The organism is Actinomycetota bacterium, assembly GCA_035765775.1.
GTDB lineage: Bacteria > Actinomycetota > CADDZG01 > JAHWKV01 > JAOPZY01 > DASTWV01.
This window is the reverse complement of record DASTWV010000028.1, coordinates 1-56,172: the sequence shown is the minus strand read 5'-3', so window position 1 is coordinate 56,172 and position 56,172 is coordinate 1. Positions and strand designations below refer to the sequence as shown.

60 protein-coding genes and 1 tRNA gene are annotated in these 56,172 nt (G+C 70.4%); 27 read left to right on the top strand and 34 right to left on the bottom strand.

The window, feature by feature from the left end; translation table 11 throughout:
* Nucleotides 1-2,457: 2,457 nt before the first annotated feature.
* From VFW71_06150 to VFW71_06140, 3 genes are all read left to right on the top strand, one after another.
* The gene (locus VFW71_06150) at nt 2,458-3,426 is read left to right on the top strand and encodes a DUF2249 domain-containing protein (protein ID HEU5002346.1); all 969 of its coding nucleotides are present in this window, start codon (nt 2,458-2,460) and stop codon (nt 3,424-3,426) included.
* Nucleotides 3,427-3,614: 188 nt separating this feature from the next.
* The gene (locus VFW71_06145; GenBank protein HEU5002345.1) at nt 3,615-4,043 is read left to right on the top strand and encodes an OsmC family protein; all 429 of its coding nucleotides are present in this window, start codon (nt 3,615-3,617) and stop codon (nt 4,041-4,043) included.
* The gene (locus tag VFW71_06140) at nt 4,033-4,584 is read left to right on the top strand and encodes a hypothetical protein (GenBank protein HEU5002344.1); all 552 of its coding nucleotides are present in this window, start codon (nt 4,033-4,035) and stop codon (nt 4,582-4,584) included. Before VFW71_06145 ends, VFW71_06140 begins: the two co-directional genes overlap by 11 nt.
* Nucleotides 4,585-4,781: 197 nt before the next feature.
* Here the strand turns inward: VFW71_06140 and VFW71_06135 are convergent, their stop codons facing one another.
* Both VFW71_06135 and VFW71_06130 read right to left on the bottom strand, forming a co-directional pair.
* Nucleotides 4,782-6,170 carry a hypothetical protein gene (locus VFW71_06135; GenBank protein HEU5002343.1) on the bottom strand — a complete coding sequence of 463 codons (1,389 nt, stop codon included), beginning with the start codon at nt 6,168-6,170 and terminating at the stop codon, nt 4,782-4,784.
* Nucleotides 6,171-6,960: 790 nt separating this feature from the next.
* Nucleotides 6,961-7,155, bottom strand: coding sequence for a hypothetical protein (locus VFW71_06130; protein ID HEU5002342.1), 195 nt, complete (start codon nt 7,153-7,155; stop codon nt 6,961-6,963).
* Between the two features lie 72 nt (nt 7,156-7,227).
* Here VFW71_06130 and VFW71_06125 point away from each other — a divergent pair, with 72 nt between their 5' ends.
* Both VFW71_06125 and VFW71_06120 read left to right on the top strand, forming a co-directional pair.
* The gene (locus VFW71_06125; protein HEU5002341.1) at nt 7,228-7,449 is read left to right on the top strand and encodes a DUF2249 domain-containing protein; all 222 of its coding nucleotides are present in this window, start codon (nt 7,228-7,230) and stop codon (nt 7,447-7,449) included.
* A complete protein-coding gene (locus tag VFW71_06120; protein ID HEU5002340.1) occupies nt 7,446-7,826 on the top strand; it encodes an iron-sulfur cluster assembly protein in 381 nt (126 codons plus the stop codon). The genes VFW71_06125 and VFW71_06120 overlap by 4 nt, the downstream gene beginning before the upstream one ends.
* A gap of 658 nt (nt 7,827-8,484) precedes the next feature.
* Here VFW71_06120 and VFW71_06115 read toward each other — a convergent pair.
* From VFW71_06115 to VFW71_06105, 3 genes are all read right to left on the bottom strand, one after another.
* Entirely contained in the window at nt 8,485-8,688 is a 204-nt protein-coding gene (locus VFW71_06115) for a hypothetical protein (protein HEU5002339.1), read from the bottom strand.
* A gap of 358 nt (nt 8,689-9,046) precedes the next feature.
* Complete coding sequence (locus VFW71_06110; protein HEU5002338.1) at nt 9,047-9,517, bottom strand: hypothetical protein; 471 nt, start codon at nt 9,515-9,517, stop codon at nt 9,047-9,049.
* Between the two features lie 207 nt (nt 9,518-9,724).
* Entirely contained in the window at nt 9,725-10,090 is a 366-nt protein-coding gene (locus tag VFW71_06105; GenBank protein ID HEU5002337.1) for a hypothetical protein, read from the bottom strand.
* Nucleotides 10,091-10,690: 600 nt separating this feature from the next.
* Between VFW71_06105 and VFW71_06100 the strand changes: the two genes are divergently transcribed.
* The 3 genes from VFW71_06100 to VFW71_06090 all read left to right on the top strand — a co-directional run bounded on the left by VFW71_06100 (nt 10,691) and on the right by VFW71_06090 (nt 11,726).
* On the top strand, nt 10,691-10,906 hold the full coding sequence (locus VFW71_06100) for a hypothetical protein (GenBank protein HEU5002336.1): 216 nt from the start codon (nt 10,691-10,693) through the stop codon (nt 10,904-10,906).
* Between the two features lie 238 nt (nt 10,907-11,144).
* Nucleotides 11,145-11,477, top strand: a complete 333-nt coding sequence (locus VFW71_06095; GenBank protein ID HEU5002335.1) for a hypothetical protein — start codon at nt 11,145-11,147, stop codon at nt 11,475-11,477.
* Between the two features lie 176 nt (nt 11,478-11,653).
* A tRNA-Arg gene (locus tag VFW71_06090) sits at nt 11,654-11,726 on the top strand.
* A gap of 7 nt (nt 11,727-11,733) precedes the next feature.
* Here the strand turns inward: VFW71_06090 and VFW71_06085 are convergent.
* The 6 genes from VFW71_06085 to VFW71_06060 form a co-directional block, all read right to left on the bottom strand.
* Entirely contained in the window at nt 11,734-12,861 is a 1,128-nt protein-coding gene (locus VFW71_06085) for a hypothetical protein (protein HEU5002334.1), read from the bottom strand.
* A gap of 460 nt (nt 12,862-13,321) precedes the next feature.
* A complete protein-coding gene (locus tag VFW71_06080) occupies nt 13,322-13,966 on the bottom strand; it encodes a response regulator transcription factor (protein HEU5002333.1) in 645 nt (214 codons plus the stop codon).
* A gap of 17 nt (nt 13,967-13,983) precedes the next feature.
* The gene (locus VFW71_06075) at nt 13,984-15,369 is read right to left on the bottom strand and encodes a sensor domain-containing protein (protein ID HEU5002332.1); all 1,386 of its coding nucleotides are present in this window, start codon (nt 15,367-15,369) and stop codon (nt 13,984-13,986) included.
* 25 nt (nt 15,370-15,394) lie between these two features.
* Entirely contained in the window at nt 15,395-16,198 is an 804-nt protein-coding gene (locus tag VFW71_06070; protein HEU5002331.1) for an ABC transporter permease, read from the bottom strand.
* The gene (locus VFW71_06065; protein HEU5002330.1) at nt 16,195-17,145 is read right to left on the bottom strand and encodes an ATP-binding cassette domain-containing protein; all 951 of its coding nucleotides are present in this window, start codon (nt 17,143-17,145) and stop codon (nt 16,195-16,197) included. Before VFW71_06065 ends, VFW71_06070 begins: the two co-directional genes overlap by 4 nt.
* Before the next feature lie 279 nt (nt 17,146-17,424).
* Complete coding sequence (locus VFW71_06060; protein ID HEU5002329.1) at nt 17,425-17,667, bottom strand: hypothetical protein; 243 nt, start codon at nt 17,665-17,667, stop codon at nt 17,425-17,427.
* Between the two features lie 902 nt (nt 17,668-18,569).
* Here VFW71_06060 and VFW71_06055 point away from each other — a divergent pair.
* Complete coding sequence (locus VFW71_06055; protein HEU5002328.1) at nt 18,570-18,890, top strand: hypothetical protein; 321 nt, start codon at nt 18,570-18,572, stop codon at nt 18,888-18,890.
* Between the two features lie 93 nt (nt 18,891-18,983).
* Nucleotides 18,984-19,280, top strand: coding sequence for a hypothetical protein (locus VFW71_06050; protein ID HEU5002327.1), 297 nt, complete (start codon nt 18,984-18,986; stop codon nt 19,278-19,280).
* 20 nt (nt 19,281-19,300) lie between these two features.
* On the opposite strand, the gene VFW71_06045 is transcribed toward VFW71_06050, so the two are convergent.
* Both VFW71_06045 and VFW71_06040 read right to left on the bottom strand, forming a co-directional pair.
* Nucleotides 19,301-19,693, bottom strand: a complete 393-nt coding sequence (locus VFW71_06045; protein HEU5002326.1) for a type II toxin-antitoxin system VapC family toxin — start codon at nt 19,691-19,693, stop codon at nt 19,301-19,303.
* Complete coding sequence (locus tag VFW71_06040) at nt 19,690-19,929, bottom strand: type II toxin-antitoxin system Phd/YefM family antitoxin (protein ID HEU5002325.1); 240 nt, start codon at nt 19,927-19,929, stop codon at nt 19,690-19,692. The genes VFW71_06045 and VFW71_06040 overlap by 4 nt, the downstream gene beginning before the upstream one ends.
* A 125-nt stretch (nt 19,930-20,054) precedes the next feature.
* On the opposite strand from VFW71_06040, the gene VFW71_06035 reads away from it, so the two are divergent.
* Complete coding sequence (locus VFW71_06035; protein HEU5002324.1) at nt 20,055-21,707, top strand: MFS transporter; 1,653 nt, start codon at nt 20,055-20,057, stop codon at nt 21,705-21,707.
* Nucleotides 21,700-22,287 (top strand): TetR family transcriptional regulator, encoded by a 588-nt coding sequence (locus tag VFW71_06030; GenBank protein HEU5002323.1) that lies wholly within the window; start codon nt 21,700-21,702, stop codon nt 22,285-22,287. The genes VFW71_06035 and VFW71_06030 overlap by 8 nt, the downstream gene beginning before the upstream one ends.
* 95 nt (nt 22,288-22,382) lie before the next feature.
* Here the strand turns inward: VFW71_06030 and VFW71_06025 are convergent, their stop codons facing one another.
* Complete coding sequence (locus VFW71_06025) at nt 22,383-24,380, bottom strand: hypothetical protein (GenBank protein HEU5002322.1); 1,998 nt, start codon at nt 24,378-24,380, stop codon at nt 22,383-22,385.
* Nucleotides 24,381-24,576: 196 nt separating this feature from the next.
* Nucleotides 24,577-25,092 (bottom strand): hypothetical protein, encoded by a 516-nt coding sequence (locus tag VFW71_06020; GenBank protein ID HEU5002321.1) that lies wholly within the window; start codon nt 25,090-25,092, stop codon nt 24,577-24,579.
* Nucleotides 25,093-25,334: 242 nt separating this feature from the next.
* Here VFW71_06020 and VFW71_06015 point away from each other — a divergent pair, with 242 nt between their 5' ends.
* The 5 genes from VFW71_06015 to VFW71_05995 all read left to right on the top strand — a co-directional run bounded on the left by VFW71_06015 (nt 25,335) and on the right by VFW71_05995 (nt 28,608).
* A complete protein-coding gene (locus VFW71_06015; protein ID HEU5002320.1) occupies nt 25,335-26,249 on the top strand; it encodes a hypothetical protein in 915 nt (304 codons plus the stop codon).
* A 79-nt stretch (nt 26,250-26,328) separates the two neighbouring features.
* The gene (locus tag VFW71_06010) at nt 26,329-26,712 is read left to right on the top strand and encodes a YbjQ family protein (protein HEU5002319.1); all 384 of its coding nucleotides are present in this window, start codon (nt 26,329-26,331) and stop codon (nt 26,710-26,712) included.
* The gene (locus tag VFW71_06005; GenBank protein ID HEU5002318.1) at nt 26,709-26,918 is read left to right on the top strand and encodes a hypothetical protein; all 210 of its coding nucleotides are present in this window, start codon (nt 26,709-26,711) and stop codon (nt 26,916-26,918) included. Before VFW71_06010 ends, VFW71_06005 begins: the two co-directional genes overlap by 4 nt.
* 317 nt (nt 26,919-27,235) lie before the next feature.
* Complete coding sequence (locus VFW71_06000; GenBank protein HEU5002317.1) at nt 27,236-27,517, top strand: hypothetical protein; 282 nt, start codon at nt 27,236-27,238, stop codon at nt 27,515-27,517.
* A complete protein-coding gene (locus VFW71_05995) occupies nt 27,517-28,608 on the top strand; it encodes a WXG100 family type VII secretion target (protein HEU5002316.1) in 1,092 nt (363 codons plus the stop codon). The genes VFW71_06000 and VFW71_05995 overlap by 1 nt, the downstream gene beginning before the upstream one ends.
* 497 nt (nt 28,609-29,105) lie before the next feature.
* On the opposite strand, the gene VFW71_05990 is transcribed toward VFW71_05995, so the two are convergent.
* From VFW71_05990 to VFW71_05965, 6 genes are all read right to left on the bottom strand, one after another.
* On the bottom strand, nt 29,106-30,107 hold the full coding sequence (locus tag VFW71_05990; GenBank protein ID HEU5002315.1) for an aldo/keto reductase: 1,002 nt from the start codon (nt 30,105-30,107) through the stop codon (nt 29,106-29,108).
* A 138-nt stretch (nt 30,108-30,245) separates the two neighbouring features.
* Nucleotides 30,246-31,166 carry an ABC transporter substrate-binding protein gene (locus VFW71_05985; protein ID HEU5002314.1) on the bottom strand — a complete coding sequence of 307 codons (921 nt, stop codon included), beginning with the start codon at nt 31,164-31,166 and terminating at the stop codon, nt 30,246-30,248.
* A gap of 59 nt (nt 31,167-31,225) precedes the next feature.
* The gene (locus VFW71_05980) at nt 31,226-31,930 is read right to left on the bottom strand and encodes an ABC transporter permease subunit (protein ID HEU5002313.1); all 705 of its coding nucleotides are present in this window, start codon (nt 31,928-31,930) and stop codon (nt 31,226-31,228) included.
* Nucleotides 31,931-31,938: 8 nt separating this feature from the next.
* On the bottom strand, nt 31,939-32,649 hold the full coding sequence (locus tag VFW71_05975; protein HEU5002312.1) for an ABC transporter permease: 711 nt from the start codon (nt 32,647-32,649) through the stop codon (nt 31,939-31,941).
* A 13-nt stretch (nt 32,650-32,662) separates the two neighbouring features.
* Nucleotides 32,663-33,763 (bottom strand): betaine/proline/choline family ABC transporter ATP-binding protein, encoded by a 1,101-nt coding sequence (locus tag VFW71_05970; GenBank protein ID HEU5002311.1) that lies wholly within the window; start codon nt 33,761-33,763, stop codon nt 32,663-32,665.
* Nucleotides 33,764-33,921: 158 nt separating this feature from the next.
* Nucleotides 33,922-34,125, bottom strand: coding sequence for a hypothetical protein (locus VFW71_05965; GenBank protein HEU5002310.1), 204 nt, complete (start codon nt 34,123-34,125; stop codon nt 33,922-33,924).
* A gap of 1,200 nt (nt 34,126-35,325) precedes the next feature.
* Between VFW71_05965 and VFW71_05960 the strand changes: the two genes are divergently transcribed.
* Nucleotides 35,326-36,234: a hypothetical protein gene (locus VFW71_05960; GenBank protein HEU5002309.1), complete on the top strand. Its 909-nt coding sequence runs from the start codon at nt 35,326-35,328 to the stop codon at nt 36,232-36,234.
* Between the two features lie 41 nt (nt 36,235-36,275).
* Here the strand turns inward: VFW71_05960 and VFW71_05955 are convergent, their stop codons facing one another.
* Nucleotides 36,276-36,653: a type II toxin-antitoxin system VapC family toxin gene (locus VFW71_05955; protein ID HEU5002308.1), complete on the bottom strand. Its 378-nt coding sequence runs from the start codon at nt 36,651-36,653 to the stop codon at nt 36,276-36,278.
* Nucleotides 36,650-36,892 carry a type II toxin-antitoxin system prevent-host-death family antitoxin gene (locus tag VFW71_05950; GenBank protein ID HEU5002307.1) on the bottom strand — a complete coding sequence of 81 codons (243 nt, stop codon included), beginning with the start codon at nt 36,890-36,892 and terminating at the stop codon, nt 36,650-36,652. Before VFW71_05950 ends, VFW71_05955 begins: the two co-directional genes overlap by 4 nt.
* Nucleotides 36,893-37,082: 190 nt before the next feature.
* Between VFW71_05950 and VFW71_05945 the strand changes: the two genes are divergently transcribed.
* On the top strand, nt 37,083-37,385 hold the full coding sequence (locus tag VFW71_05945; protein HEU5002306.1) for a hypothetical protein: 303 nt from the start codon (nt 37,083-37,085) through the stop codon (nt 37,383-37,385).
* Between the two features lie 43 nt (nt 37,386-37,428).
* The gene (locus VFW71_05940) at nt 37,429-38,199 is read left to right on the top strand and encodes an SDR family oxidoreductase (protein ID HEU5002305.1); all 771 of its coding nucleotides are present in this window, start codon (nt 37,429-37,431) and stop codon (nt 38,197-38,199) included.
* A gap of 37 nt (nt 38,200-38,236) precedes the next feature.
* Here VFW71_05940 and VFW71_05935 read toward each other — a convergent pair whose 3' ends face one another.
* Nucleotides 38,237-38,776 (bottom strand): DUF1697 domain-containing protein, encoded by a 540-nt coding sequence (locus VFW71_05935; GenBank protein HEU5002304.1) that lies wholly within the window; start codon nt 38,774-38,776, stop codon nt 38,237-38,239.
* Between the two features lie 179 nt (nt 38,777-38,955).
* Here VFW71_05935 and VFW71_05930 point away from each other — a divergent pair, with 179 nt between their 5' ends.
* Nucleotides 38,956-40,275, top strand: coding sequence for a TrpB-like pyridoxal phosphate-dependent enzyme (locus tag VFW71_05930; protein ID HEU5002303.1), 1,320 nt, complete (start codon nt 38,956-38,958; stop codon nt 40,273-40,275).
* A 15-nt stretch (nt 40,276-40,290) separates the two neighbouring features.
* Here the strand turns inward: VFW71_05930 and VFW71_05925 are convergent, their stop codons facing one another.
* A complete protein-coding gene (locus tag VFW71_05925) occupies nt 40,291-41,151 on the bottom strand; it encodes a hypothetical protein (protein ID HEU5002302.1) in 861 nt (286 codons plus the stop codon).
* Nucleotides 41,152-41,221: 70 nt separating this feature from the next.
* Between VFW71_05925 and VFW71_05920 the strand changes: the two genes are divergently transcribed.
* Nucleotides 41,222-41,953, top strand: coding sequence for a DUF6597 domain-containing transcriptional factor (locus VFW71_05920; GenBank protein HEU5002301.1), 732 nt, complete (start codon nt 41,222-41,224; stop codon nt 41,951-41,953).
* A 263-nt stretch (nt 41,954-42,216) separates the two neighbouring features.
* On the opposite strand, the gene VFW71_05915 is transcribed toward VFW71_05920, so the two are convergent.
* Entirely contained in the window at nt 42,217-43,035 is an 819-nt protein-coding gene (locus VFW71_05915; GenBank protein ID HEU5002300.1) for a hypothetical protein, read from the bottom strand.
* Between the two features lie 27 nt (nt 43,036-43,062).
* Nucleotides 43,063-44,091, bottom strand: coding sequence for a winged helix-turn-helix transcriptional regulator (locus VFW71_05910; protein ID HEU5002299.1), 1,029 nt, complete (start codon nt 44,089-44,091; stop codon nt 43,063-43,065).
* A 124-nt stretch (nt 44,092-44,215) separates the two neighbouring features.
* Between VFW71_05910 and VFW71_05905 the strand changes: the two genes are divergently transcribed.
* Both VFW71_05905 and VFW71_05900 read left to right on the top strand, forming a co-directional pair.
* Entirely contained in the window at nt 44,216-45,547 is a 1,332-nt protein-coding gene (locus VFW71_05905) for an NAD(P)/FAD-dependent oxidoreductase (protein ID HEU5002298.1), read from the top strand.
* A gap of 38 nt (nt 45,548-45,585) precedes the next feature.
* Nucleotides 45,586-46,659, top strand: coding sequence for a DUF2293 domain-containing protein (locus VFW71_05900; protein ID HEU5002297.1), 1,074 nt, complete (start codon nt 45,586-45,588; stop codon nt 46,657-46,659).
* A 26-nt stretch (nt 46,660-46,685) separates the two neighbouring features.
* On the opposite strand, the gene VFW71_05895 is transcribed toward VFW71_05900, so the two are convergent.
* From VFW71_05895 to VFW71_05875, 5 genes are read right to left on the bottom strand one after another with little or no spacing between them, the layout of a single operon-like run.
* The gene (locus tag VFW71_05895; protein HEU5002296.1) at nt 46,686-47,993 is read right to left on the bottom strand and encodes a glycosyltransferase 87 family protein; all 1,308 of its coding nucleotides are present in this window, start codon (nt 47,991-47,993) and stop codon (nt 46,686-46,688) included.
* Nucleotides 47,994-48,003: 10 nt separating this feature from the next.
* Nucleotides 48,004-49,137, bottom strand: a complete 1,134-nt coding sequence (locus VFW71_05890; protein ID HEU5002295.1) for a winged helix DNA-binding domain-containing protein — start codon at nt 49,135-49,137, stop codon at nt 48,004-48,006.
* 24 nt (nt 49,138-49,161) lie between these two features.
* Complete coding sequence (locus VFW71_05885) at nt 49,162-49,938, bottom strand: ABC transporter permease (protein ID HEU5002294.1); 777 nt, start codon at nt 49,936-49,938, stop codon at nt 49,162-49,164.
* A 26-nt stretch (nt 49,939-49,964) separates the two neighbouring features.
* Entirely contained in the window at nt 49,965-51,575 is a 1,611-nt protein-coding gene (locus tag VFW71_05880; GenBank protein HEU5002293.1) for an ABC transporter permease subunit, read from the bottom strand.
* Nucleotides 51,572-52,507 carry an ATP-binding cassette domain-containing protein gene (locus VFW71_05875; protein ID HEU5002292.1) on the bottom strand — a complete coding sequence of 312 codons (936 nt, stop codon included), beginning with the start codon at nt 52,505-52,507 and terminating at the stop codon, nt 51,572-51,574. Before VFW71_05875 ends, VFW71_05880 begins: the two co-directional genes overlap by 4 nt.
* Before the next feature lie 168 nt (nt 52,508-52,675).
* Here VFW71_05875 and VFW71_05870 point away from each other — a divergent pair, with 168 nt between their 5' ends.
* The 3 genes from VFW71_05870 to VFW71_05860 all read left to right on the top strand — a co-directional run bounded on the left by VFW71_05870 (nt 52,676) and on the right by VFW71_05860 (nt 55,040).
* A complete protein-coding gene (locus VFW71_05870) occupies nt 52,676-53,935 on the top strand; it encodes a sensor histidine kinase (GenBank protein HEU5002291.1) in 1,260 nt (419 codons plus the stop codon).
* Entirely contained in the window at nt 53,932-54,624 is a 693-nt protein-coding gene (locus tag VFW71_05865; protein ID HEU5002290.1) for a response regulator transcription factor, read from the top strand. The genes VFW71_05870 and VFW71_05865 overlap by 4 nt, the downstream gene beginning before the upstream one ends.
* 86 nt (nt 54,625-54,710) lie before the next feature.
* Entirely contained in the window at nt 54,711-55,040 is a 330-nt protein-coding gene (locus tag VFW71_05860; GenBank protein ID HEU5002289.1) for a hypothetical protein, read from the top strand.
* Here VFW71_05860 and VFW71_05855 read toward each other — a convergent pair whose 3' ends face one another.
* Entirely contained in the window at nt 55,041-55,844 is an 804-nt protein-coding gene (locus tag VFW71_05855) for a polyphosphate kinase 2 family protein (protein ID HEU5002288.1), read from the bottom strand. It abuts the gene before it with no gap.
* 79 nt (nt 55,845-55,923) lie between these two features.
* A partial coding sequence (locus tag VFW71_05850; protein HEU5002287.1) for a hypothetical protein occupies nt 55,924-56,172 on the bottom strand: 249 nt, incomplete at its 5' end.

The window sequence follows — 56,172 nt, the reverse complement described above, 5'->3', positions numbered from 1 at the left end:
GGCCTGCCCCCGGGCCCCTCGCGGCGGTCTGGCCGACCGAGAAGACTTAGTAATGCCGTCGACCGCGCTGACCAGGCGACTACTAGACCTCGGTGTCCCGATCGTGGGGGCACCCGTGGGTGGGGTCGCATCCGGTCTCCTCGCCCGCGCCGTGCCGAGGCGCGCCAAACACGTACAACACCTCGCCAGGCGCCGCTCGGTCCACCCCGAGCCGCCTGCTCAGCAACCGCCAGGCGAAGCCGGTGGCGGTGCCCATTCTGGAGATGGCAGCTCTCCGGTCAGCGATCGGCACAAACTGGCCCGTCGAAGGTCAGATTGGGGTAGGCCGCCGGAGTACCCTCACCTCGGCGCACGCCAAGAGAGGCCGTCAAGGGTTGTGACGGAACAGCGGACAGAACCTGCCGGAGGCGGTGACCCCGCCTGCTGGGCTCACCTTGTCTGCCCGGAGTGTGGCGCAGTAGAAACCGAGGGCCATCGTCCTGATTGTCGTCAAGAGCCGACCGCTGGCACGGGGACCGACGCAGGCGATAGGGCTTGACCGTCGGTCCGGGGCGGTTTCGGTTCAGCTGTTGACCAGCGGCTAGTTGGAGAGCTCGACGCCGGGGTCAACCCGGCCGGCAGGGTCGACGGGTCGTCAACGGTGCAGCAGTGCCTCGATAGCGTCGTCGGTCTCGCGTTCATGGCGGGCCAACCTGGCCGTGACGGAGTCCAGCGCCGATGAAGTCCCGCTCACGGGTTACCCGGCGGGATCCGCCTTGGTCGAAAGCCAGCACCTGGCCGCGGTACCTCATCCCGAGGTCGTACTGGTCGGCGAAGTAGGGGATCCGGTCGTAGGCCGCCAGGTGGCCACGCCTTGGGGCGGCGGCTGGCCCTGGTTGAGCACCGCGGACCAGTTCCAAGCGATGCTGCTTCGGTAGCCGGGATGGAAGGCCTTGGCCCCGCGGCGCAGATCCCGGGGAGCCCCGTCCGGTGGTGCTCGTCGACCGCGATGCCGTTGTCGAGGACGAGGCCGGCCCTGCCCCGAGGTGGCGTACCTAGTCGTGGCGGGCCACCTCGGGGTCGATCCACTCCACACCGACGACAACCACCTGGGTAGAGGGGACTGATCGTTTTCGCGGATGGCGTCGGCGACGCTGCGCAGGTAGTGCACAGCGACCGGTCCGGCCCCCAGCAGCCCTGTTGCCGGCTCGGCGTCATGGGCGGCAGGCCACGCCCGTCGGAGAAGAACTCCGCCCGGGCGTGCTCGTCATCGCGCACAGACCCGGGCGCCGCCGAGGTGAGGGTCCCCGCTGGCCGCGCGCCTCGCGCAGCCACCTGCAGGCGTGCTCGGGCCTCCAAGAGCCACGAGCTGGGGCTCGGCTGGGTCAACCTGGCTGGTCACCGAGGGTCGCTGCCCTGGCGAGCGCCGACCGGCAGCTGGGAAGGCCCTCGCCCGGCTCGGTCAGCCAGTCGTGGTCCGGGAGGAAGCATCCTCCCGGATCGGAGCGCAGCCCCGACAGGAGCCGACCGTTCCTCGGTCTGGAGCCCAGCACCAGTACCTGGCCTCTCTCGCCGCCCGATTCGCGGCTCTGGACCACTGAGATGGCGGAGAGCCATTGCGAACCGGAGGGGCCGGGGCTCGGGCCGATCCGGGCAAAGGAGGAGGAGCATGGAGATGCGAGGCGACTACTGCAGCGTCTACCCCGACGCGATCAGGGCCACGGGTGAGCTCGAGAAGGCGGTGCACGCAAGTTCCCTCGAGGCCGAGTTGCTCGAGCTGGTTTGGCGAGCTCAGGGCCGTCCGATGACGTCAACGGGCAGGTAGCAGCCGAGTTCAGCCCCGGGGAGACCGCCGTGTTCATTCTGGCCGTCGTAGCCAGTCAACGGCTGGAACCGCTTTGCGGTCGGGCTCCGATCAACGGTCGGCAGCTGCCACCGCGGCTGGGCCCCCTGAGACCGGAAGAGGGTCCGGCGATCGGCCCAGCGACTGTCGTGTCCGGGACACAGCCACCTGCGAGCCGTCTGACTCAGATCAGCTCGCCCGAACCGGCTGCCGTCGAGCACCTGACGCTTTCCCGGGGCCCTACGCGGGGTGAGGGCCTGCGGCTGTGCAAGAGCGGCGGTGACTGCCTGTGTCGCTCGGGTTCCATGCCCAGCCGGTGATGGCGGCGGCCGCTCCAGCTTGGGCTCACCCGACGGCTACCAGCACCGAGGGCGGCCCCGAGGATCGCTTAGCGCCGGCCAACAGCCCGGAAGAAGGCAACCTGGGAAATGCCGTCGAGGACCCGGCGCGGCGAAGCTCGATCGCTGCCCGCGGGTGCTCGATGCCAACCTGCTCGACCTCACCTGCCGATCTACCCGCCGCCGGCCACGTGAGCGCAGGAGACCATGTGGTTCTCGTTCTCGATATTTCTGGCCTATACTAGAAATATAGAGGTCCCCAACCCCCAACCGCCAAACCAAGAGGAGCGAAACGCCGTGACGATCACCAAGAACGAAGCCTTCGAGGCGATGCTGGCTCATCACCGCACCCTCGGCGACGAGGTGGCGAGGCGGGTCGGCGCCCTGCGGTCAGCCGTCGCAGGCCAGACCCCCCACGAGCCAGCGGTGGCCGAGCTGGTGGCCTACATCGCCGACGAGGTGCTGCCCCACGCCCTCGCCGAGGAGCACACCCTCTACCAGGCGGCCAGCACCCGAACCGAGCTGGCGGCGACCGTCGCCGAGATGACCGACGAGCACCGGCAGCTGGCAGCGCAGCTCGAAGGCCTGGCCCGCACCTCGGACGCCCCGGTTGCTGCTGGCGCGGCCGAGGAGATCGGCACGCTGTTCGCGGCCCATGTCGCCAAGGAGAACGAGTTGTTGCTGCTGACACTGCAGGCCGACGAGTCGGTCGATCTCGCCCAGTTGCTCGCCCAGATGCAACGCCTCACCGAAGCCGCTCAGCATGGCTCGTGCATCCAAGATGACGCCGCAGCCCTCGATGTCGAGTCGGTGTTGCTCAGGCTGCTTCTCGACGCCGCCGACGGGCTGGGCGAAGCGGGCCATGGGGAAAGGGCGTGCCGGCTTGTGGCCCAGGCGTGGGCGGCGCTGCGGGTGCCGAGGCCGGACCTCGCCATGCGGGTGACTGTGGCGCTGCACCGCCTCGTCCGCTCGGTGACCGCCGAGCCGCTGGCCTTCTCTTCCGGCACCCGCGCCGGGGAACCCGGGGGAGACTCGGCTCTTGACGTGCGGTACATGGCGCCAGCACAGCGCCACGACTCGATCTTCGCTGCCTACGGAACCCTCCACCCCGGCACCGGTTTTGTGCTCGTCAACGACCACGACCCGAAGCCCCTGCACTACCAATTCGAGGCCGAGCACGCCGGGTGCTTCACCTGGGACGTCCTGGAGGCGGGGCCAGCGGTCTGGCGGGTGCGCATCGGGCGACCGGCGGAGGGCGCGCGGTGACCAGCGCCAGGAGCGGCGCCATCGCCGGCCCGGCCGGCACTGCCCGCAGCGAGGTCGCCGAGTTGGCGGGTGCGAGGAGCCTACGGCCTTTCCAACCGACAGCTGGCACCGACTTCGGCCCCGGGAGTTGAGCGGGCACCGTGCAGCAACAAGCGGCACAGCAGAACTGAGGAGCGAAAGGAGCAGAGATGCCAGCGAGGACCGCGAAGGCTGCCTGGGAGGGATCGCTGCAGAGCGGTCACGGGACGATCTCGATCGAAAGCGGCCGGCTCGACGCCCCGTACTCGTTTGGCTCACGTTTCGAGACCGAGGCGGGCACGAACCCCGAGGAGTTGCTCGGTGCGGCGGCGGCGGGGTGCTTCACCATGGCGTTGTCGCTCGGGCTCACCAATCTCGGGTACCCCCCGGCCCGTATTGACACCACGGCCAGCGTCCTCATCGAGAAGGTGGCCGAGGGCTTCTCGATCCCCTCGATCGAGCTCCACACCGAGGCCGCCGTGGCCGGTATCGCCGAGGACACCTTCTTGGCGGAAGCCGAGAAGGCCAGGGCTGGCTGTCCGGTGTCGAAGGCCCTCGCCGCCACCAAGATCCACCTGGAGGCTCGCCTTGTCCACTGACCAGCTACCCGAGGAGACGTCGATCCCGGGAGCATTCGAGGTGGGGGGAAGGTCCAGCCTCTCGGGCGTCTCCATCGGCGAGTCGCGCCACGCACCACGGGCGCCCGGCAGCGCCGGAACCGTCGTCTGGATGGTGGACGGCACGGTACCATCGGTGGGCGTGGCGCCCCAGAGCCTGGACTGGTTGCGTACCGAAGCCGCGAAGTTCAACACCGAGCCGTACCTGATGACGGTAACTGAGCAGCACCGCCCCCACTGCGCCGTGGTCGCCGTGGATTGGGACCCTGCGGAGGGGCGGCTGATCGTGCCGGCACCGGGCAGCTGGACAGGCTCGGTCGCCAGCGGGCACCGGCAGGTGACGGTACTGTGGCCCCCCGCCGAGCCAGGCGGCTACAGCCTCATCGTCGATGGGCTCGCCAGCACCTCGAGCGGGGCCGGCGACCTGATCGGAGTCGCTCCCACGAGAGTGGTCCTCCATCGCCGGGGTGCGCCGGTTTTGCCGGCGAGCGCCTGCGGCTCGGACTGCGTGCCGCTCCTCTGATCTGATTGATCTGAGCCGGCCGGGCCCACTGGGCAGCTGCATCGGGGTTCGGGCCCGGCGACGGTCCGGCTACGCGCCCGGCTGACGCTCCGGAGCGGCACGGCCGGCTGCCCCCCTGTCCCTCGGCACCTTGCTCGGCACCGAAGGGCGGCTGGCTCGACCGGGAAGTTCAATCTCGATGCCCCGGCCCGGCATGGTCAGGATCGGTCACGTCGCCGCCTGCCCTCCCCGCCGGAGAGCGCGGCGCTGGCCTGCACCGCTCGGCTGGCGAGGCACCGGCCGGGCACCACCGACAGGTTGGCGGCCACAACGGCCCCGGTCACCCCGAGGAGGGCGCCGCCGGCCAAAGTCGCCGCCGGCGCCGACGCCCCGAGGCCCGCACACAGTGCCGCGATCCCGGCGGTGACCGTCCCGTAGGAAACGGCGGCCCAGGTGTGGTTGTAAAGGTCGGCAAACATGAGTTGCCGGCCCGACGGCCCGCTGACCACCCCGCGGGCCCGAAGCGCGGTCCACGCGATGAACGGCACGACCTTGTGGGCGTGGCCCACCAAGGCCTCGAGCAGCCAGCCGCCCACCGCGGCCATGGCTGCCGCCACCAACGCCACTCCCTGGCCGCTGTGATGCGGGAACACCAAGACGGCGGCCAGGGCGAGGCCGGTGCCGACAAAGAGCCAGACCGCCGAGGTCACCACGAACACGAGGTGCAGGTCGGCCTTCCGGCGGCGATGCCGGATATGGCTCCCCAGCGAGGTGAGGTGGGCGCCGAGGCCGGCGGCAAGGATCGTCGCCCCGGCCCACGCCACGCTGGCCATCTCGAAGGCCAGCCCTCCAGCTAGGGCTGCTGCCCCAACCGGGACGGCCCACACCGCGACGGTCCCGGCGCGGCGTCGGGCAGGGAGGTGCGCCAACATGAACATCGGCCACAGCTTCTCGGCGACGCCGACGTAGGTGACCCCGAGCCAGCCGAACAGGCCGATCACGCCCATCGCCAGGTCGACATGGCCGGAGAGCGTGAACCAGTTCCCCTGGCGGTCACCGACGAAGGCGACGCCGAGAAAGCTAGTCAGCACCGCACCACCGGCAGCGAAGCGCAGCGCGGTCACCGGCGCCCCCCTCCCCCGCACCGACAGGGGCGCGCTGAGGTTGACGGCGAGCAGCACGACGGCCACACCCGCCAGAGCGCCACCGGCCGAGGTCACGCCGACCTGTTCGGTGGCGACCCCGAGCGGCAGCATCCACGACGCCGCCAGCCAGGCCATGAACGTTGCTCGGGCAAGTCGCAACGAGCGAAGCGGTTTGCCGGTGATGACCGGGGTGAACTGGTGGGTGGCGCCGAGGATCCCCGTCGCCAAGGCGGCCAGCACCCCGAAGTGCACCGCGGCGACGACCGGGTCGGCGGTGGGCTGTATGGCGGCCACGCCCCGCGCCCAGATCCAGGCGCCGCCGCAGGCCATCAGCCCGGCTGCTGCCGCGGCCAAAAAGGCCAACGGCACCGACGGCGGCGGCACCCCGGCGGGCACTCCCGCCGGACGCCTCCTCCAGGAGCCAGCCGGCCCGGCCGGCGTGCGCTCAGTGCCAGTCGTCATCGAGCCACTCGTTCGTGGGGGGGGCCGTTGAGCAACGACGCCATGGCCTTGGCCGCCTCGGCGACGGTCATGGACGAATCCGGGGCGACCGGGTCTATCTCCACGGCTCGCTCGGCGAACTCCTCGCCCACCGGGCGCCGAGCCGGGCGGCCCGCTGCCCGCCTTGGCCAGCAGCACCGGTCTGGCGACGAGGTTTCTCCGACTGAACCGGCCCAAAGGCCAGGTAGCTCGAGAGGCTGGCCGGCTCGGAACCCAACCGGCAGGAGGAGAACAGCCCACCGGGGACCTCCCGGACGGGGTCGATCATGGACGGGTCCGGGTCCCACCGACGAGCCCATCGAGTAGGCCCGCTGGACCGGGCCGCCCGCCCACCCACCGGAGAGCCGACGTTGGAGTGCTGGCCGGGCACGAGCCCACCCGGCTCCCCGGGACTGAAGTGCAAGTTGACTGCGTCAGCCTCATCGATCACGCCGGCTACCGTCGCGTGCTGACCGCGCGGTGCGGCCTTCCCCGTGGCTCTAACCCGTGCTAGCCGGCCTTGTGCTGACTCGCCCAAGCTGCTCACCCGGCCAGTGTATCTCTAGCGGATAGCAGATTTTCACGCCAGTCAGTGTGCTCTCCGACGGGCCGGCCCGGCAGATCGCCATCGACCCCTCGTAGTCCACCAGACCGCTCCGAGCTCGGACGCCCGGTCCGGGTGGGCCCGGCCAGGCGCGCTCACAGAGCCAAGCGCAGAGCAGGGCAAGGGTTGCCCCAGGCACAAGTGAGTCAAGCAGGGACCTGGGCTGCGTCATGCCTTCTCCGGGCTGGTCGCCGCCCGCTGCGCGGCGCACGCCGACGGGTCGAAGAAGCGTTGGGCCGTCGGAGTCGCACTGGCCGCATCTACCACCGCTTGGGGCGGGCCCGGCTCCACGTCCAGGTCACCGAGAGCGAGGGTGTCCAACTCGGAGCGCGGAAGCGGGTCATCACCCGAGACCGTTCGCATGCTAACTTCTAGCTTGGACTAGAATAACATCGCTTCTTCGGAACACTCCGGTACCCGAGAAAGGAGAAGGTGATGGCCACCGTCGACGCCCGTCCGATCATTGCATCGGGCGGCGAGCCGTTCGATACGATCATGACCGCAGCCGGCACCCTAGCTCCCGGCGAGGAACTGGTGGTGCTGGCGCCGTTCGAGCCGGTACCCCTCGAAGGGGTCCTCTCCTCCCAGGGCTTCGCCTACGAGGCGGAAGACCTCGGTGGAGGCGACTGGCGGGTCAGCTTCCGGCGGACGCCGTGAGCACAGCCCGGCCCGAAAAGCGAGGCACCGGCGTCGCCCTCGGGTTGGAGTGGCTGAAGCTGTCGGCGTCGGATGTGCTCGACACCGCGTGGGACGCGCTGCGGGGCGTCTATGACCCGGAGCTGTACCTCGACGTGGTGTCGCTCGGGCTGGTCTACGACGTGCGCGACGAGAACGGCGCGGTGCTCGTGCAGATGACGATGACCACGCCAGGTTGCCCGGCGTCGGAAGTGCTGCCCGAGATGGCACGTGCGGCCATCGCCGACGCCGTCGAGGGACGCGTGACGGTCGAGGTGCGTGTCGTGTGGGACCCGCCCTGGAGCCCGGCCATGATCGACGAGGACCGGGCGCGCTCCCTCGGCTTCAGGGCACTGTGATCCCGGCACGGCCAAATCGGGCGTCAATTCGTCCGTGCCGGCGAGGACCAGGCCGGCCTCCCTGTGAGCAGGGTTTCGCCTTGGTTCGGTGAAATTCCAGGGATTGGGGCGGCTGCACGTTACTGGCTATTGTTTGGCCATAGTAGTAAGCGTGTTCTTTGCCCTGAGGAGTATCATACTCCCTCTTGGCGGCTGCAAGGAAGCTTGAGCGTGGCACGAGCAAGTTGCCGAGCCTAATGGATGAGTCGGGCGACGCAAAGGCGCGCAGCGTCTCGGAACCGGGATAGCGATGGCCGCACGATGACACGGGCTCCCGGGCACGACGCTCCACGGGTGATTACCGGAGCCCTCGTCCTCGGGGCGAGCTAGCCCAGCGGGTCCGGTTCGGGGTGCACTTGGGGCCGCAGCACCGTTCGCAACGGAATCCGGTGGATGCCAGGCGTCCACAACTTCCACCGCGAAGAGGGCTCTTGCGGAGCTGGGCTCTGAACGGGGCGACAGCCAACACTAGTGAGGCCGGGCGAGCAGGATCCCGACCGGAACGCTCAGAGCAAGAGCCATCATCAGGGCTCTGTAGCCGACCTGCACTCGGCGCCACTCCGGGTTGCCGTGCCTGGTGGCAGAGGCGAATGTTGCGAGCGCAGCCAGGAGCAGGATGCTACCCGGCGATGATCGCTGCCTCGACCTCAAGGAGCCCGCCCACGAGGACCAGAGCATTGCCGAGATTCCAGCAACCAAGCTCAGCCCAGCGCCGCGTCGCACCGATGCCCGGGTGGGCGAGATACTCCTGGCCGAGCCCGAGGAGGACCTGGGCGACACCTGCCACAAGGACCAGATACCCGGCAGCCCAGGAGCGCAGCATGGACGGCGCCATGCTGCTCGCGGCGGAGAGCATCCCCCAGCTATGACCGCCCCGGTTCCAAGGGCCAGGAACGGCCACGCAGCCAGGCCGGTCGGCCGCACCCCGAGGGCGTTCTCGGGGTGACTGGGCGAGGGCCAGGTTTCTCGCCCAGGGGTATCTGCACCGCGGCTTCGACTCCGGCCATCGAAACGCATTCGTTGCCCTTTCACCCCTGCACGATGGACTTCGCCTACTCGGCGACAGTTGCTCTCGCTCTGGGAGGATTGGTTCCGGCAATCTCCCGCCCCGACAGGTCCGGACAAGGTCAGTCGAAGAGGGGCCAGGGGCACTGCAGCGCCGGCGCGCCGGGGTTCAGGGTTCAGGAACCGACGATCCGGGCCACCACCACCACAATGGCGAGCGTGAACGCTGCGATCAGGCCGCGCAGCCCAGCGGCGACCCTTCCCCCACGGTGAACCTGGCCGGCAAGGACCTCGTCGGTCGCATTGCCCAGGAAGCGACGTCGTAGCCGGGTCATGGCCCGGGCTTGGCGGACCCCGACCGCAGTCAGGGCGACCAAGGCGCCGGTGAGGATGACCGCAGCGACCTCAAGGCCGCTCCACGATGACGGGGGCCAGGCCAGGGCGAGCCCGACAGCAATGGCGAGGGCCAGCGCGCCGTTGCCGACGATGCCATAGCGCCGGCCCAGAGAGCGGAACAAAGCCACCCGGGCATCGGGGGTCAGCGACTCCCGAGCCGCCGCGGCGACGAGGGGAAGGCACACCAGGGAACCTACCCACACCGAGGAGGCAAGCAACTCAACGCCGATCAGCATGGTGTTGTGCGCCATTCTCCCACTCCCCTCCGGCCGACTCGTGGCCCGGGTGGCCTAGAGCCAGGACCATAAATCACGCCAGCCAATCTGGGCACCCACGGAGGTTGCCGGCTACGGGCACGAACCCAATCCGCCTCGGTCCCACCTTGCTCAGCGCCCTTCATCCCACGCCCTATTATTCTACTGGTGACTATATATTATCGGACGTGAGGGCGACGGCCCTCACGCGTCGGCGATACGCCCGCGCTCCAGAATCACGGCGCGGTCGAAGGAGTCAAGCCAACGAGACGGTGGGTGATCCATACCAGGGTCTCGCCCTCCGCCGCATGGAGCACCGCCCGGACGCAGTTGATCCTCGCCGTCGAGGTCGGGTCGAGGTTGGGCGGTGGGCTCATCGAGCACGAGGATGGATCGGTCGGCTGGCAGGGCTCCGGCAACGCCGACACGTTGGACCTCTTGGTGGTAGCGCCAGGTGTTCTCGACAGCCTTGCCCATCGGACACCACCGCCGGGTGGGACCGGAGGCGGTGTGGGCAACCCGGAAGACCTTGAACTCCTTCGGGTTGATCGTGGTCTCGATGCGCAGCACCGAGTCCTTGTCGTAAACCGTGATCGAGTTGCACTTCAGCGTTGTGCTTGACCCGCCAGCCTGGTGCCGGCGGCGCTTGGAGGTGCTCGCCTCGCCCTCGAATCCGCCATGGAGCTTTCTGCCCAGGAACCGGAGACGGCCTCGGCAGAGAACGCCGTGACGGCGGGGGGGTAGAGGTCGGGCAGGATCGCCTCAAGGCCGGCCCGGGAGCCGAACCGGACCCTCAAGAAGCTGTTTCCCAACGATGCGGCTGCCGTCACGTCCGATGCGCCGGCACCACTACCTGTACGGTCGCAACCGATACCTTTCCAATTCGGAGGTGCTGGCAGAGCTGGCGGAGCTTCATCGCCAGCTCGCCGCTGACCAGGCCCGGGAGCTCGGGCTGATGGACCCTGACGGGCCGGGGTCGTTCACCCACCCATCGCTCACCCGGATGCTGCACGCCGACGGCAAGGTGGTCACGCTTTTGTTCAAGGGCCGGGTGGGCGAGACCTGGGTCAACAAGAAGACCGGCGAGATCAAGCAGGTGCGCTACGAGCCTGATGCTGAGCTGCACTTCGAGGGCCCGGGGAGACCGCCTACGGCACCAAGTTCGTCATCGTGGCCGCCCGCTCTGAGCAGGTCCGGGGCCGGATCATCCTGGACACCGACTGGGTGCCGGAAGCCGGGGGCGAGGCCAAGGTGGCCATGGGCTGTTTCGCCCGGCTGCGACCGTTGGTGCCGGAGCCCAAGGCGTCGTCTACGACACGGCGCTCCGCGGTGTTCATCGCCAGACGCTGCTACGTGAGCACGGCTGGCTGCCGGTCAACCGGGTGACCGCTGCGGTTAAGGGGTCAAGCAAGCCGCGGCGGGCCGAGGGCCGGCGGGTGGAGAAGTCGGTGCACGTCGAGGACCGGACCGTCACGCTGTCGGACGGCGCCGTGCGGACGGTGCACCTCTACGCCCTGGGCGGCGCCATCGGGCTCGGGGAGCTGAACGACAAAGGCGAGCTCGAGTTCGTTGGCCTGCGGCGGATCCGGACCTCGCGCAGGGAGGACGCCAACGGGCTGTTCCGTTGGTACAACGACTACGAACGCCGGAGGCTTACGGCCGCAGGACCGTCACCGTCCGGCTGTGTAACAACGACGAGGACAAGGCCCGCAAGCTCAACCGGACCGAGAACGTCCGGCCGATCCCGCCGTGGGATCCAGACTTCAAGCAGATCTACGCGCGGCGGAGCGATTCGGAGTCCATCAACCGCGGCTTGGAAGACACGCTGTACCTGGGCCGGGCGCACAGCATCGGGTACGGCCGCCAGAACGTGAATCTGCTGGGCTATGCCCTCATGCTCAACTGGTTCGCGCTCCACGAGCACCGGCAACGATGGAAGCTCGGCGCCGCGGCGTAGACGGCGCATCAGCCGGGATACGCAATGACTTAAGCGTGCCCGGTTCCGTTCGGAAGGCCGGAGGGAAGCGGGGACCAGCCGAGCAGGGCCAGCGACCCCCAACCGCTAAAATCGCACCTGGAGGAGGCTTAGCGGCTTACCCGAGGAGGTTTTCTCCCACCTTTTCTATATGCCCCGCCCTCGTAGCTCAGTGGATAGAGCACAGGTTTCCTAAACCTGGTGTCGTAGGTTCGATTCCTACCGGGGGCACAAACTCTCAGAGATGGACGACCGAACTCGATGGGTGCCTACCTACCTGGAGCTGATTTCCCACGATGACATCCGCGTAGTGAATCATCGTCTCGGGGTGCTCGGCATAGATATCCCAGGTCTCGGTCACGCTCTTCAGCAGCCGGTTATTGTACATGAACCCACTCGAACGAAGGTCGAAATAGTGCCAGAATTTGGCATCTCGGTCCTGCGTCATTTTGGCCAAGGAAAGGTACCGGCCCAGCCATTGGTTCTGGTCCGTGCCCAATGGGCGCCTCTCCTGAGGGAGTTGGTGCAGGATCCGCGTCGCGACGTCTGACAGGGCGGCTTCCCACGTGCGGTATCCGGAAACCCCGCCGAACCCATCCAAGGGCATACTCGCTATCACGGCGCGAACCGCTTGCTCCGCTGCGGCTAGGGTGAGGCGGTATGCCTCACGGATATCGCTCAGGTGCTCGTGCTCCGCTGCCTTCGACTGCAAGGCAATGGCCCTCGACACGTTGACATACAGGTACTCCCAGTTGACCGCATCGGCTTCCGTGGCAGGGTTTATCTTGCGATTCTTTGCCTCCAGCTCTGAGGGGTGCATTCGGTGTTCTTGGCCCCGATACAATTCCCTGATGGCGCTCTCCGGCTTCCACCGATAGTGGGTGTAGTAAGTTCCTGGGGCCGTGTAAATCGAATCCACGGTCCCCTCGTCGGCTTTCTGCGTGAGCCGGAGCTTGGCCCGAAATCGTTGGCCCTTATGGGTCTTGAAGGGAACGGGGTCCACCTGGTACTGCGGAGCAACGGCACCCGCGGGCTGCGTAGTCGTCCCCATGTCCACTGTGGGAGAAGTAATAGCCTTTCCGTCCATGACGTTGTTATCCGTCAGCGAGACTTGCCGGGCGGTGGTGGCGATTGCTCTCTGGACCGTCCTACCTTGGCCGGGTTGAACGGCGGGCCGGGAGCCGCCCATCCCGAGAGCATTCAGAACGGACGAGTTGCCGGCCGAGCGCTGCAGATGAAGCAGCGTCGGAAGATCCCAGATCCCGGAGATCCGCTGTGCCGCCAGCGATGGTTTCCAATACGGGTCCGGAGGGAGCGGAACGGGCCCCCAAGGGTTGGTCCCGCCTTCGACACGCCGCTGGTACACGCTATCCTCCGCCTTAGGTCCTAGCGCTGCGCTCCTCGCAAGGTAGCGTTTCACCCCCAGTCAGGCAAGCAAAAGTGGGGTGGCTACAAGGGCAGAGTTCCTTGCCGGAAAAGGCAGGCCCAAGGCACTTACCGGGGCAGGGACCTCTGGCGCCCGTCGCCAAGGGCAACACCCAGCACCCGGCTGCCCCGGGGTGGCCATCTTGACCTCTTCGTGGAGGATCGCCATCCAAGGACCCCCTGGCCGTTCCACATCCCAGGCAATGCGCCGCGAAGAGTCCTTGAGGCAAGCGAGATGATTCGCAACAACACCAAGCAGCCCGACGGGGGAAGCCCTGTTCAAACGCCCTTTTGCCCCCCCTTGCATTATCGCTCCAGCCCGCGTCCTAGCTGGACCGATAAGTCGAACTACGTTAGGGCAGGTGCGGTTCGTTTGGATCACATCCTGTGGGACCGTCTACCTAGGACTGTAGGTAGTGGAGGACCGCCAGGACCCGACGGTTGTCACTCTCGGAACTCGGCAGCCCGAGCTTCAGGAAGATGTTGGCCACGTGCTTCTCCACGGCCCCCTCGCCGATGACAAGACGCGCGGCGATGGCGGCGTTCGACCGGCCCTCGGCCATCAGGGCGAGCACCTCGGTCTCCCGGGGCGTCAGGGTGGCACCCAGCACGCCCGCCCGCTCGCTGGCCCCCAGCAGCTGGGCCACGACCTCGGGATCGAGCGCCGTCCCGCCCGCGGCGACCCGGCGCAGCGCATCGACGAACTCGGCGACATCGGCCACCCGCTCCTTCAGCAGGTAGCCCACGCCGGCCGGGTTCTCGGCGAGGAGCTGGCGGGCGAAGTGCGTCTCGACGTACTGGGAGAAGACCAGCACCCCCAGGCCCGCATACCGCTGGCGCAGGGCGATCGCCGCCCGCAGCCCTTCGTCGGTGTGGGTCGGGGGCATGCGGATGTCCACCACGGCGGCGTCCGGGACCTCATGGGCCACGGCCGCGAGCAGCGCCTCGCCGTCGCTGACGCCGGTGGCCTCGAACCCGCGGTCCTGCAGGAGCCGGACGAGGCCCTCCCGCATCACCACGGCATCCTCCGCAACGATGACCCGCATCCCGATCCCCCGATCCCTTAGCCGTGCAACGGCAGCTCGATGGTGACGGCCGTAGGTCCTCCGGGGGGGCTCGACAGGCGCAGGTGACCGTCGACCGCGCGCACCCGGTCAGCCAGGCCGGCCAGGCCGGTTCCGCGCTCCGGCCGGGCGCCCCCGATGCCGTCGTCGCTGACCTCCAGGCGCAGGGCGCCGTTGCGAGCAGTCACCTCGACCGTGGCCCGGCCCGCATGGGCGTGCTTGGCGACGTTGGCCAGCAACTCGGCGGCGCTGAAGTAAGCGATGGTCTCGATCGCGGGAGGCGGCCGGTCAGGAAGGTTGATACTCAGGCCGGTCGGGACGGCGCTGCGGGCGGCGAGCGTCGCCAGGGCAGCATCGAGGCCCACGTCCAGCACCGGGGGGTGGATCCCGCGGGCGAGGTTGCGCAGCTCGACCAGCACTTCCTTGGCATGGCCGTGGGCGGCATCGACCAGTTCGAGGGCGCCGGCCGGGTCGTAGGGGATCCCGGAGGTGCCGGCGAGCTTCTCCTTCGCCTGGCCCAGCTTCATGGCGAGGGTGGCGAGCTGGGCCTGCGCCCCGTCATGGAGGTCCCGCTCGATCCGGCGCAGCCGGGCGTCCGAGTCCTCGATCATCTGGGCCCGGGTCTCCTCCAGGTCCTGCACCCGCTGGGCGAGGCGAGCTGGGCCGAGCAAGCCCCGAGCCACCCAGCCGTCCACCCAGGTCACTCCCCGGGTGACCCATGGGGCGGCCAACACCATGGCCACCCCAGCGGCGAACACCACGAAGGTGCCCGGGAACGTGGCGATCCGGAAGGCCCCGAACGGGGTGAGGAAGGCGACGGCGTGCAGCCGTGTCCCGGGCGGGTGGTTCCGGAACAGCCGCCACCAGATCGGGTAGGTGAGGTCGGCCAGCCCCACCCAGTACAAGAGGGCGTACAACTCCAGCGCAGTCAGAGGGACCTTCGCCACCAGGTAGGCCAAGGATTTCCAGCTGCTGGCGTCCTTGATCGACGTCCGTTCGTGGCCGAGCCAGCCGTGCTGGCGGCGGGCTGGCGGGAAGGGTGCGATCGGCCGGCCGAGCAGCCAGACCACCAGGCGGCGCAGCAGGGCTCCCAGACCCCGGGCAGCCCCCGTCGCCACAAGGATCGGAGCGAGGATCGCCACGATGATGGCGGCACGCACCAGCGCCACCGCCGTGTCGGGGAACACCAGGAGGCTGAAGGCGGCCAGAAGAACCTGGCCGATCAGCACCCCGATCAGGCAGAAGAGCCCCTCGGAGCGCGCTCGCCTGGTGAAGGGTTCCCGGGCGGCGGCGAGAACGAACCGGGCCAGGGCCGTGCCCAACGGGCGGCCTCCCGAGACACCTCGCCCCGCGGTCTCGGTGCCCATGGCGTCCACTGACCTCACCGGCGTCCCAGCCCGTAGGTGGAGCTCAGGCGTCCCGGGCGGCGAGCAGGAAGGCACCGGCCCCCAGAGCCAGGGCTGCGTACGCCGCCATCACTCCAAAGCCGGCCCACGGCGAGAGGAAGCCGGGCATGATCTTCACGGCGCCCACGGAGTTGCCCATGATGATGATGGGGCCGAACTTCCACAGCCGGCCCGGGAGGGCGCTGAGGATCGGCGGTACGACCACGGCGAAGCCAGCGTACACCGCCACCGCAGCGGCACTGCGCCGCACGATGGCCCCGATCCCGAGCCCGAACAGGCCCATGAGGACCAGGAATCCCGGCGAGAGCACGAGGGCACGCAGGACGCCGGGCTGGTTGAGGTGAGCGTGGGGAGCGCTCCCCATGACGGCCTGGCCGGCGGCGAACGTGGCGAGGGTCACAGCTTCGCAGGCCACGAAGGCGACGAGGGCGAAGACGATCGCCTTCGACGCCAGGACCAGGGGACGGCGGGGCAGGGCCGCCAGGGTGGAGCGGATCGAGCCCGAGCCGTACTCGCTGGTCATCATGAGCACGCCGAGCACCGGAACCAGCAGGTAACCGGGGACCAGAGCGGCGAGGAGATTGTTGGTGGGGTCCCAGTGGGTGCGGGCCTGCGCCGTCATGTGCGGCCAGTGGGCTCCCGTTGCCGCCCCGATCACCATGCCGAATGCGATGGCGGTGACCGGGAACAACGCCAGGGTCCAGCGCGTCGAGCGGAGCGACATGAACTTGGTCCACTCCGAGCGGACTCCGTCGCCGATCCCGTAGCTGCTCGCTGGGGGCCGATGGGTGAGGGTCGTGGTCGTCATGGCGTCCTCCTCGTGGGGCTTGCCCCGTTGCGAGCCGCGCCCGCGGCGGCGACAGCGCGGTAGTCGGTGCTGGCGTCGGTCAACTCCAGGAACACCTCCTCGAGGGAGGCGCGCTCGGGCGTCAGCTCGTGGAGCTGGACCCCTGCACGCGCCGCCAGGGCGGCGATGGCGGCGGGCTCGCTGCCGGTGACCGAGAGCGAACCGTCGGGTCCGGTGCTCACGGTCATCGCCGCCCCAAGCAGCACTGCGGCCAGCCCGGCCTGATCCTCCGCCCGCACCCGAACCGACCGGGGGGCCCGGGCGGCCAGTTCCCGGCTCGACAGCTGGGCGACCACCCGGCCCCGCCCGACGACCACCAACCGGTCGGCAGTGAGAGCCATCTCGGCGATGAGGTGGCTGGAGAGCAGGATGGCGCGGCCCTCGGCCGCCAGAGCCCGCAGGAACGTGCGGATCCAGTGGATGCCTTCGGGGTCCAGGCCGTTCATGGGCTCGTCGAACAGCAGGTTGCCGGGGTCGCCCAGGAGCGCGGCGGCGATCCCCAGGCGCTGCGCCATCCCAAGGGAGAAGGTCCCCACCCGCCTGCGGCCGACGGGGCTGAGCCCGACCTGCTCGAGGACCACCGCCACCCGGGACCGGTCGATGGCGTTGGCCCGGGCGAGGGCCCGGAGGTGCTGCTCGGCGGTCAGCCCCGGGTGGAAGGCCTTGGCGTCGAGGTGCGCACCCACCTGGCGGAGGGGCCAGTTGAGTGCGTGGTACGGGCGCCCGTCAATCAGGGCCTTCCCCGCGTCGGGCGCCTCCAGCCCCATGAGGAGTCGCATCGTGGTCGACTTCCCGGCCCCGTTCGGCCCGAGAAACCCGGTGACCACCCCGGGGTGCACGTCGAAGGTCAGGTCGTCGACGGCCGTCGTGCGGCCATACGCCTTGGTCAGCCCTACCGCTTGGATCACCCTCCACCTCCTTTCTTGTCGTCCAGGGAGTTCCGTTCACCGAGAACGGTACGGAGCAGTCGGCGAGGTGGGAATCCGGGTAGCACCCGAATTTCGGCCCGGGGGTTATCCCCCGGGGGCGGGGCCGGCGGTGCTATGGCGACGGGCGCTTCGCCGCAGGCCAGCGTGGCCCTGGCACTCACAACCGCCTGGGCGGAGTCCGGCTCGTGCATCGGTAGACATCCGCCACTCCTCGACCCGGAATCTCTGAGATTCGGCGACGGGCGCGGTCGGGCAGGATTACCTGGGGCAGCCCAGCAGCGTGGCCAGGATGTGGGCGTGCAGGCGGTCGGCCACCACCACGCGGCGGCGGGCCAGCAGCCACACCCGCGCGCGACAGGCAGGGTGGCCAGGGGATTCCGATGCCGCTGCGTGTTCCTCCCCGTCGCCCACGCTGTCCTCAAGCGCCCTGGTCGCCACCTCCCAGGCGAGCGTCCAGCCAGTGGTGGCTCCCTGGTTGCTGTTCCAGTCCGTCACCGCCACGCCGGTGTCCGGCGACCCACGGGTCGATTCATGGTCCGTGCGGGCGATCCACACCACTTCGTCCGTGGCCGCGAACGTACCGGGATACGGATGGAGAGGCCACGCCAGGTTCGGGGCACAGGACGCACGATGCAAGGAGGTCACGGGCGCGCTCGACGCTTCGCCAGTCCGGGGCGCAGATGGTGACGTCCGGGTGGGCGCCGAGGACGTGGCGACCCCGACCACCCGGGACCGGTACGTGGACTTCCTGCGGGCCGCCAGTATCGCCATGGCAGTCCTCGGCCACTACCTGGGAATGGTGATCGTCGCCCCGCACGGGCGGGTCGCCCAGCACAGCCTGCTCGACCTGTCGCCCCAGCTCAAGATCCTCACCTGGGTGCTGCAGATCATGGCCACGTTCTTCATCTGTTCTTCTTCGTCGGCGGCTTCTCCAACCTGGTCAGCCTGGAGTCCGGCCGCAGGCGGGGCGACACGGCGGGCACCTACCTGCGGCGCCGGATGCGCCGCCTGCTCACCCCGTCCCTCGTGTTCCTCGGTGCCTGGACCGGCTTCGAGGTGCTCATGCATATGGGCAATTGGGGCGGTACCGGGCTGGCGTTGTCCTGGGCCTGGCGATCGCGGCCGGCGCCGTGGACGAGCTGCACCACCAGATGGGCATCGGCTGGATCGGCTGGGCCAAATTTTGGCTTCGTGTGGTTGCTGGCGCACCAGCTGGGCTTCTTCTTCGCCCATGGCAGCCTCACCCAGGCATCCGGCGGACCTTGGCGGTCATGACCGGCGGCGGCCTGGTGGCCTTGATCGGCCTGACCGCCAGCGGCTCTATCCGGTCAGCATGGTGGGCAATGGCACTGACAAGTTCTCCAACATGAACCCCCCAACGTGAACCCCCGACCCTGGTGATCGTGGCCCTGACGTTCTGGCTGGTGGGCCTCGTCATGCTGGCCCGGCCGGCGGTCAACCGATGGCTGGCCAACGCCAAGCCCTGGATGGCGGTCATCGCCGGCAACCGGATCTGCATGACCGTCTTCCTATGGCAGCTCACGGCGATGCTGGTTGCCTCCCTGATTCTGCTGCACCTGGGTCTGCATCCGTCGCCCCTGAACCCAGCCTTCCTGCCGCTCGCCCTGGCCACACTGGCCATGCTGGTAACCGTGTTCGGCCGCTTCGAGCGGGCGCCGGTGGCCGGCGCCAAGGAGGGCCGGGCTCACATGCCAGCCGCTTAGGCCGGCCGGAAATGATTAGGGGCCAGCTCTTCCGGCCGCCAGAAGGGAGACGTATGCTCGTCGCCCCAACGGGACGCGCACAAGGGGGGACGCATGATCGGTGTCTTCGTCACGTTCGATTGCGGGAGTGGGTTCGACGCCGGGAAGGTGGCGGGGATCGCCTCGCACGCCCGGTCGATGTTCGAGGGCATGCCGAACCTGCGGCACAAGTTCTTCACGATGGACCCGGACGCCGGCCGAGCCACCAACTTCTACGTCTGGGAGAGCGAGGAGGCAGCCAGGGCCTTCTTCAACGAGGCCCTTGTCGAGCGGGTGACCGGCCTGTACGGCGTTGCGCCCACGATCGAGTACGTGGAGATCGCCGAGACGGTGACCAACCCGGCCAGCTGAAACGGGGCAAGCCCCGGGCGTTACCACAAGGTCTTGACGGGCTCGAAGGAACGCATCGCGATGTCGGCGGTGACGAGGACAAGTCCGCGCTCAAGCGCTGTCGCGACCAGGAAGCGGTCTGCTGGATCCGTTGAGGCGAAGCCATCTAGAGATTCGCTTCTCAGTGCGATCCCGTGGTCGAAGGGTTCTGCGGTCAAGGCCGAACGCCTCAGGGAGTCCAGCACCCATTCGACGGGCGAGGGCTCCAGCTGGATACGCCCCTTCCGCGCGAGTACGAGGGTTTCCCATGTGGAGACCGGGGATAAGTGCAGGCTGTTGGTGCGGTCGGTCAAGGCCGACTCCGCCACTGGCGTCAGGTGTTCCGGGGCCAAAAGGCGCCAAAGCCAGACGTGCGTATCGAGCAGCAGCTTCACCCGCGCAGTGCTTCCCAGTCCTCAGGATCGGTGGCGGGCGCGACCAGGTCGCCAATGATCCTGCCCCGGTCGGCCATGGCTCCACTCCAGTCATCCCGATCATCGGGTGAGACCGGCCCCAACCGGGCCACCGGCCGGCCCCGTTTGGTGATGAGGATGGCCTCACCGGAAACCCCCACCTCGTCGAGCAGCGCTAGACAGTGCTGCTTGAACTCACCTGCCGGGACCGTACGCATGCGCCATATTACCATGGACATAGGACATGGACATCGATTTGAGCCGCGGGCCTGGGCTCAGGCTGGTTGACGGAAACTGACACTCGCTCTATTCTGGGAGTCACTTTCAAAAGGAGGTGAGTCCCATGAAGCAAGAGGTAGCCGTAGCCCGCCCCGAGGGCTACGACCGGCGCTGGTGGGTGCTGGCGGTGCTCTGCCTGAGCCTGCTCACCATCGGTGTCGACAACACCATCCTCAACGTCGCCCTCCCCACCCTGGTCCGCTCCCTGCACGCCAGCGACAGCCAGCTCCAGTGGGTGGTCGACGCCTACGTCCTGGTCTTCGCCAGCCTGTTGCTCACCACCGGCAGCCTGTCGGACCGCTTCGGCCGGCGCTCGGCCCTCGGCCTGGGTCTGCTGATCTTCGGCATCGGCTCGGTGGCCTCGGCCTTCGCCGGGTCGGCGAACATCCTGACCGCCACCCGGGCGTTCATGGGCCTCGGCGGCGCCCTGATCATGCCCTCCACCCTTTCCATCCTCACCAACGTCTTCCCCGCCGAGGAGCGGGGCCGGGCCATCGGGATCTGGGCAGGCGTCTCCGGGCTCGGGGTGGCCATCGGTCCGGTCGTGGGCGGCGCCCTGCTGGAGCACTTCTGGTGGGGGTCGGTCTTCCTGGTCAACGTCCCCGTCGTCATCATCGGCATCGTGGGCGGCCGCCTCATCGTCCCCAACAGCAAGGACCCCTCCGCCCCCCGGATCGACATCCCGGGCGCGCTGCTGTCCATCGTCGGCCTGGTGACCCTGGTCTACGGGATCATCGAGGTCCCCAACTACGGCTGGGGCAGCGCCGGCATCCTCACCGCCTTCGCCGTCGCCGCCGTCGTGCTGGTGAGCTTCGTGCTCTGGGAGCGGCGCACCCCCCAGCCGATGCTGAAGATCGAGTTCTTCCGCAACCCCCGCTTCACCGCCGCCAGCGTGAGCGTGACCCTGATCTTCTTCGCCCTCTTCGGATCCCTGTTCTTCATCACCCAGGAGCTGCAGTTCGTCCTGGGCTACAGCCCGCTCAGTGCCGGGCTGCGGCTGGCGCCCGTCGCCCTGGTCATGGCGATCTCCGCCCCGACCGCCGGCCGCCTGGTGGAGATCATCGGCAACAAGGCGATGGTGTTCCTCGGCATGGTGCTGTGCGCCATCGGTCTGTTCGTCCTGGGCACCGCCACGGTGCACTCGGGCTACGGGCTAATCATTTCGTCGCTCATGCTGCTCGGCATCGGGATCGGCTTCGCCATCGCCCCGGCGACCGAGTCGATCATGGGCTCGCTGCCGCCGGCCAAGGCGGGCATCGGCTCGGCCATGAACGACACCACCCGCCAGGTGGGCGGCGCCCTGGGCGTCGCCATCCTGGGCTCGGTGTTTTCCTCCGCCTACACCGTGAAGCTCGCACCCGCGCTGGTCGGCGCCCCGGCCTCGGTGGCCAAGGCGGCGACCTCCTCGGTGGGAGCGGCGCTCGCCACCGCCCAGAAGCTCGGCGGGGCGGCCGGCCAGGCGCTGACCGTGGCGGCCCGGTCCTCGTTCGTGCACGCCATGGACCGTGCGCTCATCGCCGGGTCGATCATCGCCCTCGCCGGTGCCCTGGTGGCCCTGCTGTGGCTGCCCAACCGTGCCCGGCCGGAGGCGCCCGTTCCGGGGGCCGAGACTGCGGGGGCGGAGGGTGCCGGGACGGAGACCGGGGAAACCCTCGACCCCGACCTGGAGTTGGCGTTGGAGGGAGAGGAGGTGGAGAGCGTTGGTTCCGGTGACTGAGGCCGAGGGCCTCCGGGAGCGCAAGAAGTCACGGACCCGCAGCGCCATCCACAAGGAAGCGATGCGCCTCATCCGCGAGCACGGCTACGCCGCCACCACGGTGGAGCAGGTGGCCGAGGCCGCCGAGGTGTCCGCCAGCACGGTGTTCCGCTACTTCCCGACCAAGGAGGACCTCGTCCTGCACGACGAGTACGACGACGACTTCGTCGAGGCCTTCAAGGCGCAGCCGCCCGAGATGAGCCCGCTCGCCGCCCTGCGGGCCTCGATGCGGCAGGTGATCGGGAACCTCACGCCGCAACAGTTCGCCGAGGAGGCCGAGCGCATCGCCCTTTCCCGCTCCGTGCCCGAACTCCGGGCTCGGCGCCTCGACGAGCTGGTCCGCACCCTGCGCCTGATCGCCACGGCAGTGGCCGAGCGGAGCGGGCGGAGGCCGGACGACCCGGCGGTGCGGGCGTTCGCCGGGGCGGTGATCGGGGTAACCGTGTCCGCCATGCTGTGCGGGGGCGACGACCCGCCGGCGGCCACCTTCGAGCAGTTCGATGAGGCGCTGGCGCTCCTCGAGGCGGGGCTGCCGCTGTAGGGCGCCGGGCAGCCCGGTTGGGCAGCGTGGCTGGGCAGCGTGCTGGGCCGAGTGGCTGGGCCAGCCCAGCGCCCGGAACGAGGCCGATGGTGGCCCTACGCCGAAGGCCGGCCCAGGAGGTCCCGGAGGCGCCCGACGTCGGGCGCCGGATGGCCCGCCAGGCGGGCACGGTGGGCGTGGTATTCGAGGTCCCGCAGCTGCACCTCGAGGGCGCCCCGGAACGTTGAGGTCATGGCCTGGCGGGGGGTGAGGCCCCCGAGCCGCGGGTGCGGCGTCGCCGCCCACATGGCCTCCCACTCGGCGCTCCCCGCCTCGTCGCCGGCCCAGAACGGGGCATCGACCCCGGGGGTCTCGCACCACTCGCTCACGACCGTCAGGGTGGGGGCCAGCTCCCGGAGTGCCGCCAGCGCCTCCTCGTACCGCCGCCGGGAGGAGGCCTGGAGCACCACGACCTTCGGCTCCCGGCGGAGCACCGCCTTAGCGCCCGTGAAGCGCTGGGGCAATCCCGGGCGGTCGCAGTGCGGGCGGGCCGGGAACTCGGCCGCCCGCTCCCGGGCCAGCCCGCTCACCGGCGTGCGGTACCACCACAGCTCGGCGCGGGGCCCGGCAATCACGTCCTCCCGGTGTTCCAGGAGGCGGCGGAGGGCCGGCCAGTCCGGGACCGTGAAGCGGGCCTCCAGCCATTCCCAGGGCTCCCCGTCGTCCAGATCCGCCGCCGCCCGGGTGAAGCGAGCCGCCACGGCCAGGTAGGGGAAGTGCTGCGCCACCCGGTCGGCGGCCTCACAGGCCGCCTGATCCGCGAGCGGATCGGTCTCGCCCAGCAGACCAGGGGCCACCTCAGCCGCCACCGGGTCCGCCGGCCGGCCCGCCGGCCTCCGGGGCGTGCGGGCACCGAAGCGGAGTGCGTAGCTGACGAAGGCGTCGCCCTCGACGGGCGAGAGTGCGACCAGCCCAGCCCCGGGGCGCCAGACGCCCTCGTCGGGCACCATCATCGCCAGCAGGACGGACCACGGCGGCGGCGGGGCGGCGGGGCGGACGGCCGCGTAGAGGGTGAGGCCGGTGACCATCTCGGTCACCAGCAGCCCGGGGCCGGGCGCCTGCGGGCCCACCTGCCAAGCGCCGAAACGGTGATGGCTCATCCAGTCCATGGCCAATGCGCTCAGGGGCCCGGCGCTGCGCTCGCCCCAGGCGAACTGGCTCACCACGGACTGGCGCTCTGGCCGCTCGGGGAGCATCGTGAGCGCCCAGTCGAACCGGAGGGCACGGTCCGCCCGGGCGGCGAACTCCCCGATCCGACCGAACCATTCCCGCTCAGCGGCGTGCCAGGGGGCGGCCGCCGTCCGGGCGAACCAGTCGTCCACCGGCACATCCGGGCGCCAGTACCAATCTTCGAGGCACGTGAACTCCCCCACCTCACGCTCGTCGTCGGGCAGGAGCCACCAGTCGCTCCCCCGGGCATAGGACTCGTACGCGGCGCGCAGGTGTGCCAGGCGGCTGCCGTCGCTGAAGCGGCGGACGACCTCCCGCTCGGCGGGTTGGCAGCACCTGGCAAAGGGTCGGTGCGAGCCGCACGGGCATGATGTCTCCCCGGGCATGGCGAGCCGGCGATGGATCGCCCCGAGGACGCGGGCCCGCAGGACCTGGCCGTCCCGGCCGAAAAGGTCGCCCCAGCAGACCTCCTCCAGGTCCGCCGCGGCCCGGGCCAGTTGGCCCGCGGCGGCGAGTGCGGCGGCCCTGGTCGTGAGGATGGCAATCTCCGAGCCCCGGGTGCGCACGCGCTCGAGCAGCTCCAGGGCCCGCCCGGGATCTCCGGCCAACGTCGCGGCCTGGGCGGCGAACAGCAGCGGGGTGGTCCCCGCCGGGTCCTGGTCGATCAACGCACCGGCCAGCCGGACCACCCGCTCCAGGCCCAGGGCCTCCACCAACTCCTCTGCGAGCAGCCCCGGGCAGGCCTTCCGCTTGTACTGCAGCAGCACGGACTCGGCCCAGACACCGGGCTCCGCGCGGGCAGCCAGGGCACGGTTGGCGGGTGACAGGCTGCCGGGGCGCCCGCCCCGGAGGTTGGGCCTGGTAGGGAACGGGAACGTGCTCATTCGCTGCATAGGGCGCCTCCACTCAATGTTCATTGGCAGATTCACGCTGCTCGGCACTATAACAATGTTTTACATACTACTGCAAGCGAACCGATACTTCAGCACGATCCCGCCGTGCGGAGCAGGTGCCCGGGTTGCCGCGCGAAAAAGGGAGCCGCATGGGGCTCCCTTTCCGGACCGCGAGACTGCGTGTGGGCTATTGCTTGTTGGCGCTCCAGGAGCCGCCAGCCGCAGCCGGGCCGCCGGCGATCTGCCAGGTGCCCGACATGTGGCTGCCGGAGATCGTCCCCGTGTACGTCACCGCCGCACTTCCGACGGTTCCGAACGTGATCGTATTGCCGTTCAGGGTCCCGTTGAGGGGCGTGTCGCCGGGCGATGTCGAGAGATTGATCGTGCCGTTCAGGTTGTTGCCGGTCTGGGTCCACGTCAGGTGGAACGTGCCGGTGAAGGTGCCGCTGTAGGTCCCCGACCAGGTCCCCGAAACCCCCGAGGTCGATGCCGCCGGGCTCGAGGTCTCCACCATCGGGCTCGAGGCCTCCACCATCGGGGTGGTCGGCGCCGCGGGGGTGGTGCTCACCGCTCCCGGCGGAACCGACGTGGAGGTGCTGGTGGTGTTCTTGGAACTGCAGCCGAACCCGACGGCCGCCACCCCGGCCAGCAGCGTCAGCAGTGCAGCCGAAGGGCGCCGGAGGGTACGGAGCCGCCGTCCCATTGGTGTAGCTGGTGCTTCGCCTGCCGCAGCGGGCGCCAGATCCTTGCGCATACTTTCCGCCCCTTCTGTCGATGTCCGCCCGAGAATGCTGAACTGGCCGGATCATATGCAGTGGGCCGAGGTCGAAGCGAGAAACTCGTACGTTCCCGCGGCCCCGGTCTCCCGACGTGAGCGGCAAAACTCTTATTCGGCGTACACTCCCAGGCAGCCAACCTGTCCGGCACTCGGCCAAGGAGCATGCTGTGGGGACAACGCTCACGCCTCGCACCAGCGGTGTCGCTCGGCCCGCTGACCGCAGCCCTTCCCGAGGAGCACTCCGGGGCCCGCTCCGACCCGCCGGGAGCAACGCTGCGCTCCAGCGGGCGCTCTCCCCGGCTGGTCACCTGCCGCTCCGGGCGGTAGCGGGGATCGCCGGACCGGCGGGCAACCGGGCGCTCGGCAGCCTGCTCCATCCATCTGTGGCGGTGCAGCGGCTGCTGTCCATCAACGAGTTCATCCCGCTCGGCCGGTCGGTGGCCCCCAAGGAGGCCCTCACCCGCTACATCGGCTACCTCAAACGGGAGGCAGCGAAGTACGAGAGGGCTGCCTGGATGCTCGCCGACCTGGACGGTATCCAGGCCAAAGTGGACGTCGCCGGCCTCACTCCCGGCAAGATCGGGGAGCTCCGCGGGGAGATCGATGGGATCGCCGGACCGCTGCGCAAGATCGAGGAGGAGAACCGGCCAGCAGCCAAGATCGACAGCGACATCACCCAGGTGTACAGGCCGTTGAAGGCCTGCGTCCTGCAGTCCCTCGAGCAATTCGGCGTCCTCGGCATGACGGCCGCGGAGTACCACGCGAAGCTCTGGAAGGACGACGACGACCTGAAGTACTACGACATGGACACCAAGATCGGCCCGATCTACCAGCGCTTCGGCCTGACGGAGAGGGACGCCGAGGGCCAGACGTTCGCCCAGCTGAGCGCCTCGCTGCCGGTCGGCAAGTACGTGGTCAACGTGACCAGCCCGGCGGGGCCCAACGGGCACATGTTCTGCCTGATCGTCGACCCACCATCGGCCAAGAACAAGCCCAACAAGGTCTACTCCCGACAGGACCCTGCCAACACCCAGAGCTGGCAGCCGAGCGACAAGATCCTGCGCTACTGGGTCAAGGCCTGACACCTCCGGGCGGGGGGGCCGGGCGTGGTTCACACTTGCCTTTTCGCGCCCTCGAACACCCCCGAGTGAGGAGAAATCCATGAGCCAGTACCCGCACGGCGAGGGAGCCCGACCCAACGTCGGCGCCGCCCCCACCGCCATGCCGGTGACCACCACCTTCGACTTCCCCGATTGGCACGTCGAACACTACGTGGGGAGCTGCTTCGGGCTCATCGTCCGCAGCATGGGCGCCCTCAAGAGCTTCGGGGCGGCGTTCAAGACCATCGCCGGCGGCGAGGTCACCCAGTACACCGAGCTGCTGGAGGACAGCCGCCGGCACGCCATCGACCGGATGATCGAGAACGCCCGGATCATGGGCGGCAACGCCATCATCGGAATGCGCTTCGACTCCTCCGAGATGGGCGAGACCCTGACCGAGATCGTGGCGTACGGGACGGCGGTCGTCGTGGTGGCCAAGCAGTGATCGGCCTGGCGATCCTGGCGGCGGTCGTGGTCATTGCCGTCGTCGGCTACTTCCAGCTCCACCGCCACGGCGAGAGCCCGGCGGCGGCGCCCGGGTGGCAGCCAACCCCGGAGTCGTTCCGGGACCCGTCCACTGGCCGCATCATGCGGGTGTGGGTGGACCCGGCCGACGGGACCCGCCACTACGTGCCGGAGCCGCCGGCATAGGCGCGGGGGCCGGGGGCGGGGGCCGGGCCGGGGGCGGGGGGCGTCGAAACGGTCCGTTGCGACAGTTAGACATCTAAGTGAGCAACAAAACCCGTGAAGAGTACGGCTTTTGTTGCCCACCTCCGCCCACTACCCCACCTGCCCCAGCGCCGGGCCACCCGGAAAAGCGGATCTCGGCCGACCTTTCTCGGAACGTCTCCCGGTGGATCCGTGGCGACCTGCCTGCCGTCGAAGCGGACGAACCGGGTCTGGCCGATCCGAGGCGCCTGCTGCTCTGCCGATTGCTTACATGCGTTCTTTAGTGTAGCCTCGCCCACATGGGTGCTCTACAGGTGGACATCGACCAGCTGAGCGCCGCCGGGCAGCGGATCAAGGACGCCGCCCTGCAGCTCGACTCCCTGAGGGTGGACCTCTGGGTGCGGGCGCTCGGCGTCGGGGAGGCTGCCGGCGATCTGGCGACCGGGGCCTCGGCGCACACCTTCGCCACTGCGGCGGACCAGTACCTGAGCGCGGTCCGGGACGAGCTGGCCGGGCTTTATGAGTACACCCTGGCCCTGACGTTGGCGGCCGAAGCCGCCGACGGAGCAGGAAACCACTGATGCCCACCGTGCCCGCTCCTGGCGCGACCGGTGTCACAGCCGCCCCCCGACCCGCAGGCGACTCCGATGTCCTGCGTAGCATCCGCGATGCCCTCATCGGCCCCGTGACCGGGCTGCTCACCTTCGCTTCCAATGTCGACGCCTTGGCCTCCGTGGCCGGTTGGCAGGGCCCCGCGGCCGACGCATTCGGTGGCCGGATGCATGCCATCGCCAACCGGATGCGGTCTGCCTCCAGAACCCTGGGCGACGGCCAGCAGGCGCTCGACGCCCTGGCCAACTCCCTGCAGGACGCCGACGAGTCTTGGGACCTGGCGCAGGCGTTGACGGGGCAGGGTGTACCCGCAGGAGGCCTCTTCGCCGGTGCGGCGGAGATGTCGTCGTCGGCTTACCGCCTGGCCCGGCAGCGGTTGGACGACGCTACCCACCGCCTGGCGCCGCTGACCCTCGACTCACGTGCTCCCCAGCCGAAGCCGATGACCCTCCCCGTCAACCCGTGCGGGTTGGTGCCGGAGGAGGCGGCGGGGGCCTTCTGGAATCAGGGCATGGTGCCCATCAACACCGAGTGCCTGGCGGTCGTCGAGGTCACGATCGATATGGACGGCATCCCGGTGGAGACCTTCGAGGCCGTCCCGATAGGTCGAGAAGCCGAGGAGAGCAAGCCGAAGAAGGCTGGCCGCGACGAGCCGATCCAAAGCGTCCAGGAAAAGGTGCGGATCCGGGCCCGAATCGATCGCCAGCTTGCAGCCGGGACCGCTGACGAAAAGTTCGAAGCGGGCGTAGCCAAACATGTGCTTGCGGAGGGGTTCCCCATCCTGAAATTCCGCTCTCTATTTGTCACCTCCGAGGGCGAAGGAGGGGAAATCGACTTCGAAACGAATGAAGCCATTGTGGAAGTAACACGGAGCCCGAACGGCAAGGTCAGCCAAACCCGCAAATATCAAGACCCGCTCGTGAACCCGACCCACAAGGCTGTCATCGTTTTCAGCCCGACATACGCCAATCAGGCAGCTGCGGATCTCGCTGAGCAGGGCGTCTTCGTTGTCAGGGACATGAACCAGCTCATCAATTTGTTACACGAATTGAGGGGCTGATCGTGGGGCCAACGCTGATTCTCGTAACCGCCCAGCCCGTAACGAAGGATGATCTGACGCGCTTCATCATTTCCCAGGGCGGATCCTTGAAGGCGATTGGTGCATACGACGGTCGGATAAATTCGCAGGTCGCGTGCGTCAATATCAAGTGGGATGTGGAGTGTGATTCGGATTGGACTGCCCCCATTAAGCCATACGATTCATCCCCCAAGAGCATTGATGAGTGGCATCACCAGCTGGCCTTGCGGGAAGAACTCCGGGCTAAGCTTGGCGAAGAACCGGGCGCATGCATAATCCTCGATCTTGTCCGCGGACAACCAACACAGAAGATGGCCTGGCGCGTAATTCAGGCCATGTTTGAGGCGTGGGCTCCGTGCGTTCTACGCAGTTACCCGACTGACCTCGCTCCAGAGCAGGAAATTTGGACCTTGGAGGAACTCACGTCTTTGTGGGCGTCGGAGAACCGGTTACCGTACTGAAATCCGGGGCCTCGGCGATTAGCGGGCGGCGCTTTCCCCCTGTAGCGGGCGCATGTCGGCGTAGCGGGCGCCGGCAGCCTCCAGGCCCTCGAGCCGTTCCAGGTCGTCCGCCGTCAGCTCCAACGATGCCGCACCCACGTTCTCCTCCAGGTACCGCCGGCGGCGGGTGCCCGGGATCGGGACCACGTCGTCGCCCCGGGCGAGTACCCAGGCCAGGGCCACCTGCCCGGGCGTCGCCTCGTGCTGGGCCGCAACAGCTTTGACCTCGTCCACCAGTGCCAGGTTGTGCGCCAGGTTGTCGCCTTGAAACCTCGGCTGGGCCACCTTGCGGAAGTCGGTGTCCGCCATCGCCTCGGTGCTGGTGATCGTCCCGGTCAGCAGGCCCCGGCCCAGCGGGCTGTAGGCCACGATGCCGATCCCCAGCTCCCGGCAGGTGGGAACGACCTCGGCCTCGATGTCCCGGGCGAACAGGGACCACTCGGACTGGAGGGCGGCAATGGGGTGTACAGCCGCAGCCCGCCGGAGGGTTCCCGGAGACGCTTCGGAGAGCCCGATGTGGCGGACCTTCCCCTCGTGGATCAGATCGGAGAGTGCCCCGACCGTGTCCTCGATGGGCGTGTCCGGGTCGATCCGGTGCTGGTAGTAAAGGTCAATGTGGTCGACGCCGAGACGCCGCAAAGATCCTTCGCACGCCTGCCGGACGTACGCCGGGCGCCCGTTGATGCTGCGGACCCCCGGGTTGTCGGGGTCCCGGACGAAGCCGAACTTGGTGGCGATCACGACCTCGTTCCACCGGCCCTTCAGCGCCCGGCCGAGCAGTTCCTCGTTGGTGTGCGGGCCGTACATGTCCGAGGTGTCGAAGAACGTGACCCCGAGCTCGAGGGCGCGGTGGATGGTGGCGACCGACTCCGGTTCGTCGGCAGGCGTCGAGCCGTAGAACTCGGACATCCCCATGCAGCCCAGCCCGAGGGCGGAAACCTCCAGGCCGCCGGGGCCAAGTGTGCGGTGCGGGAGTGTCATGTTCTTGCCAGACTAACAATTAACTGCCGAACAACGTCACTTCGTCGCCCCCAACCCTTGCAGGGTCTCGGCCCGGCTGATCGCGAGGTGACCAGCCGGGTTGCCGAGACCCTGGCGGAGTGCGCCGCCTGGTGGGGGTTAGAGCAGGCCGTTCTGCTTCAGCCATGTGGTCGCCACGCTCGAGGCGTCCTTGTGGCCGACCGAGACCTCGTCATCCAGGCTGGCAAGGGCATCGCTGGTGAGCTTGTTCATGACGCCGGTGAGCAGGCCCTTGATGCCGGGATTGGCGTTCAGGAGGGCGGTACCCACCTCGGCGGTGATGTTGTCGGCCTGCTGCAGGTTCTTGTCGTCCTTCAGCTGGACCAGGTTGTCCTTGGCGATCACCGACTGCGTGGTGCACAGCTCGGCGATGTTGACCTGGCCCGCCTCGAGCGCCTGGGCAGGGGGATTGTCGCACCCCGAGCCGAGCGCCTGGAAGGTCAACGACAGCCCGTAGGTCGACTGCAGCCCACCCAGGCAGAGCGCCGAGCTCTGGCACTCCGGCGGGCCGGCCAGCGTCAGCTTGTCGGTGACCTTCTTGAGGTCGCTGATGGTGCTGAGGTGGTACTTGTCGGCGGTCGCCTTGGTGACCACGAACGTGTTCTGGTCCGCCGCGGGCGAATAGCCGACCAGGGTCAGGTTCTTCGGCGCCAGGGCGGTGTTGTCGTCGGCGAGCTCCTTCGCCGGGTCGGACGAGCCGGTGCCGTGGAGGTAGACGGTGAGCAGCGAGCCGACGTACTCGGGCGCCACCTGGATCTGGCCGGGCATCGCCGCCTGCAGCACCTGGCGGGCGCCGACGTCCATCTTGTAGTTCACCTGGTAGCCGGCGTGGGCCAGGACCTGGCCGTACATCTGGGCCATGATCTCGCTCTCGGCGAAGCTGTTGGAGCCCACGGTGACACTGGCTTTGGTCCCACCCGAGGGGGTCGACCCGGATCCTGATGTGGTGCTCTTGCCGCATGCGGCTGCCACCAGCCCGACCAGCATTGCCACGACGATGCCCACCATGCGATGCCGCATGCGCGCCCTCCCCCTTATGTAGGTCCCTTGTTTTGGGCCCCCTGTGGCCCTCACCCTACTTACCGCGCTCGGGCCAGACCAAATCGTTTCGGGCGGGGCGGCGGGGCGAGGCCGCGGGCCAGGGAGGCGAAGGCCACGTCGACCAGCAGGGCCAGCGCGGCCACCAGCAGGGCGCCCGCCAGCAGGTGGGGGGCGTCGTTGATGGCGAGCGAGTCGACGATGAACCGCCCGAGGCCGCCCCAGCCCACCTCGGCCCCCAGCGTGGCAGTGGCGACCACCTGCACCGCGACCACCCGCAGCGTGTCGAGGAGGAGGGGCACGGCGAGAGGGAGCTCGACTCGCGTCAGGACCTGCATCTCGCTCATGCCGGTGCCCCGGGCGGCCTCGACGATGTCGGGATCGACCCCCCGGATGGCGATGTAGGTGTTGGTCAGCAGGGGCGGGACGGCGAGCACGACCAAGGCGATGAGCGTCGGCCACAGCCCGATGTTGCCCGGCAGGTAGCGGATGGCGAAGGGGAAGACGAAGGCCAGGACGCCGAACGAGGGGATCGCCCGCCCGACCCCGGCGACGTTGACCGCCAGGAAGGCCCCCTTGCCTTTGTGGCCGACGAAAAGGCCCACCGGGACGGCGAGGGCGAGGGCGGCCGCCAGTACCTCGGCGGTCATCTGCAGGTGTTCCCACAGCCGGGCCAGGATGCCGGTCGGACCCCACCAGTTGGCGGCGGTGAAGAGCCAGGCGAAGGCCTCCCGGAGGACGTGCACGGTCCTGCTCAGCCCTTGGTGGCCAGGGCGAGGAGCTCGCCCTTGGTCTCGATGGGGATGTCCTGCTGCGCCCGCCGGGTCCATGGCGTGAGGGCCTTCTGGACGCCGAGAAGCAGGATGTCCGCCCCGGCCGCCAGCACCACCGAGCCCACCGCGGCGGCCAGGGCCGGGGTGGCGAAGGACTGCTGGATGCCGAGGATGATGTAGGAGCCGAGGCCACCCTGGCCGATGAGGGCGGTAACCGTGACCAGGCCGATCGTCGTCACGGTGGCGATGCGCACGCCGGCGATGATCACCGGCAGGGCGAGGGGGAGCTCGACGCGCCAGAACAGTTGACGCTCGCTGTAGCCGACGCCCCTGGCCGCCTCCCGGATGTCGGCGGGCACGACGTCGAGGCCGGCCACGGTGTTGCGGATGATGATCAGCAGCGTGTAGCTGACCAGGCCGATCTCGGCGCTCAGGGTGCTGAGCCCGGTGTAGGGCACCAGGAAGGCGAACAGGGCGAGGGCCGGGATGGTGTAGAGCAGGCTGGCGAAGGCGCTCACCGGGCCGTACACCCGCCGGTGGCCGTAACTCAGGATGGCGAGCGGGAAGGCGATCACGCTGCCGAACACTACGGCGATCGCCGTCAGCTCGATGTGCTGGACGGCGAGGTGGGCGATCTGGCTGAGGTGGAGGCCGAGCCACCCCCAGTCGACCAGGGGGTCGGCGAGGATCACGGCTGGAGAGAGGTCATGCCGGGTCGGAGACGCCGGTCGAGACCTGCTCCAGGGTGAGGATGCCGCAGTAGCGCCCCTCATCAACCACGGCGGCGACATGGGTGCGGCTGGTGACGATGGCGTCAAGCGCCTCCCGCAGCGAGCTGGAGGGCGCCACGGCGGCGCTGAACGGGCGGGCCTGGGCCTCGCCGACCTTCTCGTGGCCCTCCAGGGCGTGCTGGTCGACCCAGCCTTTCAGGTGGCCGTTCTCGTCGACGACGACGGCCCAGTCGAGGCCGCCCGCCGCCATCGCCTGGATGGCTTTGGCGACCGGGTCGTCGGGGTGCACCACCGGGCCGGGGTCGGCCTCGATGCTCTTCACCTGGGCCAGGGCGAGGCGCTTCAAGCCCCGCTCGGCGCCGATGAAGTCGGCCACGAACGTGGTGGCGGGCGCCCGCAGGATCTCCTCGGGGGCGGCGTACTGCTCCAGGGCACCGCCCGTGTTGATGATGGCGATGCGGTCGCCGAGGCGCATCGCCTCGTCGATGTCGTGGGTCACCAGCACGATGGTCTTGCGGATCTGGCTCTGCAGGTGGAGCAGCTGCTCCTGGAGCCGCCCCCTGACGATGGGGTCGACGGCGCCGAAGGGCTCGTCCATCAGCAGGACCGGGGGGTCGACCCCGAGGGCCCGGGCCACGCCCACCCGTTGGCGTTGCCCGCCGGACAGCTCGGAGGGGTAGCGGGCCAGCAGCTCGGCGTCGAGCTCCAGCATGGCCGCCAGCTCGGTCACCCGCTGGGCAGTGCGCTCCTTGTCCCAGCCGATCAGGCGGCAGACGGTGCCGATGTTCTGGGCAACCGTGCGGTGGGGCAGGAGGCCGATGCTCTGGATCACGTAGCCGATGCGGCGGCGGAGCTCGACCGCCTCGATGCTCATGACGTCGACGCCGTCGACCTCGATGGTGCCACCGGTGGGCTCGATGAGGCGGTTGATCATCCGCAGGATCGTGGTCTTGCCTGACCCGGAGGGGCCGACCAGGATCACGGTCTCGCCCTCGGCCACCTCGAGCGAGAACGCAGCGACCGCCGGCGTGCGGGAGCCGGGGAATTGTTTGGAGACGTTGCGGAGCGTGATCACGCCGGTTGATTGTCGGCTGTGGGCGGCGGGTAGGCAAGCGGGGGGCGGTCCGGCCGGGCCGCCGAGCTCCGGGGCACGCCGCCTGGGGCCGGGTCGGGGCGAAGTCGGGGACTTTCGTCCCGGATTCCGGGACAAATGTCCCGAAGGTCGGGCGCCGCTCAGTCGATAATCGTCAGCCGGGCAGAAACGTCCCGATTCGCCGCCGACCGGACGGCGTAGCCCCGCATCTTCGACGGCGCCGCGGTCAGGATGAGACGGGCAGCCCCGCGCTCTACGAGGGCGATCTTGATGAGCTCGTCCACGAACGACGGGGCACTGGCCTGGACCTTCGAGCAGTCAATGGACAGCTCGGAGCCACTCAAGTCGTTTGGCTGGGATCCAAAAAGCCTTCTCGCCTGGTCGCGCGTCCCCATGAGGGATGGCGTCTCTAGCATCTGAGTAGTCATTGCATTGGGCTCTCTCAACCTGAGGGTCGGCACGGAATCCGGGCTGCAACCAATGTACCGGGGATGCCCCGCGTAGCCCTTACTTCCTGGCCGCCCCTCCGGCACACTGCCACAGCGCTGCCCGAGTGCACGACCAACTCGCCGCCGAGCGCCGTAACGCTCTCGACTGTGGAGGGCAATCCCTGACCTCGACCTCGTTCACCTGAGGCGCTCACATCCGCAGTAAGGGCCAGGCGCAGTGCTTCTGAATCACTCGACGGTTCAAACCGCGAAGTCAACGAGGCCCGTATACCGATCCCCGAGTCTCCGATGGCGACCACGACGTATTCATTCTCTGACTCGCGACGAAAGGTTTGTCCCGCTGCAAATGCCCGAGCAGCGCCTGAATGCTGGACGGCATTTGAGCCCAACTCGGTCAGTGCCTCAAAAAGGGCTATAGCCACGGCAGGATCCACTGTCCCCTCGATCCGAGACCAAACCAAATTGGCGACCTCTTCTGTCTCCCACTCCGAACGGATCTCTAGCAAGGAAACCAATTGATCGGCTCCGGGCCGGACACGCACCGTCGGCAACGAGGGTCCCTCCAGGACGGCGGCTGTGTCCGTGAGAACCCATCCCATTCGCATCCGCGACAAATAACTTGCCACTTCTTGCCTAGTCGGCAAGATGACGTGGGGAGACGCACCGCGAGATGCGTTTCCATCCGCTAGGCACGCAACTCCTACGATTCCGCAGACATCCACAAATGTGGTCCCCCCCAGGTCGATCGTGCGTTCGTCGTTAAGCGAACTTGCGAACGTATCGAGATCGAGGGATCCGATAACTCGAAGGCCCATGAGGGTGAGGCTACAGCCAATGACCGAAACGTAGCCCTTGGGGGCGTCCAGACATGCCTATCCTTGGTGGTGATGAACACTCATTACTCCACTTGCATTCGCCGTACCGTACCTCTACGCTATCACACGTCTTAGTGTGTTGTGATGGTTGGAAGTGCGTATGGTACAGGCAAAGCGTGAAAACAAGAATCGGGACCCGGGTCTCCCCTTTTTCACCCCGCAGGAGGCGGATGACTTCCGGGCCCTCGTTGTCGCGGAGTGGGCCAAACACGGCGTGGCGATGGCCGTCGGGGAGGGGAAGGGCCATCTGGTCCCCGAGGGCGGCCGCGGTCCGCACGCCGGGCTGTGGAACGTGGGGGCCGACTGCCTGCGGGAGCGGCGCTCGCTCTGGCCGGAGATCATCGCCCGGCACGTGAAGATCGGGTTGGTCGATCCGGTGCAGGAATTCATGAACCTGTCGCCCAGCGCCGTGCGGCGCAGCGTGTACCTCCGCCTGGTGGCCGCCAACTCCATCCCCGAGGGGTGGTGCACGTACGCCCGGGATGTCGCCCCCGGCCTGGTGGAGGTGCTGAACATCCACCGGCGCGAGGCCTCGGCGCTCGTCTCCGACCAGTACCTCGACCAGCTGGGCGGGCTGGAGAAGCTCCGGGAGTGGGGCGAGGCCAACCTGCGCATCCTCGAGGTGAAAGCCAAGGGCTGCGAGATCCTGGTCTCCCCGGAGGGCGGCATCTTCCGGGTGCTCTACGACGAGTCCACGTTCACCGCCAGCCGGATCCTCACCCCGGACCGCCTCCTGCAACAGCTCTACGGCTCGACGTCGATGGGCCTCGGCATGGTGGTCGCCCTGCCTAACCGCAACGAGGTGGCGGTGCACCGCATCGAGGACGACTCGCTGCTCCAGTCGATCGGCGCACTCGCCAAGTTCGCCCGGCTGCAGTACCGGGACTCCCCCGGGCCGCTCTCCTACCACGTGTACTGGGTGACCGAGGATCGCTTCGAGCAGGTGATCGGCGCCGACCGTCACGGTGGTGCCGTCCCGATGGTGAGCCCGGCCTTCGCGGCAGTGATGGACCAGGCGATGCGCATCCCGGCGCCCTGGGCCGCCGGGCCGTCCAAGCCGGGGCTATCGGCGCCCAGGCGGGCCCGCCGAGCGGCGGGGGAGCGACGCAACCGCCCGGTCGCGATGTAGCCCTGCAGCTGGGAGGTGTGCCTGGGCGAGCACTCGCCGGGTCAGGCGGGGAGCCGGGCGACCGGGTACGCCGCGAACACCTGGTCAACGGTGACCAGGGTCAGCCCTTCTGCCATTGCCTGAGCGACGAGCAGCCGGTCAAACGGATCCCGGTGGTGCCGCGGCAGAGATCGCTGAGCCCAGGCATGGGCGGCCGTAATGGGGAGCAGGGCGAAGCCTTCATCGGCCACCACTTCTGGGAACGAGTCCGGGACGTCGATGCGCCCGAGGGCCGACTTGATGGCAACTTCCCAGATGGTTCCCACCGATACGACGACCTCGTTACCGGGGCCTTCGATAGCGAGCCGGTGGTTCGCCGGCAACTGCGGGTCATCGGCCAGCCACCACACGACGATGTGCGTGTCGAGGAGCAGCCTCACGAATCAGGCAGGCCGAAACCCCGGGCGAGGTCGGGCGGCAGGGGCGCGTCGAAGTCCGGGCGGACGGTGATCTGCCCGGCTAACCGCCCAGGACGCCGGGGCGTCGTGGGCGCCGGGCGGACAAGCCGGGCTACGGTCACCCCGTCGCGGGCGATTTCGATCTCCTCGACGTCGCCGGCCTCGAGAGAGGCGACCAGGCGAGAGAGATGGGTCTTGGCATCGTGCATATTGACCTGCATGTAGCTAGTTTAGCTAACCACGCCGAGCACCGTCGGCCGCGCCCCACTCCGGAGTTTCTTGTGACGCTGAGCCACCTATATGGTGGTTCATGCTCACAAGAATGGCCGCTTATCGACCGGGCGCAAAGTGCCGATACTTGAAGGAGAGAGCGCAGGACGCGCGGGTAATTGCCGGAAGAGGGTGGTCGCCGTGAAGTACGGACCGGAGGACGCAGCGGAGTCGCTGTGCCCCCACTGCCACGGCCGCCCGGCCGCCGCCCACCACCCCTGCCCGCTGGACCTGGAGATCGAGGGCTGCACGTGCTGCGGGGCGTGCGCCAAGACCTGCTCCGACATCCAGCGCCACATCGAGACCCACACCACGCACGTGTTCATGGACCGGGGCCGGGGCGAGATCGAGATCGTCTACATCGATTCCCCGCTCCCCGAGGACGAGGACCCGCTCGGACCGCTGGAGTGGGAGGACCCGGGGGACTTCGGCCTGTCGGCCTGACGCCCAGCAGGTTCCGGCTCAAGGCGCCGGGTAGGGTGACCGTATGGCCACGCCCACGATCTATCCCGATCTCGCCGGACGGGTGGCCGTTGTCACCGGCGGCTCCCGGGGGATCGGCGCCGCCACCGCCGGGTACCTCGCCGCCAACGGCGTCGCCGTGGCCGTGGTCGGGCGGGACGAGGGTGCCTTGTCGTCGGTCGCCGCCGGGATCCAGGAGTCGGGCGGACGGGCGATCGGCGTGCGGGCCGACTGCACCGTCGAGGATGACGTCGTGGCCCTGCGTGACGCCGTGCTGTCCGACCTCGGCGCCCCGGACATCGTTGCGGCGTTCGCCGGGGGGGCCGGGAGGCCGATCCCGGCGTCGGAGGAGACCGCGGCGCACTGGCGCATGGTGCTGGACTCCGAGCTGGTGTCGACCTTCCTCACGGTGTCGGCCTTCCTGCCCGCCATGCTGGAGCAGGGCCAGGGGGTCATCCTCACGATGGCCTCGGCGGCGGCCCGCCAGCCGGCCCGTTCCTCGGCGCCCTACGCCGCCGCCAAGGCCGGGGTCATCGCCTACACCCGCCAGCTGGCCACCGAGCTGGGGCCCAAGGGCATCCGGGTGAACTGCCTGTCCCCCTCCGCGGTCGAGAACGACAAGATGCGGGCCGGGATGACCCCCGAGCAGCGCGAGGCGCTGGGAGCGACCTTCCCGCTGGGCCGCATCGGGCAACCGTCCGACGTGGCGGCCGCCGCGCTGTTCCTGGCCTCTGCCTCGGCGTCGTGGATCACGGGCGTGGTCCTCGACGTGGCGGGCGGGAAGATCATGGTCTGAGCTCATCGCACTCGAGGAGGTCGCGGTAGGCGCGGCCCTACTCGCCCGCCATGCGCCGCAGCGTGGTGACCGTGCGCCAGTTCCTCGTGGTGGCCCGGACCCCGAGGCCCTTCTCCAGCCAGGCGCCGGAGAGCTTGGTGCGCCCGTACCCCTCCGGGAAGTACTGGTACACGTCCTGGCCCACCAGCGTCATGCGCTCGCTCGCCCCGGCCGGGACGCCGAAGGCCTTCGCCTTCTCCGCCGCCGGCGGGGCCCCCAGGAAGGACACGTAGAGCGCCTTGGGATCGGCATCGGGAGTCAGGTAGGGGTTGGCATCCACGAGGACGTCCAGCTCAGCGGCGCTCCGCAGCACGACCGCCGAGGTCACGCCCCCGAAATCGCGGGCGAGGTGGGCCTCGATGTCGGCGGCCTCGGGGGGGCCGCCCCCGGATGAGAACACGACGTTGCCCGACTGGATGTAGGTCGCCACATCGTCGAACCCCATGGCGGCGAAGGACTTCCGGAGATCGGCCATGCTCACGATGGCATGGCCGCCCACGTTGATGCCCCGCAGGAAGGCCACGTAGCGATCGCTCATCCCGATCCTCCTTCGCTGGCGTCCAGCAGGCGCTCCAGGGCCTCCCGGCACACCCGGCTCACGTTGATGTCGATCCCCCGCAACGGGCCTCGTCGAGGCTACAGGAGTTGCGTCCTGGCCCTCCGCGGCGGATCCTTCTGGCCGACATCTACGGCCGAACTTCCGCAAAGGAGGGAGCCATGGCACCGGATTCCGCAGGGCCCACCAAGTTCCTGCTCGGCGAGGACCAGATCCCCACCGCCTGGTTCAACGTCGTGCCCTCGATGCCCACGCCCCCGTCGCCGCCCCTGCACCCGGGCACCATGCAGCCGATCGGCCCGGACGACCTGGCTCCCCTGTTCCCCATGGCCCTCATCGGCCAGGAGGTCACGAGGGAGGAGTGGGTCGACATCCCCGGCCCGGTCCTCGACGTCTACAAGATGTACCGGCCCACACCCCTCTACCGCGCCCGGCGGCTGGAGGCCCACCTCGGCACCCCGGCCCGCATCTACTACAAGTACGAGGGGGTCTCGCCAGCAGGCTCGCACAAGCCCAACACCGCCATCGCGCAGGCCTACTACAACAAGGCCGAGGGGGTGCGCCGGCTGGCGACCGAGACCGGCGCCGGGCAGTGGGGCAGCGCCCTGGCGATGTCGTGCGCCTTCTTCGGCCTCGAGTGCCAGGTCTACATGGTGGGCGCCTCCTACCGCCAGAAGCCGGGGCGGCGCACGATGATGGAGACCTGGGGCGCCCGGGTGACCCCCTCGCCCTCGACGGAAACCGAGGCGGGCAAAGCAATCCTGGCCGGGGATCCCGACTCGCCGGGGTCGCTGGGGATCGCCATCTCCGAGGCGGTGGAGGACGCCGCCAAGCGGGCGGACACGAAGTACGCCCTGGGCAGCGTGCTGAACCACGTGCTGCTCCACCAGACCGTGATCGGCCTCGAGGCCCGTGCCCAGATGGACCTGGCGGGCGACGCCCCCGACCTCATCATCGGGTGCGTGGGGGGCGGCTCCAACTACTCGGGGCTGGCGTTCCCCTTCGTGCCCGACAAGACCCGCCATGGCAAGGACCTGCGCTTCCTGGCGGTCGAGCCCACGGCCTGCCCGACGCTCACCAAGGGCTCCTTCGAGTACGACTTCGGCGACACCGCCGCCACCACGCCCCTGATCGAGATGCACACCCTGGGCCACACCTTCGTCCCGCCACCGATCCACGCCGGCGGGCTGCGCTACCACGGCGACGCCCCCGCCCTCTGCCGGCTGGTGGCCGACGGGGTGGTCGAGGCGGTCGCCTACCCGCAGACCAAGGTCTTCGAAGCGGCGGTCGAGTTCGCCCGGGTGGAGGGCATCATCCCGGCGCCCGAGTCGGCCCACGCCGTCCGGGCCGCCATGGACGAGGCCCGGGCGTGCAAGGAGACCGGCGAGTCGAAGGCGATCCTGTTCGGCCTCTCGGGCCACGGGCTCCTGGACCTGCAGGCCTACCAGGACTTCCTCGGCGGGGACCTGCTGGACGGGTAGCCGCTCGAGCCCGGGTCAGAGGCGGCTGTTGTCCCGCAGGATGCGGAGGGCGTCGACGGTGACGGCGCCCCGCCAGTCGGCTGCGGCCACCGGCGACCAGGCGGGCCAGCCGAAGGTCCAACCGCCGTCGTCCTGCTGGCCGGCGGCGAGGCGGTCGAGCGCCGCCTCGACCTCGCCGGGGGTGAACCAGGCCCGGCCGATGCTGCCCGGAAGGGCGGCGAAGTCGAGGAGCGACATGCCCTCGTCGGAGGCCGCGAGGGCATGGTGGACCTGCTCGCCCACCGCCGGGAGCACCCCTGAGGCCCGCGCCCGGTCGGGGGTGTGCTGGAGGAAATTGATGACCCCGAACAGGTCGTAGGGACCGAGGGCGACCCCCGAGCCGGGCAGGGACTCGATCTCCTTCCACAGCCACGGGACCGCGCCGCCGAGCCAGGGGTGCTCCACGCCCCGGGCGAGCAGGGTGCCGGCGACCCGCCCGGTGGCGATGAGCGACGCCCGGAGGTCGGGCTGGGGCTCCCACCACGGGGCGTGCGGCCAGCCGGCGATCGAGGGATCGACAAAGACGGCGCCGCCCTCGGACGGAGCGTGGGCGGCCAGCCAGTCGCACGCGCCGGCGACGAGGCCCCTGTCCCAGGCGCCGCACTCGTCGAGGACCCGGAGGGCCACCTCGATGGTGCCGGGCTGGGAGCCGGGCGCCCGGCAATCGGGCTCGAGGGCGTGGCCGAAGCCGCCGTCGGCGGTGCGGTAGGCGGCCACTGCGTCCCGCACAGCTGCGGCCGGGCCGCCGCGGAAGAGGCACTCGAAGCGGCGGCGGTCGAGGATGCGGGCACTGGCGGCGAGGAACTGGGCTGCGGCGTCTACATCGGGTCTGGTCATGGGTCCATCCCACCACGAGGCCACCGCCGGTTCTTGCATGAAACGGCCATCCTGCTGGCAGACTGGGGCGATGGACCGGCGGGCTGGATACCAGGAGTGGCCGGCCCCGGCCGCCTCGGCGGGCTCGGTGGCCTGCCTGTGGTCCCGGGTGGTCGGCTCCGGTGGTGCCGACCCGGCCCTCGTGCTCCCCGACGGTTGCGTCGACGTCATCTGGTGCTCGGGAGGCGACCCGCTGGTCGCCGGCCCGGACACCGGCCCAGCCCCGGTGCGCCTGGCTTCGGGCACCGTCCTGATCGGCGCCCGGTTCCGGCCCGGTGCCGGCGGGCCCGCCCTCGGGCTCCCGCTGCACGAGCTGCGGGACCGGCGGGTAGCGCTCGGCGATGTCGCGCCGCAACTCGCCCGCCGTCTCCCGGGCCACCTCTCCCCCACCGAGGCGCACCAGCGGGTCGTCCGGCTCGCCGGGGAGCTGGCGGAGGCCGGGCCGCCCGACCTGCTGGTGGCCGAGGCAGCCCGTCGCCTCGACGCGTCGCAGACGACCGGTATGGTGGCCCGGGGCCTGTTCCTCAGCGAGCGGCAGCTCCGGCGGCGCTTCGATGCGGCTGTGGGCTACGGCCCCAAGACCCTGCACCGGGTGCTGCGCTTCCGGCGGTTCCTCGCCGGCGTGGAGTCCCGCAGCGCGGGGGTAGGGCTGGCCCGGCTGGCGTCCGCCGCCGGCTACGCCGACCAGGCCCACCTGACCCGGGAGACCCGCGAGCTGTCCGGGATGACGCCCCGGGAACTGGTAGGGCTCTGGCGGCGGTAGGCCGCCCGGGTGGGGGCTCGGCAACGGCAGTCGGCTCCATACCTGCACGCGTGGTACAGCCCCTGGCTGTACGGGGCCACCAAGAAAGCCCCGGTCGGGCGGGGGTCTGGACCGCCGCGCCCTCGGACCGGCGGTAGGCCGCCCGGGCGGGCCAGGCAACGGCAGCCGGCTCCATACCTGCACGCGTGGTACAGCCCCTGGCTGTACGGGGCCACCAAGAAAGCCCCGGTCGGGCGGGGGCCTGGACCGCAGCGGCCCTCAGCTCAGTGCTGCAGGATCACCTCTCGGGGGGCGGCCACCCAGCGAGTCGTGGTGGTGGGCCGGGCGCCGAATCCCCCGCCGGCGGTCTCCTCGATCGGCGGGTCCAGCAGCAGGACCGACAGGCCCTTGAACAACACCGGGCGCACCCGGGTACCGACGTCCACGAACTGTTCCGGCTCCGGCTCCCGGCCGTCGGGATCGAGGGCGATGTCGATGGCGGGCGCCAGCAGGCGCAGCTGGCGGTAGGTGATCTGGCCGACGGCGTCCTCCAGGTCCGGCAGCCACAGGAAGATGCCGTCCTCGCCGGAGGCGTGCAGCGCCACCGCCGCCAGGGCACCGACGACGCCCCGGTCCGAGCCGCCGAAGCTCGCCAGGTGGACGTGGACATCGGGGGCGACCGCCTGGGCCGTTGCCACATCGACCACTGACGATTTGGCCTGCTGGCCGAAGTTGGTGAGCCGCATGGCGGTCTGGGCGTCCTCCCACGCCGGCTCCCGGGCGATGGCGACGCCGGGCGCGGACCCCGGCCCCCGCTCCGCCTCCAGGAAGGCGGAGACGAAATCGACGAAGGCGGAGGGCTCGAGACGGTGGCTGGCCTTGAGGGCGAGGCAGAGGGCGACGTTCTCGGAGGTGGCCTCCACCCCCGGCCCCCGGTAGAGCTGGTGGCGGGTGACCCCCATGGCGGCGCCCACCCGGTCGGCGTCGAGGGCCTGGATCAGGCTGACCGCCAGCGCGCCCGTGCCCCGGCTGCCCTCGCCGTCGGTGTCGTCGATGCCGATCAGGAGGTTGGTGGTGGCCAGAGACGAGGTCGGGTCAGGCATGGCGCTCTTTTTACCACTGCACGGGCGTTATGCCTCGCCCCCCGGAGAGCCGCCGGGTGCCCCCGGCCGGCGGCCGAACCCGAAGATCGCCTGGCAGCGCATGGCCGACGCCGCGTCGCCCTCCACACTCGCCCGGCCGCTCATCAGGGCCTCGATGGGGTCCAGCTGCCCGGCGCCCATAGCCATGAAGGTGACGAGGTCGGTGTGCAGGACCATGGACGGATCCCGGGCCACGCCCGGGCCGGTCACCAGGGTGGAGTCGTCCACGGCCATGTGGAAGACCTCCGCTCCGATATGCATCTCGTAGGTCTCGTGCACGCCCCGGGCCGCCTCGGCATTGAAGGTCGCCCGCATGGCGCTCGGCCCCCACCCCGGCTCCCGTTCCTGAGCCCCGGCCACCGGGGGCGGGAAGCCGAACATCTCCACCACCTGGCCCGCCGCCACCGCCGAGCCCTGCATGGTGGCGCGCCCCGAGGCGACGGCCTCGAGGGGGCTGACGTTGCGGGCGCCGATCGCCATGAGGGTCTCGACGTCGCAGGTGTACACGAGGTCCGGAGCGGTGGCCGGTCCCTGCCCGGCAACGAGGACCCCGTCGTCCACCCGCAGGTGGAACACGTCGCCCTCGACCTCGAACTGATAGGTGGCATGCACCCCGGCAGCCGCCGCCGGATCGAACACTGCCTTGAAGGCCATCACGCCCCAGCCCGGGCGCAGGACATCGGTCGAGGAGGGCCCCGCCGGCGGCATGGCCTCCATCCCCCACCGAGCCAGGGCGATGAGGGCGGGCTCCAGGCCCCGCCCGCGCCCGGTCAGGTCGTAGACCACCGAGCCGGCCGGGGCCGGGAGGGTGCGCTTGACGATGATCCCAGCCTCCTGCAGCTCCTTCAGGCGCCGGGCGAGCAGGTTGGTGCCGATGCCCGGGAGCCCCTCGAGCAGTTCCTTGTAGCGCTGCGGGCCCACCAGGAGGTCGCGCAGCAAGAGCAGGGTCCAGCGCTCCCCCACCACGTCGAGTGCGTGCGCCAGCCCCTCGAACTGCCCATAGGTACGTTTCGGCATGTCGCCAGCCTATCGGAAGCCAATGCTGCACAAAGCAAAAGTATCTACTTGTTAATCCTATAGGAATCGCAGTACGATACGGCGGCACGAAGCGCACCGGATCGAACCCGATCGGAGGAACGCTGTGGTCGACACGCCGTACGACGTCGCAATCGTGGGAGCAAGTTTGGCCGGCTGCGCCACCGCCACCTTCCTCGGCCGGGCCGGGAAGCGGGTCGCGCTGCTGGAGCGCCATACCGACACCCAGGCCTACAAGCACCTGTGCACCACCTTCATCCAGGCAAGCGCGGAGCCCGTCATCCAGCGCCTCGGGCTGGACGCCCCGATGGCAGCGGCGGGGGGGCTCCGGAGCGGGACCTCGTTGTGGACCCGCTGGGGCTGGATCCGCGATACGGACAGCCCGCTGAAGGGGTTCGCCATCCGCCGGGAGAAGCTGGACCCGATGATCCGGGAGCTGGCCGCCTCCACTCCGGGCGTGGACTTCCTGCCCGGCCACACGCTGAAGGACGTCCTCACCGACAACGGGCGGGTGGTGGGCGTGGCGGCCGAAGCCGCCGACGGGAGCCGGCCCGAGATCCGGGCGCACCTGGTGGTGGGGGCCGACGGCCGGAGCTCGGAGACCGCCGCCCAGGCCGGCGTGAAGACCCGGGTCATCAAAAAGCACGGGCGCTCGGGATATTTCGGCTTCTACCGCAATGTGGAGCTGCCCTACCCCGGGGAGGCGCACATCTGGTTCATGGAGCCGGACTGCGCCTACGCCTTCCCGATGGACGACGGGGTGACGATCCTGGCGATGATGTTCACGAGGGACAAGTCGGCCGCCTTCAAGAAGGACGTGCAGGGCAATCTCGTGCGCTTCTTCGAGTCGATCCCACCCGAGGCCGGCCCCCCGGTCCGCTTCGATCCCGCCGACCGGGTGGGCAAGGTGATCGGCCTGGTGGACTACGACAACCTGTGGCGCCACCGGCCACCGCCCGGGCTGGCGTTCGTCGGCGACGCGGCGATCACCGGTGACCCGCTGTTCGGCATCGGGTGCGGCTGGGCCATGCAGGGGGCCGAGTGGCTGGCGGACGCGGTCGCCCCCCACCTGGGCACGGGGCAGGGGCAGGACAAGGCGGTCGAGGCCTACTGCGCCACCCTGCGCACGAAGCTGGCGGCGCACTTCTTCCTGATCTCCGACTACTCCACCGGCCGGGGCTACAACCCCATGGAGAAGCTGACCTTCGCCGCCGGCGCCCGCGACGCCCGGGGCGCCCGCCTGGTGGGCGAGATCGGGGGCCGGACCATCCCGGCCACCACCCTGATGAAGCCCGGCGTCGTGGCGCACGCCGTGAAGGTGAACCTGACCGCCGGGAAGGCGGCAAAGGCGGCCGCCAAGCAGAACCGGGCCGCTCTGAAGGAACGTGCCAGCACGTTCTCCTTCACCCCGGCCTCAGCCGTGGCCGCGGAGGTCTAGCGCCGAACCAGCCGCCGGGCCCTATCCTCGTACCGACGATGGGCGGTGGGAACCGGAAGCCGCTGGAGACCAGGGTGGTCGAGGCCGCCGAGGCCGCGCTGGCGGAACACCGGTACGCCAGCGCCCTCGACGTGCTCGGGGGCCTGGGCTGGGCGCTGGCGGCGGGCATCGACCCCTGGCAGCAGGGCCGGGTCCCCCACCTCCAGGATCAGCTCCAGGTGAGCCCGGAGAAGGTCAACGAGGCCATGGCGATCTTCGAGCACTGGGCGCGCGCCCAGGGGCTCCAGCCGGCTGAGGCGGTGTACGTCACCCGGACCCGGGACCGCCGACCGCTGCAGTTCACCGCGTCAGGCGACCCCGCCCGAGAGACTGCCTTCCGCACCCACTGGCTGGCGCCCGACCTGTCCGACGCCCAGCGCCAGCGACTGGTGGAGAAGCAGGCGAAGGCACCGGATCTGGTGGTGATCTCGGCGCTCAAGGACTGGGACTGCGCCGAATGTGGCAGCGAGCATTTTGCCGGCAACCTGCTGACCATGGAGGACCCGGGGCCGATCTGCATGGAGTGCGCCGACCTCGGCCACCTGAGCTTCCTGCCCGCAGGCGACACCGCCCTGACCCGGCGGGCGAAGAAGGCAAGCGGCCTCTCGGCCGTCGTGGTGCGGTGGAGCCGGTCACGGAAACGGTACGAGCGCCAGGGGATCCTGGTGGAGGATTCCGCCCTGGACCAGGCCGAGGAGTCCTGCCTGGCCGACGAGGATCTGCGCCGCCGGCGCCGGGAGCGGGAGGCCGAGCGGCGGGCTGCAGGCGACGCCACCTTCCAGGACAACTTCGCCGCCCGGATCCGAGAGCTCCTGCCCGGCTGCCCACCCGACCGGGCCGCAGCGATCGCCGACCACGCCGCCCTGCGGGGCAGTGGCCGGGTGGGCCGCAGCGCGGCGGGCCGGGCGCTGGACCCTGAGCCGGTGCTGCTGGCCGTCGCCGCCGCGGTCCGCCACGAGGACACCGACTACGACCGGTTGCTCATGCAGGGCATGGGCCGCGCCGATGCCCGGGCACAGATCCGTCCAGCGGTGGAGGAGATCCTGCGCCGGTGGGCGGCCCCGGCCGAGTGAGCCCGGCATAGCCGGCGCTGGGCTTCTTAGTTCGCGGGCATCCGGCGGGCTCGGCCCTCAGGCCGTCCGGCCGCGGTCGGAAGCCGCGCCGCCGGCTCCTGCCCCACGGAGACCACGGGGACCACGGGGACCACGGGGGCCACGGGAGCCACACCGGCCAGCGGCAGCCACGCCAGCATCAACCAGAAGATGACGACGTCGGACTGCTGGATGACCCGGGCCAGGACCGAGGGGAAGGACGTCTTGAGGAGCAGGTCGCCGATCTGGGGCACGGGCGCGATGAACAGTACCGCCAGCACGCCGACGAGCACCCAGCGGCGGGGGGTCGCTCCCCGGGCGGCCCACGCCGCCAGGACCCCGAACATCGGGATGATCCACACGGCGTGGTGCTGCCACGAGATGGGCGACACCAGCACGGCGGCGAAGCCGACCAGGGCGACGGCGGCGACGTCGGCCCCGCGGCCGTGGGCCTGGCGGGCCCGCCAGAGGGCGAGGGCGATGGCGACCAGGCCGAGGACCGGCCACAACCAGGTGGGCAGGCCAAGGCGCAGCACGGTGCCGTAGATCGACTGGTTGAAGTAGAACTTGGGGTCGCCGGTGCGCCGCGGGTTCCACCACAGGTGCAGCCAGTAGCTCCGGGAGGCGGCGGGCAGGAGCACCGCGGCCGCGAGCTCGAGGGCGAGGGCGGTGACCGCGGCTCGGGCGGCGGCCGCCCACTGGCGGGTGGCGGCGTAATAGAGGATGAACAGGCCGGGGGTGAGCTTGATGGCGGTCGCCACCCCTACCAGGACCCCCTTTCCCGGGCTGCCCGGGCGCACGAGGACGCAGTCGGCCAGGCAGAAGAAGGCGAGGACGATGTTGACCTGGCCGTAGGCCAGCGTCTGGGCGGCGGGGACGGTCCAGGCCAGGGCGGCGGCGGCGGCCGCGGTCCACGCCGGGTGGACCCGGCCCGCCCGCACCAGAGCCGGTCGCACCAGCCACCAGGTCATCCCCGCCACGAGGGCGAGATTGAGCGCCGACCACCCGATGAGGGCCAGGCGGGCGGGAATGACGGCCAGCGGGATCACCGCCAGGGCGGCGAAGGGCGGGTAGGTGAAGGGCAGGTGCACCCGCAGGTGGGCGCCGAAGCCCACGGCGTAGAAGTTCCTGCGGTGCAGGGCGAGCGAGCCGGCGTGGCGGTAGACGGTGAGGTCACCGGGGATGAATCCGTTGCGGAACTTGAAGAACACCAGCGGGACGATGCCCAGCAGGAACAGCCCGGCCGCCGCCAGGAGCTGGGTGCGCTCCGGGGGGGTGCGCTCGGTGGGAGGGGAAGCCTGGGCGAGGGCGGTCACGGCGGAAAGTCTACGGTCGGAGCTCGATTGTCCCCTGGGTGTCCCGTCCGGCCTGATCGCTTTGCAGGGCGAAGCGGAGGAGCTGTCCGGCCTCGGCCTCGACCGCGGCCCGGGACGGCGCGGGGAGCGGCGCGAACGCTGTGACGGTCAGGCAGGCGGGAATGTTCCTCGCTGCCTTCTTGAGGGCCCAGTGCCCGGCGGCGAAGCCGTCCACCAGCACGGCGCCGTGCGAGAAGACCGTGCCCCGGTGCTCGTCGGCAATGATCCGGCGCCGGTCGGCGTGCGAGAGCAGGGCGTTGTCGTACTCGGGCAGCAGCCGGACGGGCGCCGGGTGATCGGGGTCGGGGAAGGGACCGTCCGGGACGTCCCACAGCTCCCGGCCCTCGTCGTCCCGGTAGCGCACCAGGGCGGGCGCCAGCCGCCCGAGGGCCCCGGCCAGGCCCGGCAGTCCGGACCAGACCCGGATGTCCTGGAGGGTGGCGGGGCCGAAGGCGGCGAGGTAGCGGTGGATGGCGGGCGCCGGGTCCGGGTCGGTGCCCATCGGGCAGCCGAGCCAGGTGTCGGCGGCGGCATGGCGGGCCAGACCGCCGCTGCCCCAGATGCCCCGGGGTGGGACCTGCACCAGCGGGACACCGGCGCGCACGGCGATGCCGAGGGCCAGGGGATCGATGCCGGGCCAGCGCTCCTGGAGGGCGGTACCGAGTTCGGCGAAGCTCCGGGGGGCCTCGTCGACCAGGGCGCGCCCGACGGCGGCCACCTCGGCCCGGTTCACGCCGGCCAGCGGCCGGGAGAAGTTGCCCCCCAGGCTCCGGTCGATGGCCGGCTGCACGACCGCGCGCAGCGCCCGGCAGTCCTCGGCGGTGACCAGGAAGATGGTGGAGCGGAACAGGGCGATGCGCACCGCGGCACGGCTCTCGATCAGGCCGGCGAGCTCCGCCGGGTCGAAGCCGTCCAGCCGGGACCACAGGCCGACGTAGGGCGCCAGCGGGGCCTGCGCCTGCATGCCCACCAGGTGCTCGAGGGCACCGGCGGCGGGCATGGCCACCCGGTCCAGGAGGAGCTGGCGGGCGAGGTAGGACCGGTTGAGGACCCGGGTGCCCAGGGTGGCACCCGGCGGGGGACGGTCGGGCATGCGGGTCAGCATGCCAGGGCGCGTCCGGTCGACGGGTCAGGCGTCCCGCACCGCGAGGAGCAACCCGCCGAGGGCGAGCGCCCCGGCCGCCCAGGCGGCAAGGACGCCGAGCCCGGCCCACGGGCTCAGCACCTGGTGGCGCAGGTTGGTGGTCACCTGGACCAGGAGCCCGGCGGTCATCGGGCCGATCTGGTTCAGGTGGCGCTGCCAGTGCGGGTTGGAGATCGCGTGGGCGATCAGCGGGAAGAGCAGCAGCAGGCCCAGGACGGCACCGATGCCGGCGCCGGTGTCCCGCACCGCGGTGGCGACGCCCAGGGTGAGCAGGCCGACGAGGACCAGGTACGCCACCGTGCCCACCGCCGCCCGGAGGGTCGGACCATCGCCCAGGGAGAGCAGGGCATACCCGTGGGCGGGCGTAAACCCGTTGTGGGCCAACAGGATCCGCCCGGCGACCAGCGAGCCGGCCGCGGCCAGGATCCCTGCCCCCGCAGTGAGGGCGCCGACCAACGCCGCCTTGGCCACCAGGACCTGGGTCCGGCGGGGCACCGCCAGCAGGGTGACCCGGATCAGCCCCGTGCTGTACTCCGTGCCGACCGCCAGCACCGCCAGGATGGCCACCACCGCCTGGCCCACCAACACCCCGGTCAGGGCGGTCTTCGGGAGATCCTGCACGGCGTTGAACGGCGGGTAGGTGGCGGCGGCGGCCGTTGCCGCACCCACCCCCACGGTGAGCACCACCGTGGCCGCCAGGAGCCAGAAGGCGCCCGGGGTGGTCACCAGCTTGGTCCATTCGGCGCGGAGGGCGCGGGTCATCGCGTGGGGTCAGGGAGCCGACGGACCTACACGTCCCGCCGGTTCAGCAGGTAGGTCGCCACGCCGAGCGCCACGGCCGCCCAGGCGCACAGGACGAGGAACCCGGCCCAGGCGGGGAGTGGGAAGTAGCCGTTGGCCGGCGTGTGGGGGAAGCTCACCATCGGGTAGACCACCGCGGTCTGCTGCACCGCGAAGGAGGCGGCCGGAGTAAGCCGCAGGAGCCACTCGGAGGCACCGGTGGGGAGGCCCGACGTGGCCAGGATGATGGGCAGGAGCAGGCCGACGATGGCGGCGGTGATCGCCCCGGCGCTCCGGCGGAGGACCGTGCCGATGCCGAGGGCCACGATCGCCGACACCGCGAGGACCGCGGCGGTGCCCACCACCACCCGGATCAGGGTGGGGGTGCTGACGTGGGCGACGAAGTTCCCGTTGCCTCGCAGGAGCTTCTCGCCCACCGGGAGCGCCACGGCGATGCCGGCGAGCGAGATCACGAACGTGCTCACGCCGAGCACGACTGCCTTGGCGGCAAGCACCCTGCCCCGGCGGGGTGTGGCGGCCAACGTGGTGCGGACCAGGCCCCTGCGGTACTCGCTGGTGACGAACAGGGTCCCCAGCACCAGGAAGACGATGAGGGCGACGAAGGCGCCGTTCAGGCTCGCCTCGATGCCCCGGGTGCCGGCCGCGTCCGGGGCGGGGGCGATATCGCCAGCGCCGGTGAGCGTGAAGGTGCCCGCCCCCTGCTCGTAGGAGTTGAGCCCACTGGGTCCCGCCCGCGGGTCTTCGCCGACATCGTCGCCGGTCCAGGTGCCTGCGGGCTGCCCGCCGTCGAGCGAGACGCTGTCGAACACCGCCGTGGCCTGGGTCGCCGCCTCGCTACCGGTCGTGACCACCAGGTGCTGGGTGGAGATGTCGAGCATCGGGGACGTGGTGAAGATCCCAGCCTGCACCGTGGCGGGGAGGCCGGGCAGGGTGGCGGCGCCGATCGTGGTCCAGTGGGTGCCGTCGGCCGATTCGTAGCCGGTGATCGTGTCGCCGCTCCGGGTCAACCGCAACCAGCGGGGTGACGCCGGCGATGCCTGGGTGGCGCTGCCCGCGAGGTCGTGCGTGAAGTCGTACTGCATGTGCACGCCGTGCCCACCGGTCTGCATCACGGCGGCGTAGGGGGCCCCCTGCCGGGTGCTGTCGGTGATGATGATCCCGCCCTTGGACCAGCCGGCCAGCCCGGGGTGGGAGTCGGCCAGTGCCTGGCCCACCTGGACCGGGCCCGAGTTGCCCACGATGCCGGTGAACGAGGTCAGCCGGGCGGTGATGCTGCCGTTGCCCGTGAGGGGCTGGTGGACCAGCTCGTAGGTGTCGACGATGACCTCACCGCCGGGGCCGGTGGGCTCGGGGGGGTGACCGACGACGCAGTGCGGGGCCTGGCCGTTCCGCCCGCCCGTGCAGAACCCGCTGTGGCTGCCCTCGCCGTTCAGCACCGCCAGGGCGACGATGAGCACGGCGCCCGCCACCAGGGCGATCAGCCACCCGCGCACGCTGCGTAACTTGGTCCACTCGGCCCGCACCAGGGCGGCGAAGCCGTCGTGGGACTCGGGCTGGGCGGAGCGGTAGGGGGCGACTGAGGGCTCGGTGCGCATCATGGGCGGGCCTCCGGCGAGGGTGCGAGGGCCGAGAACTCGACGCTGTCGCGGGTCAGCTCCATGTAGGCCTCCTCCAGCGTGGCCCGATGGGACGCCACCTCGGCGAAGGGAACGGCGTGCTGGCCGAGAAGGCGCACCACCTCTTCCGGGGGGAGGCCGGCGACGGTCACCGTCTCCGGGCCGGTGGCGGCGACCGTCGCCCCGGCGGAGGCCAGGACGGCCATCGCCTCGGTGCGGGCGCTGGTGCGCAGGAGCACCCGGCCCCCCGAGGCAGCATCGATGAGGGCAGCCACGCTGGTGTCGGCCACCAGCCGGCCCCGGCCGATGACCACCAGGTGGCTGGCCGTGCCCTCCAGCTCGGCCATCAGGTGGCTGGAGACCAGCACCGCCCGGCCCTCGGCCGCCAGGGAGCGGAGGAAGCCCCGCATCCACACGATGCCCTCGGGGTCGAGGCCGTTGAAGGGCTCGTCGAGCATCAGCACGGGGGGATCGCCGAGCATCGCCGCCGCCAGGCCGAGGCGCTGGCGCATGCCCAGCGAGTACCCGCCCGCCGCCCGCCGCACGGCGCCGCCGAGGCCGGCCTGCTCGACGACCTCGTCCACCCGCCGGGCGGGGAGCCCCTGCGAGTGGGCCAGCCACAGCAGGTGGTTGCGGCCGCTGCGGGCCGGGTGGAGGGCGCCGGCGTCCAGGAGCGACCCCACCTGCGTCAGCGGGTGACGCAGCGTCCGGTAGGCCCGGCCGCCCACGAGGGCGGTGCCGGCGTCCAGGCGGTCCAGGCCGAGGATCGCCCGCATGGTGGTGGACTTGCCGGCCCCGTTGGGCCCGACGAAGCCGGTGACGTCGCCCGGGGCGACCGAGAACGAGAGCCCGTCCAGGGCGACGGTGGGGCCGAACTGCTTGCGGGCCCCGGTGACTTCGATGGTGGCATCCATGCCTACGAATGGTAGGGAGCGCCCGGGCGGGCGTCGTCACGGCGGGGAGTGTTCTTTGGGCTCCCATTCCGGGGGCACCTGCCCCGCCGGCGTACCCCTTGAGAGGGACCCGGGAATCCCGGCGGGCGGTGACGCCGAGTGCGCCGGTGGGGGGCCACAATGATCGGTGTGAGCGCCACCGTGGACCCGGGCCGGGGATGGGCCGGGATGGCCCGCGGGCTGGTGGCGGCACCCCATGCGCTGGCGGTGGCGGCGGGCGTCCTGGCCCTGGCGGCGCTGAGCGAGGCCCTCGCCCGGGCGGCGGTCATCCACGCCAGCGGGCAGCTGATGCTGGCAGTAGCCCTGGTGGCGGTCGCCACCGCACTGCCCCTGGCCTTCCTGCGCCCCCTGCCCGCCGCGGCCGCGGTGGCCGTGGCGGCGGTGCTGTCGCTCACCCTGTTCCACACCCTGACCGTCGCCGGGGCCCTGGCGGTGCTGGCCGCCCTGCACCGCTACGGGCGCTCGCCCGCGCCGGGCGCGGCCCAGGCCGCCGGGGCCTCGGTGCTGAGCCTGCCATTCCTGGTCCTGGCCGTGGCCGGCGGTCGTCCGGCGGCCACCGAAGCCGGCGTGCTGACGCTGGTCCTGGCGGCGCTGGCCCCGGCGGCGGCGTTCGGCGGCATGGCCGGGCGCGCCCGGCAGGAGGCCGCCAGCCAGAGCGCCGCCCGGCAGGTGATCGCCGGCAACCTCCTGGAGCACACCGCCCGGGGCGAGCGGGCCCGCATCGCCCGGGAGCTGCACGATGTGGTGGCGCACCACATCTCGATGGTGGCCGTGCAGGCCGAGACCGCCCGGCTCACCACCCCCGGGATGCCAGCGGCCGGGGCGCAGCGACTCTCGGCGATCGGGGACACCGCCCGCGCGGCCCTCACCGAGATGCGCCGCCTGCTGGGCGTGCTGCGGGAGGACGCCCGGACCGAGGACGAAGCTGCCGCCCGCCAGCCGCAGCCCGGCCTGAGCCAGCTCAACCACCTCCTGGACGAGGCCCGGGCGGCGTCGGGGACGGGCGCCCGGCTGATCCTGCGCGGTCCGCCCGTGAGCCTGGACCCGGGCGTCGAGCTGGCCGCCTACCGCATCGCCCAGGAGGCCCTCACCAACGCCCGGCGGCACGCCCCCGGGGCGGCCGTCGACGTCGAGCTGCACTTCACCGATGCCGCCCTCCTGCTGCGGGTGCGGGACGACGGGCCGGGGCCCGCGCTGGACGCGGCCCTGGACCCCGGGCTGGACGCCGGGTTGGACGCCGCACTTGCCGATGCCGGCGGCGGCCACGGGCTGCAGGGCATGCGGGAACGGGCCACCGCGGTGGGCGGCCGGCTGCAGACCGGGGCGGCCCCGGGCGGGGGATTCCTCGTCGAGGCAACGCTGCCGGCCCGCGCGGAGGGGCTCCCGTGAACGGGGCAGTCCGCATCGTGGTGGCCGACGACCACCAGGTGATCCGCACCGGCTTCGCCGGGCTGCTGGACACCCAGCCGGACTTCTCGGTGGTGGGCGTGGCCTCCGACGGCGCCGAGGCGGTGCGGGTCTGCCGGGAGCTGGAGCCCGACGTGGTCCTGATGGACGTGCGGATGCCCGGGATGGACGGCATCGAGGCGACCCGGCACCTGACCGGCGGCGGATCGGGGGACGGGGGCGCCAGCAGGCCCCGGGTGCTGATCCTCACCACCTTCGACCTCGACGAGTACGTCTACGACGCGCTCCGGGCCGGGGCCAGCGGCTTCCTCTTGAAGGACGTCACCGCCGAGCGGCTGTTCGACGCCGTCCGGGTGATCGCCGGGGGCGACGCCCTCCTGGCGCCGGCGGTGACCCGCCGGCTGATCAGCGAGTTCGCCAAGCTGCAGCCCAAGCCGGACGCCCCGGTGGCCGCCCGCCTGGAGTCGCTCACCCCCCGGGAGACGCAGGTGCTCCGGCTGGTGGCCGAAGGGCTGTCGAACACCGAGATCGCCGAGCGCCTGGTGGTCACCGAGGAGACGGTCAAGACCCACGTCAGCCGGGTGCTGGCCAAGCTGGGCCTGCGCGACCGGACCCAGGCGGTGGTGACCGCGTACGAGTCCGGCCTGGTGGTGCCGGGCCACCCGCGCTGATTCTCGGGCGCCCGCGGGCATCCTTGGACCAGCTTCGATTGCGGGTGCGGTTTGCCTCCCTGTGCCGGGAGGGGGATCATCGGGCGGTGAGCGATGCCATCGATGCCCTGGCCGACGGCTTCCGCCGGGCCTACGCCGACGGCGACCGGGAGCTGCTCGCCTCGCTCCTGGACCCGGGCGTCACCTGGGGGGAGCCGGGAGCCGAGGGCGGTTGCTCCAACCGCAAGCAGGTCCTCGCCTGGTTCGACAACCTGGGGCGCATCGGGATGCGGGGCACCGTGACCGGCGTCGAGCAGCAGGCGGACGGCTTCGTACTGGTGGTGGAGGTGGACACGCCCCAGGGGATCTTCACCGTGCGGCAGCGGATGACCGTGGCCGGGGACCTGGTGATCTCCATCAACCCGGATGGGGCGTAGCTACCCGACCGCTTTCGGCAGGGCCTCGGCGGGCTGCGGGTAGCGGGGGTCCATCTTCCGCAGGGTTTCCACCAGGATGGTGCTGACCGCCCAGTTCCGGTACCACTTGTGGTCGGCGGGCACGATGAACCAGGGGGCCTGGGAGGTGGCCGTGCGGCTGATCGCCTCGTTGTAGGCCGCGCGGTAGCGGTCCCACAGGACCCGGTCGGCGAGGTCCTCGGGACGGAACTTCCACCGCTTGTCCGGGTCGTCGAGGCGCGCCTGCAGCCGTTCCCGCTGCTCCTCCTTGGAGATGTGCAGGTAGAGCTTCACGATGGTGGTCCCCTCGTGGGCCAGCAGGGCCTCGAAACTGCCGATCAATTCGAAGCGGGGTCTCCACACCGACGGGGCGACGAGCTTGCGCACCCGTACCGCCAGGACATCCTCATAATGCGAGCGGTTGAAGATGCCGATTTCGCCTGCCGCCGGAACAACACGGTGCACCCGCCAGAGGAAGTCGTGTGCCCGCTCGTCGCCCGCCGGCGCCTTGAAGGAGTGCACCCGGGTGCCCTGGGGGTTCACGCCGTGGAACACGTGGCGGATGGTGCCGTCCTTGCCACCCGCGTCGGGCGCCTGGAGCACCACGAGCAGCGATCGCCGGGCTTCGGCCGCCAGCCGGTCCTGCAGGTCGGCCAGCTCCACGGTGAGGGCCGGCAGGGCCGCCAGCGTGGCCTCCTTGCCGCCGGGCGCCCCGGGCGTGGAGGCCGGGTCCACGGCCTCGAGGTCCACGTTGGTGCCGGGCTGGACGCGCCACCGCTCGAGCATGCCGGCCATTCCAGCACAGCACGCCCGAGCGGTGCTCGCGATGCCCCCCTGATCGGGACGCTTGCGATGCGGGACTTGCTCAGAACAGGTGCGCCAGCAGCGATCCAATGGCGTGCAGCACGCCGGCTTTGTGGTGGTGGCCATGGTTGGTGTGGCTCGCGGGCGTGGTGCGCCCGGCGCCTCCTCGTCCAGCTGGCGCCTTGGCGGCGGGCCGGGCGGGGGCTTCCGTGAGGATGATCGGGTCCGCTGCCGGGGTGACCACGGGATCCGTCGCCGGGCTGGCGCTGGGGACCGGGGCGGGGGGCGGGGCGGCCGGGGTCACCGGGGC

Coding starts and splice junctions, on each gene's coding strand:
- VFW71_06145 (HEU5002345.1), top strand. CDS start 3,615: ATGCCAGCGAGGACCGCGAAGGCTGCCTGGGAGGGATCGCTGCAGAGC.
- VFW71_06135 (HEU5002343.1), bottom strand. CDS start 6,170: ATGACGACTGGCACTGAGCGCACGCCGGCCGGGCCGGCTGGCTCCTGG.
- VFW71_06130 (HEU5002342.1), bottom strand. CDS start 7,155: ATGCGAACGGTCTCGGGTGATGACCCGCTTCCGCGCTCCGAGTTGGAC.
- VFW71_06125 (HEU5002341.1), top strand. CDS start 7,228: ATGGCCACCGTCGACGCCCGTCCGATCATTGCATCGGGCGGCGAGCCG.
- VFW71_06115 (HEU5002339.1), bottom strand. CDS start 8,688: ATGCTGCGCTCCTGGGCTGCCGGGTATCTGGTCCTTGTGGCAGGTGTC.
- VFW71_06110 (HEU5002338.1), bottom strand. CDS start 9,517: ATGGCGCACAACACCATGCTGATCGGCGTTGAGTTGCTTGCCTCCTCG.
- VFW71_06080 (HEU5002333.1), bottom strand. CDS start 13,966: ATGCGGGTCATCGTTGCGGAGGATGCCGTGGTGATGCGGGAGGGCCTC.
- VFW71_06070 (HEU5002331.1), bottom strand. CDS start 16,198: ATGACGACCACGACCCTCACCCATCGGCCCCCAGCGAGCAGCTACGGG.
- VFW71_06050 (HEU5002327.1), top strand. CDS start 18,984: ATGATCGGTGTCTTCGTCACGTTCGATTGCGGGAGTGGGTTCGACGCC.
- VFW71_06040 (HEU5002325.1), bottom strand. CDS start 19,929: ATGCGTACGGTCCCGGCAGGTGAGTTCAAGCAGCACTGTCTAGCGCTG.
- VFW71_06035 (HEU5002324.1), top strand. CDS start 20,055: ATGAAGCAAGAGGTAGCCGTAGCCCGCCCCGAGGGCTACGACCGGCGC.
- VFW71_06025 (HEU5002322.1), bottom strand. CDS start 24,380: ATGAGCACGTTCCCGTTCCCTACCAGGCCCAACCTCCGGGGCGGGCGC.
- VFW71_06020 (HEU5002321.1), bottom strand. CDS start 25,092: ATGGGACGGCGGCTCCGTACCCTCCGGCGCCCTTCGGCTGCACTGCTG.
- VFW71_06010 (HEU5002319.1), top strand. CDS start 26,329: ATGAGCCAGTACCCGCACGGCGAGGGAGCCCGACCCAACGTCGGCGCC.
- VFW71_06000 (HEU5002317.1), top strand. CDS start 27,236: ATGGGTGCTCTACAGGTGGACATCGACCAGCTGAGCGCCGCCGGGCAG.
- VFW71_05995 (HEU5002316.1), top strand. CDS start 27,517: ATGCCCACCGTGCCCGCTCCTGGCGCGACCGGTGTCACAGCCGCCCCC.
- VFW71_05990 (HEU5002315.1), bottom strand. CDS start 30,107: ATGACACTCCCGCACCGCACACTTGGCCCCGGCGGCCTGGAGGTTTCC.
- VFW71_05985 (HEU5002314.1), bottom strand. CDS start 31,166: ATGCGGCATCGCATGGTGGGCATCGTCGTGGCAATGCTGGTCGGGCTG.
- VFW71_05960 (HEU5002309.1), top strand. CDS start 35,326: ATGGCCGTCGGGGAGGGGAAGGGCCATCTGGTCCCCGAGGGCGGCCGC.
- VFW71_05950 (HEU5002307.1), bottom strand. CDS start 36,892: ATGCAGGTCAATATGCACGATGCCAAGACCCATCTCTCTCGCCTGGTC.
- VFW71_05940 (HEU5002305.1), top strand. CDS start 37,429: ATGGCCACGCCCACGATCTATCCCGATCTCGCCGGACGGGTGGCCGTT.
- VFW71_05935 (HEU5002304.1), bottom strand. CDS start 38,776: ATGAGCGATCGCTACGTGGCCTTCCTGCGGGGCATCAACGTGGGCGGC.
- VFW71_05930 (HEU5002303.1), top strand. CDS start 38,956: ATGGCACCGGATTCCGCAGGGCCCACCAAGTTCCTGCTCGGCGAGGAC.
- VFW71_05925 (HEU5002302.1), bottom strand. CDS start 41,151: ATGACCAGACCCGATGTAGACGCCGCAGCCCAGTTCCTCGCCGCCAGT.
- VFW71_05920 (HEU5002301.1), top strand. CDS start 41,222: ATGGACCGGCGGGCTGGATACCAGGAGTGGCCGGCCCCGGCCGCCTCG.
- VFW71_05915 (HEU5002300.1), bottom strand. CDS start 43,035: ATGCCTGACCCGACCTCGTCTCTGGCCACCACCAACCTCCTGATCGGC.
- VFW71_05910 (HEU5002299.1), bottom strand. CDS start 44,091: ATGCCGAAACGTACCTATGGGCAGTTCGAGGGGCTGGCGCACGCACTC.
- VFW71_05900 (HEU5002297.1), top strand. CDS start 45,586: ATGGGCGGTGGGAACCGGAAGCCGCTGGAGACCAGGGTGGTCGAGGCC.
- VFW71_05890 (HEU5002295.1), bottom strand. CDS start 49,137: ATGCTGACCCGCATGCCCGACCGTCCCCCGCCGGGTGCCACCCTGGGC.
- VFW71_05885 (HEU5002294.1), bottom strand. CDS start 49,938: ATGACCCGCGCCCTCCGCGCCGAATGGACCAAGCTGGTGACCACCCCG.
- VFW71_05880 (HEU5002293.1), bottom strand. CDS start 51,575: ATGATGCGCACCGAGCCCTCAGTCGCCCCCTACCGCTCCGCCCAGCCC.
- VFW71_05875 (HEU5002292.1), bottom strand. CDS start 52,507: ATGGATGCCACCATCGAAGTCACCGGGGCCCGCAAGCAGTTCGGCCCC.
- VFW71_05855 (HEU5002288.1), bottom strand. CDS start 55,844: ATGCTCGAGCGGTGGCGCGTCCAGCCCGGCACCAACGTGGACCTCGAG.